The sequence below is a fragment of the Amycolatopsis sp. NPDC004625 genome (assembly GCF_040609695.1).
GTDB lineage: Bacteria > Actinomycetota > Actinomycetes > Mycobacteriales > Pseudonocardiaceae > Amycolatopsis.
In genome coordinates this window covers 112847-167737 of record NZ_JBEXKX010000015.1, presented here as the reverse complement: position 1 = coordinate 167737, position 54891 = coordinate 112847, and the positions used below count along the sequence as shown (strand labels likewise).

Here is a 54891-nt window from a genome sequence, read left to right as displayed (position 1 = left end):
ATCCTGGACCTGAAGAACGTCCGCGTGCTCAAGCTCGGCGCGATCCACCCCCTCGAACCGGCGATCGTCCGCGAGTTCGCCGACGGCCTCGACGACATCATCGTCGTCGAGGAGAAACGCGCGTTCGTCGAAACCGCGCTCAAGGAGATCCTGTACGGCGTCCCCGGCGCGCCGCGGATCGTCGGCAAGAAGGACCACCGGGGCCGGACGCTGTTCACCGAGCTCGGCGAGCTGGACCCGGACGGCATCGCCGCCGGCCTGGCCCGGGTGCTGCCCGAGGGCATCCCGTCGGTCGACGCCTACCGGGACCGGCGCCGCCGTGAGCGCATCGCCGTCCCGCTGCTCGCGCGGACGCCGTACTTCTGCTCGGGCTGCCCGCACAACTCGTCGACGAAGGTGCCGGAAGGGACGCTCGTCGGCGGCGGCATCGGCTGCCACACCATGGCCCTGTTCATGGCACCCGACCAGGTCGGGACCGTCCTCGGCGTGACGCAGATGGGCGGCGAGGGCACCCAGTGGATCGGGATGGCGCCGTTCGTCGAGGCCGGGCACTTCGTCCAGAACATCGGCGACGGCACGTTCACCCACTCCGGCAGCCTCGCCGTACGCGCGGCGGTCGCGGCCGGGGTGAACATCACCTACAAGCTGCTCTACAACTCCGCCGTGGCGATGACCGGCGGCCAGGACGCCGTCGGCGGGCTGCCCGTCGAGAAGGTCGCCCAGCTGCTGCTCCTCGAAGGCGCGAAGCGGGTCGTGATCACCAGCGACGCGCCGGCGAAGCACCGGAAGCTGCCGCCCGGTGTCGAGGTCCGCGACCGCGCGGAAATCGTCCGCACGCAGGAGGAGCTGGCGGCGGTCAAGGGCGTCACCGTGCTGATCCACGAGCAGGAGTGCGCGGCCGAGAAGCGCCGGAAACGCCGTCGCGGCAAGCAAACCGCGCCCGTCACGCGGGTGGTCGTCAACGAGCGCGTCTGCGAAGGCTGCGGCGACTGCGGGACGAAGTCCAACTGCCTGTCCGTGCAGCCGGTGGCGACCGAGTTCGGCCGCAAGACCACCATCCACCAGTCGTCGTGCAACGTCGACTACTCCTGCCTGGCCGGGGACTGCCCGTCGTTCGTCACCGTGGTGCCCACCGGCCGCAAGCGCCGCCGGAAGACCGCCGAGCTGGCCGCCGACGCGGTCGAGGCGCCGAAAACGCCCGCGCAGAAGGACTTCACCGTCCGCATCACCGGGATCGGCGGCACCGGCGTCGTCACCGTGACGCAGATCCTGGCCACGGCGGCGGTGCTCGACGGCCGGCACGTCCGCACGGTCGACCAGACCGGGCTCGCCCAGAAGGGCGGCGCGGTCGTCTCCGACCTCAAGGTGACGGCGGAGCCGGTCGAGCAGGCCCCGAAGCTCGCCGACGGCGAATGCGACCTCTACCTCGCCTGCGACGCGCTCGTCGGCGCGGACGCGGCGAACCTCGGCGTCGCCGACCCGGCCCGCACGACCGCCGTCGTCTCCACGACCGAGGTGCCGACCGGCCGGATGGTCGTCGACACGACGGTGTCCTTCCCGGACGCCGGCAGCGTGCTCGCGCCCCTCGAAGCCGCGGCGAAGCGCACGGTATCGCTGGACGCGCGCGGCCTGGCCGAGGAGCTGTTCGACGACGACCAGTTCGCCAACGTGCTGCAGCTCGGCGCGGCTTTCCAGACCGGCGCGATCCCGCTGCCCGCGGCGGTGATCGAACGCGCCATCGAGCTGAACGGCACCCGGGTCGCGGCGAACCTGCAGGCGTTCCGCCACGGCCGGCGGCTCGTGGCCGAGCCCCCGGCGGAAGCCGCGAAGCCCACGACGGCGAAACCGCACGCGATGCAGGGCCTGGTGCACGCCGAGCCCGGCTCGGAGCTGGCGCGGCTGCTCGACATCCGGATCCCCGACCTGGTCGCCTACCAGGACCGGGCCTACGCCCGCGCGTACGCGGAGTTCGTCGAGCGGGTGCGGGTGCTGGAGGACGGCCCGACGGAGATCACCGAGGCCGTCGCGAAGCACCTGTACAAGCTGATGGCGTACAAGGACGAGTACGAGGTCGCGCGGCTGTCGCTGGACCCCGCGTTCACCGGCGGCCTCGAGGACCGGTTCGGGGCCGGCACGAAGTACGCCTACCGGCTGCACCCGCCGGTGCTGCGGGCGCTCGGGATGAAGCGCAAGATCGCCCTCGGCCCGTGGTTCCGCCCGGCGTTCCGGCTGCTGCACGCCCTGCGGCGCCTTCGCGGGACCCGGTTCGACCCGTTCGGGCGCGCCGAGGTGCGCCGGGTCGAGCGCGAGCTGATCGAGGACTACCGCAGCGTCGTCCTGCGGGCGTTGCGCGCCGGGGACGCCGGCCGGGCGCGGGCCCTGGCCGAGCTGCCCGACCTCGTGCGCGGCTACGAGGACGTCAAGCTGGCCAGCGTGGCCCGGTACCGCGAACGGCAGGCCGAGGTCCTCACGCCCGCAGGTAGCTGAGCATCGCGCCGTCGGGGACGCGCAGCTTCGTGCTGACGTCCCCGGCGTGCTGCCGGGCCGCGGCGGTGCCGATGCCGAGCAGCCTGCCGATCGTGGGCACCGAGTGGCCTTCGGCCAGCAACGCCACGACCTCGCGCTCGCGCTCGGTCAGCGTCGCCACGGGGTCGCCGGGCCGGGGCCGGGCCAGCTGGACCGCCACGACGTCGCGGTCCAGGACCGTGCCGCCGGCGGCGACGCGGCGCAGGGCGTCGAGGAACTCGCCGGGCTTGCCGACGCGCTCCTTGAGCAGGTACCCGGCCCCGCCGCCGGCCGCGGCCAGGAGGTCACCCGCGTAACCGTCCTCGACGAACGCCGAAAGCGCGAGGATCGCCAGCCCCGGCGCGCGGCGGCGGGCTTCGAGGGCGGCACGGAGCCCTTCGTCGGTGAACGTCGGTGGCAGCCGGACGTCGACCACGGCCAGGTCCGGCGCCTCGGCCTCGACCGAGGCCACCAGGTCGCCGGGGTGGTCGACGGCGGCGGCGACCTCGAAACCCTCGCTGCGCAGGAGCAGCACCAGCCCTTCCCGCAGCAGGGCGTCGTCTTCCGCGATCACGATCCGCACGGCGGCAGCCTCCTCGCGTCCACGTCACCCCCTGCCTGGATGCACGGACGCGCGGGTGGAAGCGGTTCAGCCCTGGCCGGACCAGCCGCTCAGCCGGGTCAGGAGGCGCTCCAGCACCTCGGGATCCGCGGCCACCGGGTCGCCGGAGACGGGCTCGTCGACCAGTGTCCGGCGGTCCTGGCGCCGCGGCAGGCGCACTTGGCGCGCGGTCATCCCGCCCGGGAGGGGCAGTTCGCACCAGGTGGTGCGGCCGCCGCCGTCGGCGGGGGCGACGCCCAGCCGCTCGCCGAGCCGGGCCTGGGGTTCCGGCCGGCCGGGGATGTCGTCGTCGACCTCGATCGAGAGCACCTCGGCGCGCAGCCGCAGCCGCAGCGTGACGAAGGCCGGCGCCTTCGGGTCACTGGCCTCGACCACGGCCTCGACCAGCCGTCTGGCGGTGGCGGTCACCTGCTCCAGCATGGGCATCAGGGACCAGTCGGTGAGAATCAGGCGGACGAACAGCTCGGTGACCGGCAGCGCGCTGGGCTGCGCGACGAGCCGGATGTCGTCCATCTGGGAGGTGTGCGCGCTCAAACCTGACCTTCCTCGCCCAGGTGCGGCTGGCTGCCGCAGTCTGCCAGTCCGCCCGCCGCGGCACGGTACCGCCCGCGCCGGGCGTTGCTACCGTCGGGGCCATGGGTGAGCTGGTCGAGGACGAGTCGGTGCGCGCCGAGCGGCTGCTGGACGCGCAGGCGAAGGCCGTGGAGCTGTTCGAGGCGGTCGTCGACCGCGGCATCCTGGCGCCCGGCGTCCGGGAGACCGAGGCCAGTGCCGCGATCCGCGACCTGGCCGGCGAGCTGTTCGGCATCCGCCGGTACTGGCACAAGCGGATCGTCCGGGCGGGGGTCAACACGCTGCAGCCGTACCGGGAGAACCCGCCGGACCGGGTCCTCGCCGAAGACGACATCGTGTTCGCCGACTTCGGCCCGATCTTCGAGGAGTTCGAAGCGGACTTCGGCCGGACGTACGTGCTCGGCGACGACCCGGTCAAGCACCGGCTGCGCGACACCCTGCCGGGGGTGTTCGACGCCGGCCGCGCGTACTTCGCCGCGCGGCCGGACATCACGGGTGCCGAGCTGTACGCGCACATGGTGGAGCTGGCGCGGGAGGCGGGCTGGGAGTTCGGCGGCACCATCGCGGGCCACCTGGTCGGCCAGTTCCCGCACGAGACGATCGACGGCGACCGGCTCGAGTCCTACATCGCGCCGGGGAGCGACTACCCGATGCGGCGGCCGGACCGCAACGGGCAGACGTCGCACTGGATCCTCGAGGTGCACCTCGTGGACCGCGAGCGGGGCATCGGCGGGTTCCTGGAGCAGCTGCTGACCCTCGGGCCGGCCGCCGGCTCCTGAGGGGTCAGACGCGGGCCGCGGCCCACAGCTCGTCGACGGCGCGTTCCGCCGCCGCGAGGCTCTCGTCGGCGAGCGGGATGAGCTCCGCGAGCGCCGGGCGGACCGGCGCCAGGGTGAGTTCGGCCGTGATGAACCGCGGCTCGAGCCCGGTCAGCGAGACGCCGTGGGTCAGCCACTGCTGGGCGTGGTCCCAGCCTTCGCGGGGCGTGCCTTCGCCGTAGCCGCCCCCGCGGCTGGCCAGCACGACGAACTCGCGGCCGCCGAGCAGGCCGGCGGACGTCTCGGCGTCGAAGGAAAGGCCCGGGGCGATGAGGTGGTCGACCCACGTCTTGACGCTGCTCGGCGGGCCGAAGTTGTACAGCGGCAGGCCCAGCAGCACGGTGTCGGCCGCCTTCACCTCGTCGACGACCGCGACGATCCGCGCCCACGCCGCCGCCTGCTCCGGCGTGTGCTGCTCGGGCGGCAGCACGCCGGCCAGGGCGGTGGCCGTGTCGACGTGCGGGAGCGGGTCCGCGCCCAGGTCGCGGTGGGTGACGGTGCCGTCGGGGTGGGCGGCCCGCCACGCGGCGGCGGCCCGCGCGCTCAGGCGGCGGCTCACCGAGCGCTCGCCCTGGATGCTCGAGTCGATGTGGAGGAGATGCGCCATGTTGTTAGCCGTCCATAGATCGTTGGTGTAAGACAAACCATTCATAGCACATCGAGCATCGCCCGGCCCATATACTGGGCGCATGTCTTCGCTGCCGGTCGTCAACCAGCCGCCCCACCGGTGCGGCGCGTTGATCGACTACGTCGCGCGCCGGCTGCGGCTGCGCACCGAGACGGTGCTGGCGCCGCTCGGCATCCGGCCGCGGCACCTCATCGCCCTGACGGTCCTGCGCGACCGCGGCGGCATCTCGCAGCAGGACCTGGCGAAGATCCTCGAAATGGACGGCACGAACGTCGTCGGCCTGCTGAACGACCTGGAGGCGGAGAACCTCGTCGAGCGGCGCCGCTCGGCGACCGACCGCCGCCGCCACGTCGTCGAACTCACCGACGTCGGCGCGAAGCTGCTCGCGCGCGCCGAGTTCGCGCTCGCCGCGGTCGAGGACGAGGTGTTCAGCGACCTCGGCGACGACCAGCGCGAGACGCTTTACGAGCTCCTGCAGCAGGCGACCAAGAGCGCGACGGAAGGCTGCCGGGAACCCGGTCCCTGCTAGCCGGCCGCGAGGATCGCCTCGAGCCCGGACGCCTGCGTGCGCCAGTCCGTCACGTTCGGCGTGCCGCCGGTCCAGCGCTGGCCGATCCGGTTGAGCGCGTCCCGGTCGCCCGCCCACAGCGCGTCGGCCTGCTTCCGCGCGAACGCGCGGTAGGTCGCCGAGCCCGTCGCGGCGGCGAGGTCACCGAAGTACCGCATGAAGATGCCCTTGAACTGCTTCTGGTTGTCGTCGCAGGAACCCGTGCCGGTGTCGCAGGACTCGACGAGCACGCCGTTCGCCGTGAGCCGTGCCATCGCCGCGTCCGCAAGGCGGTTCGCTGCGTCCAAATAGGACTGGACACCGGTGGCGCGCCACAGTTCCAGCAGCCCGCCGACACCGAGGCCCTGGTTGTACGTCCAGACGGTCTGGCCGTTGTTGGCGCACGCCGCCGTCAAGCCGTCGTTCACCAGGCCGGCGGCGTTGATCAGGCCGCTGTTCAGGTACCAGTCGCCGGCCGTGCGGGCTCGCGCGCCCCAGACCGTGTCGCCGGCGATCCGCCGGTGCAGGGACGCGGTCAGCCGCAGGTAGAGCCCCGACGTGACGGCGTTCTTGTACGTGCGCTCGCGGTTCCACCAGACCCCGCCGCCGCAGGTACCGGGGTCCCAGAAACCGTGGACGTAGTCCGCGATCGTCGTCGCCTCGGCGAGGTAACGCGGGTCGCCGGTGCGGTCGTAGGCGGCGATCCAGGCCAGGCCCCACCAGGCGCTGTCGTCGATGGCGCGGCTGCGGAAGTCGCCGTCGATCGGGTCGGAACTCCGTGCGCCGGCAGGGAAAGCGCCGCGGTTGACGTCGAAGGTGCGGGCCAGCACCGCGTCGGCCCCACCCGCGTCGGCGACCGCGGTGACCGCGACGGCGGAGTTCCACCAGCTCGACGGCCACCACGCGGTGTAGGGGTCGTAGGACCACATCAGGGCGTCGAGTGCCCCGGCGGCGCGGGTCGTCGCCGGCCGGGCCCAGGCCGTGCAGCTGCCCTGCGCGTGGGTGGCTTCGCGGCCGCACGCCCGTACTGCGCCGCCGAAGAGCCGTCCGCGGGGGTCGCGGGTGGCGAACGCCGTCGTGCGGGTGCCGGTGGGCACGCTGGTCCGGCCGAGTGACGAGCCGTCCGGCCAGCTCGCGCCGGCGTCCCAGGACCGGTCGAGCCAGACCTCGTCCCCGGTCCCGCCGCCCTCGATGCCGGCCCAGGCCAGGCCGCGGCCGTCGAAGTGCAGCCGGATGGTGCGGCCGAAGAGCGTGGTGGGTGCGACCGGCTGGCTGTCCCCCGCCGCCGGGGCACTGCGGTCGCACGCGGTGTCGCAGACGTCGGGGTGGATCCACGCCGTGCAGCCGACGGCCTGCGCGTCCCCGCAGGCCCGGACGAGCCCGCGGCGGTGGTGGACGGGATCGGTGAGGTTGTACATGAGCGTGCGGGTGCCGGTCCAGGTGCCGGGGATGCTCGCCTTGCCGAGCAGCCCGTCCCAGGTGGCGCCGCCGTCCCAGGAGCGGTCGAGCCAGACGGCGTCGCCCGGGACGCCCTGGTCGATGGAGGCCCAGGCCATGCCGTCCGGGTCGTCGGCGTGCAGCCTGAGGACGCGGCCGTTGATCACCTTGTCGGGCAGGGGAAAGGTTTCGCGCACGGCTTGCGACGGGTCCCGGGTGTCGCAGTAGGTGACGCAAACGGCCGCGGCGGCCGCGGCGGGGACCGGGGTGCCGAGCACGAGCAGCAGTACGAGCAATGTCCGCATCGACATCCCTCTCCACGCGCGGGGTTGCGTCCCAGGATAGGAAGCCACGGCGCGGTTTCGAAGGATTCTGTCCGGTTGTCGCGCGTTCCGGACAACGGTTGGCTCAGTCCGGCGGGAACAGCCGCGGCATGAACGCCAGCATCAACGCCGACCACACCACGTGCGTGAGCAGCGGTGCCTGCACCCCGCCCGACCGCCCCCGCTGCCACGCGAACAACGTCCCCATCACCGCCGACGCCAGGACCAGCGCCGGGTTCCGCGTCGCCGTCGTCGACAGCACGTACGCCGCCGTCGCTCCGCGGAAGCCGAGGGCGTCGTACAGCGTCCCGCGGAAGAACACCTCCTCCGCCGCGCCCGTCACCAATGCCGTGACCGCCACCGACGAGGTCGTCCCCCGGTGGGCGTGGTCGAGCACGCCGGTGATCGCGCGGCGCAGCACCGGGATGCGGCGGGCCACCAGCGCACACCCGTAGAACGCCGCGAACGCGCCCGCGCCCACCGCCACCGGCTGCACGACGTCCCGGCTGCCCCGCGGCACCGGGCCGGCCGCGCCGGCCCCGGCGAGCCAGGTCGCCGCCACCGAGGCCGTCAGGACGTGGAACCGGCGGGATCCCGGCCGGCTGGCCAGCGACGCGCCCAGGAGCCCGGATCCGGCGGCCGTCAGCGCGGCGAGGGCCGCCTTCACACGGTCCGCCGGCTCTTCGCCCGCTCGCCCAGAGCCTGCAGGACCGCTTCGTCGTAGCCCATCGGCTCGAACTCGACGATCCGGCGGATCGCGTCGTCGCGGACCACGACCTCGTTGGTCATCGAATCGATCAGCGCCCGGCCCGTCGGCACGTCGATGTCCGTGACCAGCGACAGCCAGTACGACGACAGGCGCGGGGACAGCAGCGGGACCGGCAGGATCAGCAGCGGCCGGCCCTCGATCGACGCGACCCGCTGCAGCATGTCGCGGTAGGCCAGCACCTCCGGCCCGCCGATGTCGAACGTCCGGCCGGCCGCCTCCGGGTGGTCGAGCACGCCCACCAGGTAGCGGACGACGTCGGCGATCGCGATCGGCTGGGTGCGGGTGCCGACCCAGCGCGGGGTCACCATGGCCGGCAGGTGCTCCACCAGCTGGCGGGTCAGCTCCCACGACGTGCCGCCGTGCCCGATCACGATCCCGGCGCGCAGCACCGTCACCGGCACGCCGGTTTCCCCCAGCAGCCGCTCGACCTCGCGGCGGCTGGCCAGGTGGGCCGACAGGGAATCGTCGTCGTCCCCGAGGCCGCCGAGGTAGACGATCCGCCGCAGGCCCGCGTCGGCCGCGGCCCGGGCGAACGCCCGCGCGGCGTCGGCGTCACGGCGCTTGAAGTCCGCACTGTCGAGTGAATGCACGAGGTAGTACGCGGCATCGGCGCCCTTGAGCGCGTCACGCAGGGAACCGACGTCGGCGACGTCACCGCGGACGGCCTTCCCGGCACCGCGGTACTTCGCGGGGTGGCGGGTCATCGCCAGGACCTCGTGCCCGGCCGCCTCCAGCTCCGGGCACAACCGGCTGCCGACGAACCCCGACGCTCCGGCCACCAGCACCCGCATGCCCGCGACGTTAGCCGGGACGGCCTTCGCGCGCAGATCTTGCGCTGCCGGCGAAACACACCGCGGCGACCACCCCGGCGCAGCCGGCCAGCTGCGCCCACCCGGGCGTCTCCCCCAGCAGGGCGATGCCCAGCAGCACCGCGCCGACCGGCTGCAGCAGCATCAGCGTCGACCCGGTGGTGGCCGACATCCGCGGCAGCGCGGCGGAGATCAGCAGCCAGCCCGCCAGCTGGCCGATCCCGGCGAGCGCGGCCAGCCAGCCGATCGCGGGCCAGCCGGGGGTCAGGTCGAGCGTGCCGGTCGGGAGGCCGAGCACCACGGCGACCGCGCCCGCGGACACCGTCGCGAGCACCAGCGAGTGCGCCTGCGAGCCGGTGCCGCCGGTGAGCCGGATGAGGAACAGGTAGAGGGCGTACCCGGCGCCCGCGAGCAGGGCGGCGACGGCCCCGGTCACCGGATCGGGGCCGAACGAGCCGGTGCCGGCGAACCCGCCGGCCAGCACGATGCCGCCGAGGAGCACCGGCGCCGCGGCGAGGAACCGCTTCGACGGCCGCTCGGCCAGGAACGCGAACGCCAGCAGCGGCACGATCACCACCTGCACGGCGAGCAGGACCGTGGCGATGCCGGCGCCGACCCGCGGGATCGCTTCGCCCCAGAGCACGAAGTCCAGGCCGAGGCCGGTGCCGGCCAGCAGCGGGAGGAGCACCCGGCGGCGCGGGGCCGGGCCCGCCTGCCGCCGTTCGCGCCGGGCCAGCAGGAGCAGCACCGGCAGGGCCAGCAGGCAGCGCCAGAACGCGCTGGTGCTGCCGCTCGCGTGCGAGAGCTTGATGAAGACCGACGACAACGCGATGCAGAAGCTGCCGAGCGCGGCGAGCAGCCGCGGGTCGAGGCGGCGGGTGAGCGTCCGGGCGGGCCGGGAGGCGGTCGTGGTCACGTCTCCAGCGTGCGGGCGACGACTGTCAAGGACAAGCGAATGTTTCTGCGGGGATTCCGGTAGCATCACTACCGTGTTCGGATTGGAGCGGATGCGGGCGCTGCACGCCGTCGCCAGCCAGGGCTCGGTCGCCGCGGCGGCCGCGTCCCTGCACGTGACGCCCTCGGGCGTGTCGCAGCAGCTGGCGAAACTGGAACGCGAAGCGGGTCAGCCGCTGCTGGAGCCGCGCGGCCGCGGCGTGCGGCTGACGAAGGCAGGCCAGGTGCTGGCCGGGCACGCCGAGCGGATCCTCGCGCAGGTCGCCGAGGCCAAGGCGGACCTGGAGCTGCTGCGCGAGGACGTCATCGGGCCGCTGCGGATCGGCGCGATCGGGACGACCGTGCACGCGCTGCTGCCGCCCGCGCTGGCCACCCTCGCCGCGCAGCACCCGCGGCTCGAGGTGACGCTGCACGAGGGCGAAGCCGAGGAGACGATACCCCGGGTGCTTTCCGGCGATCTCGACGTCGCGGTGCTGGAGAGCTGGAACGACCGCCCGACCGTGATCCCGCCGTCGACGGCGAGCGTCGCGCTGTTCGCCGACGTCGCGGACCTCGCGCTGCCCGCCGGACACCGGCTGGCCCACCGCAAGACGGTCGACCTGTCCGAAGTGGACGATCTGCCGTGGATCGGCTGGACCGCCGGCTCCGGCTGCCACGAGTGGCTGGTGCAGGTGCTGCGCAAGCAGGGGCTGGACCCCCGGATCAGCTGCGCGGTCGGTGGCTACCCGACGCAGCTGGCCCTGGTGGCGGGCAACGTCGGCGCGGCGCTGGTCCCCCGCCTGGCCCGCGACCGCCTCCCGGACGGTGTGCGCATCCTGACCACGCGGCCCGCCCTGACGCGGACGATCTTCGCGATCAGCCGGGCGGGCGAGGAGGACACCGGCGCGGTGCGGGCCTGCCTGGACGCGCTGCGCGCGGCCTCGACCCGGTTCGAAGGGGCCGTCCGCGCGGTCAGCTGAGGTCGCGGATCGCCCGCACCACGGCGTCCTCGCGCTGGATGTGCAGGAACTGGTGCGCGGCGTCGTCGAGCACCCGGTGCTCGCCGCGCGGGACCGCGGCCGCGATCGACGCGTGCAGGTCGCGGATCCCGCTTTGGGCCGCCGCGATGAGCTCTTCGGAACCGAACTGCGACCAGTACGGGTTGCGGCCCATCGCCGTCAGCACGATCAGCGGGACGTCCGGGAGCGCGCCACCGGCCCGCAGTTCGGCGTGGACGTCGTCCTCGTTCGCCGTCTCGCCGAGCACCGTCCGCCAGGTCGTCAGGTGGTGCTCGACCAGCGGTTCCCGCACGTCGGAGGGCCACTTCGCGAACAGTTCGGCGTACTGCGCCCGCGCGGTCCGGAGCTGGTCCTCGGTCAGGTCCGGCAACTCGGCCGCGGCCTGCTTCATCCGTTCGTTCAGCTCGGCCGCTTCCGCCGGCAGGTGGGCGAAGAGGTCCTCGTGCCCGGGATCCAGCAGGAGCAACCCGGCGACGTCGGCCGGGAACAGCTGGGTGAACCGCCGGGCGTAGGCCGCGCCGAGGGAGTGCGCGGCGAGCACGTACGGCCCTTCGACGCCGGCGGCACGCAGGAGCTCCCGCAGCTCAGTCGCCACTTCGGCCGCGGTGCGCGGCAACGCCACCGGATCGCTCCAGCCCGTGCCGGCGCGGTCGTAGAGCACGCTCGTCGTGAACTCCGCGGCCGCGGTGTGGACGTTCAGGTAGTCCAGGCCGACGAGCCCGGCTCCCGGCAGCAGCACGACGGGCGGGCCGCCGGTGCCCGCGCGGTCCAGCAGCAGCTTGCGGCCGGCGACGTCGTAGGTCCGGCCGCGCGGCGGTTCGGTGACGGGCATGGTTCCCTCCAGGTCTGCATTCTCAACTTTGCGAACGGTATCACGCATGCGAACATAAGACCCGTGGATTCCCTGAACCTGCTGGTGCACCCGGTGCGGCTGCGGATCGTGCACGCGATGGCGGGTGGCCGCACGCGCACGACGTCCGAGCTGTGCGAACGCCTCCCGGACGTCTCGAAGGCGACCGTCTACCGGCACGTCGGCGTGCTCGCCGACGGCGGGATCCTCGAGGTCGAGGGCGAGCAGCGGGTACACGGCGCCGTGGAGCGGCGCTACCGGCTGCGCCGCGAACGCGCGGTGGTCGACGAAGCCACCGCGGCGTCGGTGTCCAAAGAGGACCACCGGCACGTGTTCGCGACCGCGGTGGCCGCGCTCATCGCGGAGTTCAACGCCTACCTCGACCGCGAAGACGCCGACCCGGCCGCCGACCTCGTCGGCTACCGGCAGCACGCGCTGTGGCTCAGCCGCGCCGAGCTGGCCGACATGATCGGCGAGCTGCGGGAGGTCATCGTGCGGCGGATGGGCCACGAACCCGCCCCGGACCGCGTCCGCTACCTGCTGAGCCCCATCCAGTTCCCGGCCGCCGGACCGGCTACCGCGGACTGAGCCGGGCGACCATCTCAGCCACCAGCTTCCCCGGCCGCCGGTGGTGCACCACGAAGACGTCCCGCGCCGGCCGCGCGTCCGCCGCGTCACGCACCTCGACCCGCTCCGACGCCACCCGTTCCAGCACGCTCTCCGGCACGAAAGCCACGCCCAGCCCGGCCTCCACCAGCGCCAGGATCACCTGGTAGTCCCGCGTCTCGTAGGCCACCCGCAACCGGATGCCGGCCGCGTCGGCGAGCTGCTCCAGGCAGGCGCGGTTGGGCACGCCCGGGCCGCCGGAGATCCAGTCCTCCCCGGCCAGCGCCCGCAGGGTGAGCCCGCGGGCACCCGCCTTCGCGTGCCCCTTCGGCAGGATCAACCGGAACCGTTCCGAGCGCAGCAGCGTCCGCTGCAGGCCGCGCGGGTCGGGCAGCGGCGCGCCGGGGTAGCGGTGGGTGATCAGCAGGTCGAGGTCGCGCGAGCTGACCAGGCCGTAGCCCTCGGGCGGCTCCAGGTCCAGCAGCCGCAGCGCCACGCCGGGGTGGTCACGGCGGAACCCGGCGAGCGCGGCGGGCACCAGGGTCGCGCCCGCGCTCGCGAACGTGCCGACGGTGAGCTCCTCGTCGAGGCGGGCGCGCACCGTCCGCTCGGCCGCGCGCAGCTCCCCGACGATCGCCTCGGCGTGGACGAGCAGGTCCTCCCCCGCCGGCGTGAGCGTGACGCCGCGCGGGTGGCGGTGCAGCAGCCGGGCGCCGACGTCGCGTTCCAGCTTCGCCAGCTGTTGCGAAACGGCGGACGGCGTGAAGGAAAGCCGCTGGGCGGCCGCGGCGATCGAGCCGGCGTGCGCGACCTCGGCCAGCACGGCGAGGCGGTGGGCGTCGAGCACGGAGATCTCCTGCCGTAAGCGTCGCTAACGTCAGCATAGGAGACGTCGCTGGTGCTTACGGCGGCCCGCGCGCATGCTGGAGGCATGATCAGCACCGCGGACGTGGCCCGGGCGGCCGCGCGCATCGAGGGCCGGGTCCGCCGGACGCCGGTGTTCGCCGGCGACGGCGTGTGGTTCAAGCTGGAACAGCTGCAGCACACCGGGTCGTTCAAGGCCCGGGGCGCCTTCAACCGGATCCTCGCCGCCGGCGCGCGGACCGGGGTCGTGACCGCCTCGGGTGGCAACGCCGGGCTCGCCGTCGCCCACGCCGCCCGCGAGTTCGGCCTGCCGGCGCGGGTCTACGTCCCGGCGACCGCCCCCGCGGTGAAGGTCGCGAAGCTGTGGCAGCTCGGTGCGGCCGTGGAGCTGGTGGGCGAAAAGTACGCCGACGCCTACGACGCGGCCGTGAAAGCCGCCGCGGACTCCGGTGCGCTCTTCTGCCACGCCTACGACCAGCCCGACATCTGCGCCGGGCAGGGCACGCTCGGCCTCGAACTGCTGGCGCAGGCGGGCGGCCTGGACACGATCCTCGTCGCGGTCGGCGGCGGCGGGCTGCTGGCCGGCGTCGCCGCCGCGGCCGAGGGCCGGGCGCGGGTGGTCGGCGTCGAGCCGCGCACGATCCCGACGCTGCATTCGGCGCTGGCCGCGGGTGCGCCGGTGACGGTCGAGGTGTCCGGCGTCGCCGCCGACTCACTGGGCGCATCGCGGCTCGGCGACATCGCCTTCGCGGTCGCCACCCGCACGGACGCGGCCTCGGTGCTGGTGGACGACAGCGCGATCCTCGAAGCCAGGGCGGTGCTGTGGGACCGCTACCGCCTCGCCGTCGAACCCGGTGGCGCGACGGCGTTCGCCGCCCTGCTCTCGGGCGCCTACCAGCCCGCGCCGGGCGAACGGGTCGCCGTCGTGCTCTGCGGCGCCAACACCGACCCCGCGTCGCTCACTTCCCCGACAGCCGCGCCACCACCGGGGCGAACTCCTCGAGAAACGCGCCGTTGACGCTGAAGTAGGACACGCCCTGCTCCTCGCGACGGCGTTCCAGCTCCGCGGCCATGGCGTCGACGTCGCCGCGGAGCAGGCCGAGGGAGTCGTGCTCGATCAGCGTTTCGGCGTCGACGCCGATGAAGCCGCGGATCCACGGCGGCACCTGCTCGCCGACGACCCAGATGTTCATCGCGAGTTCGAGCTCGCGGTCACCGGCGGCGGCCCGGATCTCCTCGACGTGGCCGGACATCTCCTCGCGGGTGGTCAGCACGCCGCCGGCGAGGGTGACGATGTCGGCCTTCAGCCCGGCGAGGCGGCGCACCTTCGGCCCGCCCGCGGCGATCATCACCGGCGTGTGCGCGTCGCCGTCGAGCCGGCGGACGTGGTCGATCGTCTCGGAGATCGAGTCGAGCCGATCCTGCCCGGAACCGTAGGGCAGCCCGAGTTCCCCGGCCTGCTGCCGCATTTCCGGCCGTCCGGTGCCGAGGCCCAGCTCGAACCGCCCGTTCGTGACGACGCTCAGGCTGCGCGCCTCCCAGGCCGCCGCCCGCGCGGTGCGCAGCGGGCTGGCCAGGACGAACGAGCCGACGCGCAGCTCGGTGGTCACCGCCGCGGCAGCCGCGAGCGCGGCGGTGGGTGTCGGCAGGTTCAGGTTGTCCGGGCACAGCAGCGTCGAATAGCCGAGCTCCTCGGCCCGGCGGGCGGTCGCGAGCCATTTCGCGCCGCCCTCGGTCGCGCCCGCGACCACGCCGAACCGGAACGCCTTCTGCGGCATCGGAGTACCCCCAAGTCGTCGGTCCTCCGATCAAACCACCGGTGCGCCCGGCCGTGCCACCACGGCCGGGCGCGCCCCCGGCGTCAGCCGCGCTGGTACTCCTCCCACGTCACCTTCGTGACCTGCGGGCCGTCGTCGGCGCCGCGGCCGGCCAGGCCGTTCATGCCCAGGTAGTAGTCGCCGGTCTGGTGCTGGGCGCCCGAGGACAGGTCCGGGTCGGAGATCGCCATCGCGTGGATGTGGTAGTCGAAGCCCTGCGCCGGCGTGCGGTACCAGGCCGCGAAGCCGACGTTGCGCAGCGCCTTCAGCAGGGTGGTGCGGTTGGCCGCCGACATGCCGGACACCGAGATGTCCATCGCGCCGCCGCCGTCGTGCGTCCCGGCCGAGGCGTCGACGCCACCGGGGTTGTACGAACCCTGCGTCAAGGTGACCTGGAAGCCCGCCTTGCCTTCGGCGGCCACGAGCATCGCCTTGGTGCGGGTGTTGAGGGTCTTGCCGTGGTAGGTCACCTGGCTGCCGGCGGAAACCGCGTTGGTGACCGTGTACCGGCCTTCGCCCAGCTTCTCCAGCGACGTCTTGCCCGGCAGGCCGGACGCGTCGATCCCGGTGTACCCCAGCGACTTCTGGTACTGCGAGTACGCCGAGATCGTGGTGGTGCCGAAGTACCCGTCGACGTACTGGCTGTCGAGCAGCCCCTTCGCCTGCAGCGCCTGCTCGACGAGCAGGACGCTGTCGTGGGCACCCGGGGTCTGGGTGTCGTCGGCGCGGCGCGGGTCGATCTGGGCCGCCTTCAGCACGGCCTCCATGTTGGCTCCCGGCAGCGCCGTCGTGGCCGCGGTCTCGGCCTGGGCCGGTGCGGCCACGGCGAGCGTCGCGGCGGTGAGCGCCGTGAGTACGGCGGCCTTCGTGAACATCCTTGTCCTCCAGGGGTCGGAATCGGTACGGCCAGAAGGATCACCGAACCGGATACAAGGGACGTACAAACCGGACGCCCGCCGTCCTATACGTTAGGGGGGTACCGTACTTTCGCGTCTCACAGCGAGTAATCCATGCCACATCCGTTCGCGTTCCCACTGGTCCAGGCGGGGTGCCGAGCGTCACGGAGAGTTTCGAAGGGACCCCGCCCTGGACGCTGCCGTGCTCGTTTCGTAACCTGTTCGAGATCTCGCGGCCCCCGGTCGTCAGGAGACGGCGACGCGAGATCGCCGCCGATACCCCCCTGCCGGGTACCGGAACCCTCCGCGCGCTCTTCCTGTTGGGGTCGAGCACGCGCCGGACACGGGCGAGGCCCCCGACTCGCCTCCCCGGTGCCCGCCGGCGGCCGATCAGCAAAGGAGACCCGCGCGAGAATGCGTTCGCATCCCGTCAAGCGCGTGGTGTCAGGTGCCCTCGCCGCGGCCTCGGTGATCACCGTCGTCACCATGGCCCAGCCGGCGGCCACCGCCGCCCCCATCCCCGCCCTCCAGGCGCCCCCGCCCGCCGGGTCGGACGCCCTCGCCAAGTACCGCGACCTCGCGGCGCAGGCGGAAAAGCTCAACGAGGACCTGCTCCGGGCCCAGGACGACCTGACCGCCAAGCAGGGCCAGCTCGACAAGGCCAACGCCGACGTCACCGCGGCCGAGAACGCCGGCGCACAGGCCGTCGACGCGAAGCGGAAGTACCAGTCCGAAGTGGACAAGTTCGCCGGTGCCTCGTTCACCAGCGGCGTCCAGATGAACAAGCTGTCGGCACTGCTCGCCGGAACGTCCACTCAGGACTTCCTGGACCGCTCGGCGGCGCTCGAGGTGATCGCGACCGACAAGAACGCCGCGATGGGCAACCTCTCCGGCGCCGCGGACAAGGCCACGACGGCGGAGAAGGCGGCCGCCGACGCGGCGAAGGGGGCGCAGGACGCACGTGACGCGGCGGCGAAGCTGGCGTCGGACATCGAGGCCAAGAAGAAGGACCTGCAGGGTCAGATCGACCAGATCGAGGCGCAGAGCCGGAACCTCAGCAGCGCCGACAAGGCCGCCCAGAAGGACACCGGCGGCGCCGCGCCGAACGTCAAGGCGCCCACCGCGGCGGCGCAGGCGGCGGTCAACGCGGCGCTGAGCAAGCTCGGCAGCGCGTACGTCTGGGGCGCCACCGGGCCGAGCACGTTCGACTGCTCGGGCCTCATGCAGTGGGCGTACAAGCAGGCGGGCATCAGCCTGCCGCGGACGTCCTCGGCGCAGGCCGGCTTCGGCACCCCGGTTTCGCGCAGCCAGCTGCAGCCGGGCGACCTGGTCGCCTACTACTCCCCGGTGTCCCACATCGGGATGTACATCGGCGACGGCAAGATGGTGCACGCGCCGACGAGCGGCGACGTCGTCAAGATCTCGCCGCTGATGAGCGAGTACGCGGGAGCCACGCGCCCCACGGCGTGAGTCCGGCCGGTGCCCCGGTCCGCGAGTGTGTAGAAATCGCGGAACGGGGCACTTTCCGCGCATGGACGAGAACCCTGACGCCGCCACCGTCGAAGCCGTCGGCAAGGTCACCGAGGCGCTCGAGACGATCGAGCGCGCCCGCGGGCACCTCTACTCGTTCCACCAGCTGACCGGGAGCGCGGACCTGGCCCTCGGCGAAGCCGTGGAACAGCTCGAGAAGGCCGGCCACCCAGGCTGGGCGCGGCGGATCTCCGAGGAGCTGATCGGGCTCAACGTGCTCCCCGATCGGTGGACGTTCCAGGTCGTCGAGGAGTACGACGACGGGTACTACCGGGCCTGCCGCGACCTCGAGCGCGAGGTGCTCACCTCCCTCACGGGAGGCCGCCGCCACCTGCACGAACAGCAGATGAAGGACGACCGCCGCACGCACGGCCGGCCGGGCCACGAGGCAGGCCCCCCGAGCACGCCCCCGGCCGGCTCGTGAGCGGCGGATGTCGGACCCCTGCGCTAGAGTCGGACGCAGGCGAACAGATGTTCGATGGGAGTGGTGATGACTGACCAGGTGGAGCCGAATCCCGAGAAGGACCCGAGCGACTGGACGACCGGCGACGAGCCGATGACCGGGCCGCAGAAGTCGTACCTGCAGACGCTGGCGCAGGAGGCCGGGGAAGAGGTGCCGGACGGGTTGACGAAGGCGGAGGCGTCGGAGCGGATCGACGCGCTGCAGAAGTCGACGGGCCGGGGAACGTGAGGAGCTGAGCGTGGCGGGCCGGGTGGTCCGGGGATGCCGAAGGGCCGGGCAGAAGGTGATCGGCGAACTGCGGGAGCGTCGCGACAGCTGACCGCTCAAGCCGCCGCGGGCAGGGCAGCGCCCGTCACGCGGAGGAGGAACTCGGCGTTCGAGCCGGTCTTGCGGAGCTGGTCGAGGAGCTGCTCGATCGCGTGCGGCCCCGGCAACGCGCGCCGAACTTCGCGCATCGCCGCGAGTTCGCCCGGGGTGACCAGCAGTTCTTCGCAGCGGGTGCCGGACGCGGCCACGTCGACCGCCGGGAAGACGCGGCGCTCGGCGGCCTTGCGGTCGAGCTTGAGTTCGGCGTTGCCGGTGCTCTTCAGCTCCTCGAAGAACACCGTGTCGGCCAGGGAACCCGTCTCCACCAGGGCCGTGGCGACGATGGTCAGGGACCCGCCGCCCTCGACGTTCCGGGCGGCCCCGAGGATCCGCTTCATCGGCTGCAACGCCGCCGCGTCGACGCCGCCGGACAGCGTGCGGCCGGAGGGGCGCGCCGACAGGTTGTAGGCGCGGCCGAGCCGGGTCAGGGAGTCGAGCAGGAGGACGACGTCTTCGCCCTGCTCCACCAAGCGTTTCGCGCGCTCGACGGTGAGTTCCGCCACCGCGACGTGTTCGGCGGGCGGCCGGTCGAAAGTGGACGCGATCACTTCGCCGCGCACGGTCCGCTGCAGCTCGGTGACCTCCTCCGGCCGTTCGTCGGCGAGCAGGACCAGCAGCCGGCAGTCCGGGTGGTTGACCGACAGGCCGTGCCCGATTTCGCTCAGCACCGTGGTTTTCCCGGCTTTCGGCGGCGAAACGACGAGGGCGCGCTGCCCCCGGCCGAGCGGGGTGACGAGGTCGATGACGCGGGACAGCAGCCGCGCCGGCGTGGTTTCGAGCAGCAGCCGGCGGTCCGGGTGCACCGGGACGAGGTCGGCGAACCGCGGCCGCGGTTCGGCCGGGTCGGCCCCGTTGACGCTGGTGATCTGCTCGGTGGTGCCGGTGATTTCGTCGCCCGGCCGCAGGTTGTGCTTGCGGACGAGGGCGAGCGGGAGGGCGACGTCGTCGGGCGCCGCGCGGTAGCCGGGCCGGACGTAGGGGGTTTTGCCGGACAGGTCGAGGATTCCGTGGAAGGACATGGGTGTCTCCTGATGAGGTGATCGGCCCGCGCGAAGACGGCGGTGGCCGTAGCGAAAGGAAAGAGGCCGAGTGGCCTGGATCCGAGGGAGCTGCCTCCGGGCGGCCGAGGGGCCGGCATCCGCGAGGAGCACCTCCACTGTAGCGAGACATCTCACGAAGCACAACGGGTAAGACGCGGTGGCGGTGGGTAGTCCACCGGAGAAGCCCGCCGAAACGGGGGAACCGCGGCTGACTGATGGGAGCGAATCGTGTATCGACAAACTCCGGAAACCGGCGTCGATACGGGCGAGCAGATCGACGCCGACCAAGCCGGGACCACGGCACCCGAGCGCACCGGCGCCGGACCCGTGGTCGCCCCGGCCTTCGAAGAACTGGCGCCGGCCCTGCCCAACGAGATGGCCGGTCTGCGCCGCAAGCTGATCCAGTGGCTGAACGAGCTTCCGCTCGACCCGGACAGCACGCACGACATCACCCTGGCGACGTACGAGGCCCTGGCGAACGTGGCGGCCCACGCCTACCCGGACGGCCACGGCTGGGCCCGCCTCCAGGCCGGCCGATCAGGCGACACGGTCACGGTGACGGTGACGGACACGGGTTGCGGAATCCCGGCAACCCGCCCCCGCACGGCGGGCCTGCGCACCTCGGGCGGCCGCGGCCTGCTGCTGATCGACCAGGTGACGGACCAGTCCGAAATCGACAGCAGCGCCCAGGGGACGGCGGTCCGCATGACATGGCGCCCGCCCGCCCTCCGCAACGCCGACCCGGCCTGAGCAATCGGGCCCGCCCGCCGGCTCGGGAAGACCAGCCGGCGGGGGCAGCAACTCCGCCCCGGCGAACCTTCACCCGCCAGTGGCGATCCAAGCCGGCCGAACCCGGCCAACCCCCTGCCGCACCAAGGCGGCCGCGCCCCACCCTCGCGGGCGCGGCCGCCCCGGCACCCCTCGGTTCCCGCCCCCCTCAAGCCACCTCGGCGAGCCGCACCAGCCGGTTGCGCGGGTACGAAACCAGCTCCCGCTCCTCGTCCGTGGTGAAGATCTCGACGGAATCCTCCCGCACCTCCGCCGAAGTCACCTGCAGCTGCCACGCGGGCAGCCCCGGCGCCGGCTCGTGCCAGAACCACTGGCCCTTGGTGAGCTGGTGCGCCGGGACCGTCGCGTCGTCCGTTTTCATGTGCTGAGGCTATCCGTCACCACCGACAGTTTCCGCACGGCCTCGGCCGGGCCGGCGTCCACTGTGATCACCGCCACCGGCTACCCCACCGCGCAGGTCACCGTGGGCGGGGTCAGGTTTCCGCCGTGCTGGACCGTGAAGCCGATGACGTTGCCGCTGCCGTTCGGCCTCGCCGTCAGCACGTAACCCGTGCTGTCCCACGTTCCCGTGTAGTTCCAGCTGCCGATCACCTTCTGCGGGGCGTGGAACGTGATCGTGAGGACCCAGTTGTTCGTCCCCGACACCGTCACCTGGCCGTTGAACCCGACGTTCCACTCCGCCGTCTTCAGGTAAGCCGCCGAGCAGGGTGCCGGTGAGGCCGTGGTGGTCGTCGGCGTGGTGGTGCCGCCGTCCGGGGGCGTGCCGCCGTTCAGCGCGTCGAGGACCGCCGTGTACGCCTCCTTCTTCTGGCCGTTTCCGTCGAACAGCAACGGGGTCGCCGACGCCCGCCACGAATCCGTGTCGCGGATACCCCACGTCGTCATGCCGGTGCAGCGCGCGACCGCCATGCACGCCTGCGTCACCGTGCGGAAGTTGTTCGCCTGCGCCGTTCCCGAGCCCTCGACGTCCAGCTCGGTGATCTGCACGTCGACGCCGAGGTCGGCGAAGTTCTGCAGGGTCGTGCGGTAGGTGGACGGCACCGGGCTGTTGCTGTTGAAGTGCGACTGGAAGCCGACGCAGTCGATCGGGACGCCGCGGGCCTTGAAGTCCTGCACCATGCGGTACACCGCCTGGGTCTTCGCCTGGTTCCAGTCGTCGGTGTTGTAGTCGTTGTAGCAGAGCTTCGCGTCCGGGTCGGCCGAGCGCGCGGCGCGGAACGCCGCCTCGATCCAGTCGTCGCCGGTGCGCTGCAGGTTCGAGTCGCGCCGGGCGCCCGAGCCGCCGTCGGCGAACGCCTCGTTCACCACGTCCCAGGCGTAGATCTTGCCCCGGTAGTGCGACGCCACCTGCGTGATGTGGTTGAGCATCGCCTGCCGCAGCGCAGAACCCTCCATGCTCTGCATCCAGCCCGGCTGCTGGGAGTACCAGGCCAGCGTGTGCCCGCGCATCCGGGCGCCCTGGCTCGCCGCCTGGCTGACGATCCGGTCCGCGTTGGCGTAGGAGAACTGGCCCTGGGACGGCTCGGTCGCGTCGATCTTCATCTCGTTCTCCGGCGTGATCATGGAGAACTCGCGGCTCAGGATGCCGGTGTAGACGCTGTCGGACAGCTTGCTCGCCGACACCGCCGTGCCGAAGTACCGCCCGGTCCGGGCCGCCGCACCGCCCAACGTGGTCCCGGACGGCGGCGTGGACGTCGTCGTGGTGGGAGTGGTGGGAATGGTCGGCGTCGTCGTGGCCGGGCCGCCGCTGTTCAGGCCGAGGAAGGTGATCGCGTACGCCACCATCCCGTTCTGCGGCAACGCGTGCCCGGCGCCCTGGACGCTGACGCCTTCGACCGGCGCCTGCGTGCCGGTGCCGCCGTAGCGGGTGCGCGTCCAGCCGGACTGCGGGGAGTCACTCGACGACGGCGTCTGGCTCACGCCCTGCAGGTTGGTCCACTGCTTGATCTCCTCCCCGAAGTTCGGGTAGCGCAGCGTGTCGTCGGCGGTGCCGTGCCACAGCTGCATCCGCGGGTACGGGCCGCTGCGCCCGCCGCTCATCTGCCGGGCCTGGTCGCCCCACTGCTGCGCGGACTTGGTGATCTGGCCGTTCGCGCACTGGCTGTTCCAGCTGGACCCGTCCGTGGTGCCGAAGCAGCCGGCGGGCACGCCCATGAACGCCGAACCGGCCGCGAACACGTCCGGGTACTCGGCCGCGAGCACGTTCGTCATCATCGCGCCCGAGGAGAACCCGGTGACGTACACCCGGGACGAGTCGACGTTGTAGCGCTGCTTGGCCCAGGCGACCATGGAGAGGATGCCGACCGGGTCGCTGCCGCCGCCGCGGGTGAGGGCCTGCGGCGAGGAGACGTCGAAGCACTGCCCGCTGCGGGTGGCTTCCGGGAACACGATGACGTACCCGTACTGGTCGGCCGCGGTGACGTAGTCGTGGGCGTAGCCGTTGAACACCGCCGACGCCGAACCGGTGCAGTAGTGGATCGCGACGAGCAGCGCCGGGCGCGCGGCGACCCGGTCCGGGACGTAGGTGTACATGTTCAGATTGCTGGGATTGCTGCCGAAGTCGGTGACCCGGGTCAGCGTGGCCGCGGACGCCGGCTGGGCCGCCACGACCAGCACGATGGCCGCGGCGATCGCCAGCACGGCGGCGGAGAGGGCCGTGAGGAGTCTTCGCACTCGAGGAATCCTTTCCGGGAGCGGGGAAGGAACTGCGATGATGGTTCGTCGCCGGTCCCGGCCGGTCAACGATTATCGGGATGTTTCGCCACCTTTCGAACGGCTCACCGATCGGCCGCGGCGCCCGGGTTCTGGCAGGATTCCGGGATGACCGAGCTCCTGCTGGGCCCGCTGCTGCGGCACGTGAACGCCGACTCGGCGACGATCTGGGTGGAGACCGCCGGTCCCTGCGAAGTCGCCGTGGCCGACGCGACCGCCCGGACGTTCGAGGTCGCCGGCCACCACTACGCCCTCGTCGTGCTGACCGGGCTCGAACCGGGGCGCAGCACGCCGTACGAGGTCCGGCTCGACGGCACCCTGGTCTGGCCCGAGCCGGGCAGTCCCCTGCCGCCGAGCCGGATCCGGACGCTCGCGCCCGGCGACCCGCGGTTCCGGCTGGTGTTCGGGTCCTGCCGCAAACCGCGGGAGCAGGACGCGCTCGGCCCGGACGCGCTCGCCGCGTACGCCCACCGGATGGCCGGGCTCGACGAGGCCGAATGGCCGGAATCGCTGCTCCTGCTCGGCGACCAGGTCTACGCCGACGAAACGACCGGCGCGACGCAGGAGTGGCTGGCCGGGCGGCGCGACACGAGCCGGCCGCCGGGCAAGGAGGTCGCCGACTTCGAGGAGTACTGCCACCTGTACTCCGAAGCCTGGTGCGACCCCGCGGTGCGCTGGCTGCTGTCCACCGTGCCGACGTCGATGATCTTCGACGACCACGACGTCCGCGACGACTGGAACACCTCGCAGGCCTGGCGCGAGCAGATGGCCCGGACGTCCTGGTGGCAAGAGCGGATCCGGGGCGCGCTGGTCTCGTACTGGGTCTACCAGCACCTGGGCAACCTCGGGCCGGACGAGCTCGCCGAGGACGACCTCTACCAGCACGTCACCAAGTCGGGTGAGGACAACGCCGCGGTGCTCCGCGCGTTCGCCGACCGGGCCGACCGGGAGGCGGACGGCGCCAAGGGCACCCGGTGGTCCTACCGGCGCGACTTCGGGCCGGTCCGGCTGCTGGTCATCGACTCGCGGGCCGGCCGGATCCTCGCGGGCGGGCAGCGGTCGATGATCGGGGACGAGGAGTTCCGCTGGATCGAGGACCAGGCCTCCGGCCCGTTCGACCACCTGCTGATCGGCACGTCGCTGCCGTGGCTGCTGCCCACGGCGCTGTCGGCGGCGCAGTCGGTGAACGAGCGGCTCTGCGCCCGGCCCGGGATCGTCGGGCGGGCCAGTGAGTGGTTGCGGCAGCTGCTGGACCTGGAGCACTGGCCGGCGTTCCGGACGTCGTTCGAGCGGCTGGCGAAGCTCATCGCCCGGGTCGCGGACGGGGGCCCGGCCTCGGTCAACGTGCTCTCCGGCGACGTGCACCACGCCTACGTCGCGCAGGCGGAGTTCCCCGGCGGCACCGCCGCGCCGGTCCACCAGCTGACCTGCTCGCCGGTGCACAACACCGTGCCGTGGTTCATGACCCGGCTGTTCCGCGCGGGCTGGTCGCGGCGGCTGACGCGGGTGAGCGAGTGGCTGGCGCGCCGCACCGGGGTCCCGCCCGCGCCCCTTTCGTGGCGCTGCGTGTCCGGGCCGCACTTCGGGAACGCGGTGATGGAACTGGACGTCGACGGGCGCACGGCCACGGCGAAGCTGGTGTGGCCGGAGGAGGACGGCGAGCCGATCCGGCTGACCTGAGGGTGGGTGCGCCGCGGCCACCCTCCGCCGCGCGATCCGGGTTAGCCTCGGATCATGGCCGCGGAAAACTCGCTCGGGGAGTTCCTGCGGGCCCGCCGTTCCCAGGTGGGCCCGCAGGAACTCGGCCTGCCCGCGGGCGGGCCGCGCCGGGTCGCGGGGCTGCGCCGCGAGGAGGTGGCGGTGCTGGCCGGGGTCAGCACCGACTACTACGTCCGGCTGGAGCAGGGCCGCGAGCGGAACCCGTCGGCCCAGGTCGTCGACGCGCTCGCCCGCGGGCTGGCGCTGGACGAGGAGGCGACGGCCCACCTGCACCGGCTGGCCCAGCCGGTGCCCCCGCGCCGCCGGCGCGCCCGGCGGCCGGAGCGGGTCAGCCCGAACCTGCTGCGCCTGCTGGACGGCTGGCCGGACACCCCGGCGGTGGTCCTCGGCCCCTGCCTCGAGGTGCTCGCGCACAACGCGCTGGGCGAGGCGTTGTTCGCCGGGCACACCCACAGCGGTGACCTGGTCCGCCTGGTGTTCCTCGACCCGGACGCCCGCGCGTTCTACCCGGACTGGGAGCGCGTGGCGGTCAACACGGTCGGCGGCCTCCGCGCGGCCGCCGGGATCGACCCGGACGACCCGCGGCTGATCGAGACGGTCGGCGAGCTGTCGGTCAAGAGCGCGGACTTCCGCCGGCTGTGGGCGCGCCACGACATCCGGCAGAAGACGCACGAGACCAAGCGCTTCCACCACCGGCTGGTGGGCGAGCTCGAGCTGAGTTACGAGGCGCTGACCGTGAACAGCGCGCCCGGCCAGCAGCTCATCGTGTACCAGGCCGAGCCGGGCAGCCCGTCGGAAGCGGCGTTGGCGCTGCTGGGCAGTCTCGCCGCTTCCTGAATCCCCGTTTCCTTCCACAATGGACGGAGTACTTCGTCGTGCCCGAAAACGCTGTCTGGTTCATCACCGGCTGCTCCGGCGGCCTTGGCCGGGCCTTGGCCGAAGCCGTGCTCGGCCAAGGCCTGTGTGCGGTCGTCACCGCCCGCGACCCGGCGCGAGTCGCCGATCTCGCCGCCGCGCACGGCGACCGCGCGCTGGCGCTGCCGCTCGACGTCACCGACCACGCCCAGGTCGTCGCCGCGGTCGAGCGGGCCGAAGCGGTGTTCGGCCGGATCGACGTCCTGGTCGGCAACGCCGGCTACGGCTACCTCGCCGCGGTCGAGGAAGGCGAGGACGCCGAGATCCGGAAGCTGTTCGACACCAACGTGTTCGGCCTCGCCGACGTCACCCGGGCGGTGCTGCCGGGCATGCGGGCCCGCCGCAGCGGGCACGTCGTCACCGTGTCGTCCCTCGGCGGTCTCGCGGCCTTCGGCGCCACCGGCTACTACCACGCGACGAAGTTCGCCGTGGAGGGGTTGTCGGAGTCGCTGGCCGCGGAGGTGGCGCCGCTGGGCATCAAGGTGACCATCGTCGAGCCCGCCGCGTTCCGCACCGGCTGGTCCGGGCCCTCGATGCGGCAGTCGGCGATCCGCATCGACGACTACGCCGAGACCGCGGGCGCCCGGCGTGAAGCGACGCTCGCCACCTACGGCCACCAGCCGGGCGATCCGGTGCGCGCCGCCGAAGCGATCATCGCCGCCGTCGGCAGCGACGAGCCGCCGCTGCGGCTGCTCCTCGGCCGCGCCGCCTACGACATCGCGACCGCCCGGCTCGGCACCCTCCGCTCCACTTTCGACACCTGGCGCGAAACCACCCTCGGCGCCGACTACCCCCAGGAGGAAACCCCGTGAAGACCGTCCTCATCACCGGTGCCAGCAGCGGCATCGGCCGCGCCACCGCGCTGCGGCTGGCCCGCGACGGCCACCACGTCGTGCTCGGTGCCCGGCGCGAAGACCGGCTGGCCGCCCTGGCCAAGGAGATCCACGACGCCGGCGGCACCGCCGACGTGCACCGCCTCGACGTCACCGACCGGGCCGACGTCGCCGCGTTCGCCGACACCGCCGTCGAGGCCCACGGCCGGATCGACGTGTTCGTCGCGAACGCCGGCGTGATGCCGTTGTCCCGGTTGGACTCCCTGCACGTCGACGAGTGGGACCGGATGATCGACGTCAACGTCCGCGGCCTGCTCCACGGGATCGCGGCCGTCCTGCCGCACTTCCGGCGGCAGGGGGGCGGGCACTTCGTGACGATCGCCTCCACCGGCGCGCACGAGGTGGTCCCGACGGCCGCGGTCTACTGCGGCACCAAGTACGCGGCGCGGGCGATCACCGAGGGCCTGCGGCTGGAGGCCGAGCCCGGCATCCGCGTGACGACCGTCTCGCCCGGCGTCACCGAGTCCGAACTGGCCGGCACGATCACCGAACCCGGGGCGCAGGAAGCGATGCGCGCCTACCGCGCGGTCACCCTGCCGGCGGACGCCATCGCCGGAGCCGTGGCGTACGCGGTCGGGCAACCGGACGACGTCGACGTCAACGAGGTCATCGTGCGGCCCACCGCGCAGCGGTAGCCGTTCTGCCGCGGCTCGTCGTGAGTGGTAAGGCGCGTTCTAACGCGCCTTACCACTCACGAGCGGGCGAGCGGGAGGGCGGGCGGGCTCAGCGCTCCAGTTCGGCGATGACGCGCGGGATCTCGGCCACCAGCTCGCGGGCCAGCAGGCCGGTGCTGCCGGTGTCCGGGATCAGCCGCTGGCCGGCCACCGCGTGGACGTGCGTCGCCCAGCAGGCCGCCTGGTCGGCGGCCGCGCCGCGCGCCAGGAAGCCGCCCGTCAGGCCGGCCAGCACGTCCCCGCTGCCCGACGTCGCCAGGCCGATGTGGCCGCTGCCGTCGCGCCACGTGCGGCCGTCCGGCGTAGCGACGACACCCATCAGGAGGACCACTCCCCCGTAGCGGCCGGCGATCCGGACCGCCGTTTCCCGGTCGTCGACGTCCTTTTCCTCGCAGCCGTCGAGGAACGCGGCTTCGACCCGGTTCGGGGTGAGCAGCACCCGGCCCGCCAACGGTTCCGCCAGGGCGGGGTCCCGGCTGAGCGCGCCGAGCGCGAACGCGTCGAGCACCACCTTCGCGTCCGGGGCGATGGCGGGCACCAGGCGCCGCAGCAGCTCTTCGGTTTCCGAAACGCCGGTCAGACCGGGACCGACCACGACGGTGGCGGCGTCGGGCAGCACGTCGGCCAGCCGGTCGGCGGCGTCCGCGGCGATCGCGCCGGAAGCGGTTTCCGGCAGCCCGAAGACCGACGACTCGGGCACCGAGACGCCGGTCGCCGTCGCGTGCCGTTCGGCGACCGCCAGCTGCAGCGTGCCGGCCCCGGCGCGCAGGGCGGCGGTGCCGGACAGCGCCGGCGCGCCCGGGACGGTCCGGGCGCCGCCGACCACGAGCACCGTTGCGCGGTCTCCGGTGCCGATCCGCCAGTCCCGCAACAGCGCGGGGCTGATCGGCTCAGGAGAGCTGCTGCGCGGCATCGTCGTCCGCCGTCGGCGGGGTGTCGGTGGCGTGCAGGTGGCCGACCTCCTGGGCCAGCACCATGGTGAACCCGCCGTCGCGGTCGCGTTCCCAGGCCGTCACCGACCCGTTCGGGACCTCGGTGGCGTCGGCCGCGCGCAGCAGGTCGGGCTCCGGCAGTCCTTCGAGGAGGTAGCGCAGGGCGAACACCGTCATCTCGTGCGCGGCCAGCAGAACGCGCTTTCCCGCGTGCTCCGCGCTCAGCTCGGCGAGCAGGGATCGCAGCCGCAGCACGACGTCGGCCCAGGACTCCCCGCCCGGCGGCCGGTAGTAGAACTTGCCCAGCCGCCGCTTGCGCCGCAGTTCGTCGGGCCACCGCTCGCGGACGCCGTGGGAGGTCAGCAGATCCAGCACGCCGAGCTCGCGGTCGCGCAGCCGTTCGTCCGGGACGATCGGCACGCCGCCGGGCGCGGCCAGCCGGGCGGTGTCCCACGCCCGGCGGTAGGTCGAGGTGACGACGAGGTCCGGCGGCCGGTGCGCGAAGAACTTCCCGGCGGCCGACGCCTGTTCCCGGCCCAGGTCCGTCAGCGGCACGTCGGCGTCGCGCTCGGCGATGTCGATCACGTCCGCCTCCGCCGCCTCCGCTTCTTCCCGCGCCACGTTCCCGGTGCTCTGGCCGTGCCGCAGCACACCCACCCAGTCCAAGTCGACCTTCACGCCGCCCTGGTTACCCCGCGGGACCCGCCGTCGAAACCCGGGATGGTTAGGCCCGCAAACCACTTGCGGCTAGGGTCGTTCCATGTCGCGAAGCCTCGACGCCCAGAACCGGCTGCAGCAGCTGGAGGCGATCCTCGGTGCGCCGTCCGGGCACCTGGGGCTGGCCGAGGTCCTCGCCGAGACCCTCCAGCGCCTGTGCGAGGTCATGGCCGTCGACACCGCGACCGTGCTGCGGTACCAGCCCAGCGGCCGTCAGCTCGTCGCGTTCGCGGCGGCCGGCATCGAGGAGGAAGTCCACCAGGGTGTCCGGGTGCCGGTCGGCAGCGGCTTCGCCGGCCGGGTGGCCCTCGAACGGGTGCCGGTCATCCTGGACCACGTCGACGAGACCACCGTCGTCAACTCCCTGCTCTGGGAACGCGGGCTGCACTCCATGCTCGGCGTGCCGATGATCGCCGGCAGCGAGCTCGTCGGGGTGCTGCACGTCGGTTCGGTCGCGCTCCGGCAGTTCGGCGAGGCCGACGTGGCCACCATGCAGCTGCTCGCCGACCGCCTCGCGATGGCGATCCAGGTGGAGGCCCTGGAAGAGAACCGCACCGCCACCATGGCGCTGCAGCGCAGCCTGCTGCCGAGCACCCTGCCCGAGGTGTCCGGCCTGACCTTCGGCGCGCGGTACGTGCCCGGCGCGGAAACCGGGCTGGGCGGTGACTGGTACGACCTGTTCACCCTGCCGGGCGACCGGCTCGGCGTGGTGATGGGCGACGTCTCCGGCCACGGCCTCGACGCGGCGGTGATCATGGGACGGCTGCGCAGCGCCCTGCGCGCCTACGCCCTCGACAGCGAAAGCCCCGCCGAGGTGCTCGCCAAGCTCGACCGCAAGGCGAACCACTTCGAGCACGGGGCGATGGCCACGGTGGCCTACGGGATCGTCGGGCCGGACCGCGAGGCGCTGACGCTGTCGCTGGCCGGGCACCTGCCGCCGGTGCTGGCGGCGCCCGGCGAAGCGGGCCGGCTGGTCGACGCGCCGCCGGATCCCCCCATCGGGTTGACCATCGGGGTGCCGGAGCGGCGGACGACCGTCGTCGAACTGCCCGAGGACGCGGTGCTGGCGTTCTACACCGACGGCCTGGTGGAGCGCCGGGACCGGCCGGTGGACGCCGGGATGGCCCAGCTGGCGGCGACCGTGCGCGCCGGTGACCCGGACCGGGTCTGCGCGCAGATCATGGCCGCGATGATCGGCAACCGGGCGGCCCAGGACGACGTCGCCCTGCTGGCCATCCGGCGCCTGAGCGTCCCGGCCGGCAGCTGACGCGGCCGGGACGGCCTCGGTCAGGACCCGGCGAGCGCCGCGTCCCGGGTCGGGAACAGCGAGAGGCTGTCCTCCAGCCCGGTCAGCTGGATCGGGCGCAGGGTGGCCCGGCCGGACGCGACGATCCGGACCGCGGTGCCGGTGCCGGCGTTGCGGTGGATCGTCAGCAGGGCGGTCAGGCCGGGCGAAGCGAGGAACTCGACGCGGCTCAGGTCGACCACCAGCACGGGCGGCTGCTCGGCCAGTGCCGCGTCGGCGGCCTGCACGAGGGTCGGCGCGGTGGTCGTGTCCACGTCCCCGGCGACCTCGAGGACGACCGCTTCCCCTTGCTCCGTTCTGGCGATCCGGAATTCCCCGAACGGCACAGCGGTGGCCGAGCTTTCGATGTGGGTGGGCTCGGTCATGACGTTTTCTCCTCGCCTTCGGCAGCTCCACCGGTCTCCGGTGGGCGTGCGTGATCACGAAGGCTGTCTGCTCAACCGCTGTCAATCATGCCTGCCCGGGCGACACGCCGCCGCGTCAGCACCCCTCGCGCTTTTCGCCACGTCCCCGAACAGGCAGGATGGGCACCATGAGCGAAAGGGACGTGACCGGGGACGCACTCGGCGACGCCACCGGCTCCGCGGGGTCGGTGGCGCTGGAGAGCCTGGACGGTGCGACGGTCCTGCGCGTCGCCGGCGCGCTCGACCTCGCACTCGCGCCGAAACTGCGCCGGCTGGCCGAACACGCGACCCGGCTGGGCGACCGGCTGCTCGTCATCGACCTCACCGGCGTCACCTTCCTCGCTTCGGCGGGCATGGCCGAGCTCGTCCGCGCGCACCGCGGCACCACCGCCTCGGCGCCGCTGCGGGTGGTGGCCAGCGGCCGGATCGCGCTGCGCCCGCTGGAACTGACCCGGCTGGTCGACGAACTCGCCATCTACCCGTCGCTGTCCGAGGCGCTGGTGCGCTGATGACGTCGCCGCCGGGGTTCGACGCCGTGCTGGAGGCGGTGCGCCGCGCCTTCGCCGCCGACGACGGCGCGCCGGCCGCCACCGCGGTCCGCCCGCTCGCGCCGGCCGAGGTGGCCGCGGTGCTCGGCGACCACGTCGCGCTCGCGGTGACCGACCGCGCGGTGCTCGCGGACCTGGTCCCGGGCGCGGCGATCACCGGCGCGATCGCCGTCGCCGCCGACGGTGGCCGGCACGGCGCGTTGGTCTATACCACCGCAGCCACCGGTGCGACGCCCGCCGCCCTCGCCGCCGCCATCGAGGCCGCCACCGCGGACCTGGCCGGCACGGTCCGGCGGCTGCGCAGCGAAGCCGCGGTGCTCGACGCGCTGCACTCCACCGGCCGCGAGCTGACCGCCCAGCTCGACATCGACCGGATCGTGCAGGACGCGACCGACGCGGCCACGAAGGCGACCGGCGCCGGGTTCGGCGCCTTCTTCTACAACCTGGTCGACGAGTTCGGCGAGTCCTACACGCTCTACACGATTTCCGGGGTGCCGAGGGAGGCGTTCGCCCGGTTCCCGATGCCGCGCAACACCGAGGTGTTCGCGCCGACCTTCGACGGCACCGGCACCGTCCGCAGCCCCGACATCACGAAGGACCCGCGGTTCGGCAAGAACGCGCCCCACCACGGGATGCCGGAAGGCCACCTGCCGGTGTGCAGTTACCTGGCCGTCTCGGTGCTCAGCCCGACCTCCGGCGAGGTGCTGGGCGGGTTCTTCTTCGGCCACCCGGAGCCGGACCGGTTCACCGCGCGCCACGAGTACCTCGCCGAGGGCATCGCCGCCTACTCGGCCATCGCGCTGGACAACGCCCGGCTCTACGAACGCGAGCGCAACCTCGCGACCGAACTGTCCCGCAGCATGCTGCCGGTCGCCCCGCCGACCCCGGGGCTCGACGTGGTCACCCGGTACCTGCCCGCGGCCACCGGCAGCAAGGTCGGCGGCGACTGGTTCGACGTCATCCGGCTGCCGTCGGGCGCCACCGCGTTCGTCATCGGCGACGTCGTCGGCCACGGCGTCACCGCCGCGACGGTGATGGGCCAGGTCCGGACGGCGGTCCGCAGCTACGCCCGGCTGGAGCTGCCGCCGTCGGAGGTGCTGCGCAACGTCTCCGAGCTGATCGGCGGGCTGTTCGGCGAAAGCTTCGTGACCTGCTTCTACGCGGTCCACCAGCCGTCCGACGGCACGCTGCGCTACGCGAACGCCGGCCACCTGCCGGCGATCATGATCCGCCCGGGCGAGCCACCCGAGCAGATCGGCGAAGCACTGGCGCAGCCGCTGGGGGTCGGCTCGGTGTTCCCCCAGCGGACGACCGGGTTCCCGGCGGGGGCGGACCTCGTGCTGTACACCGACGGGCTGGTCGAGAGCCGCACCCGCGACCTCACCCTCGGCATCGAATGGCTCCTGGCGGGTATCCCGGGCCTGCTGACCGCCGCCGACCTCGGCACGGCGTGGGACAAGCTCGTCGAGGAGCTGACCGGCGGACGGCACGACGACGACATCGCCCTGATCCACGTGCGCCACCGCGGAGAGGATGCCCCATGACGGATCCCCGCCCGCCGGGCGCGCCCGCTCCCCCGGTCTCGTTCCACCGGCGCACGGCCGCGGTGGCCGACCGCCTGCCGGACCTGCGCGAGGCGCTGGACCGCTGGCTGGCCACGCTGCACCTGGACGTCGAACGGCGGGAGGACATCGTCCTCGCCGGCTACGAAGCGATGGCGAACTCCGCCGAGCACGCCTACCCCGCCGGCGAAGCCGGCCCGGTCGACGTCCGGGCCGAAGCGCTGCCCGGGCGGCTCACCGTGACGGTCACCGACTACGGCACCTGGCGGCCGCCGGCGTCGACGAACGGGCTGCGCGGCCGCGGCCTGCTGCTCATCGACACCCTCGCCGACCACAGCGCCCAGGTGCACCGGGAAGACGGCACCACGGTCACCATGACGTGGCTGAACGGCGAAGCCCCGCTCGACTGAGCCTCGCACGCCCGGCAGCCTCGGCGGGGGTCGAGTATTCTCGGCCGGGGTCGCTTGAGCCGGGAGTGTGATGAGCGTCGGGGAAGAGGCCGGCCACCGGGCCGTTTTTCCCGGGACCAGCCGGATGGCCGCCCGGATGCGGGACTTCGACTGGACGTCGTCCCCGCTCGGCGAGCCGCGGGACTGGCCACCGAGCCTGACCACGGCCGTCCGGATCTGCCTCACCTCCCGCTTCCCGATGATCGTCTGGTGGGGACCGCAGCTGCGGTTCCTCTACAACGACGCCTACCTGCCGCTGCTGGGCACCAAGCACCCCGCGCTGGACAAGCCGGGGTCCGAGGTCTGGGCCGAGATCTGGCACATCATCGGCCCGATGCTGGACAGCGTGATGACCACCGGCGAAGCGACCTGGTCAGAGGACCTGCTGCTGCCGATGAACCGGCACGGCTACTGGGAAGAGACCTACTGGACGTACTCCTACAGCCCGGTGCACGACGACACCGGCGCCGTGCGGGCGGTGTTCACCGCGGTCTCGGACACGACCGAGCGCGTGATCGGCGCCCGCCGGCTGGCGACGCTGCGCGAACTCGGCGCCCAGGCCGGGATCGCCCGCACGGTCGGCGAAGCCTGCGAGCTGGTCGCCGGCCTGCTGGGCCACGCGGAGGCCGACGTCCCCTACGCCGCGATCCACATCCGCGGCGACGACGGCGAACCGGCGCTCGCGGCCGTCACCCCCGGCGGGGCCGGCGCGGGTGACGAGGCGGCGTGGCCGCTGAAGGAAGTGCTCGCCGACGGGATCCCGCGGACGGTGTCGGACGGGGTGTTCGGCGAGCTGCCGGCCGGCAGCTGGTCGACCCCGCCCGCCGAGGCGATGGTGCTGCCGCTGCCCGGTGACGCCGGGGACGCGCCCACCGGGGTGATCGTGCTGGCGGCCAGCGCCGGGCGGGCGCTCGACGAGTCCTACCGGACGTTCCTCGGGCTGGTCGCCCAGCAGACGACGGCGCTGGTCAACGGCGCGATCGCCTACCAGGTCCAGCAGCAGCGCGCCGAGGAGCTGGCCGCCCTCGACGCGGCGAAGACCACGTTCTTCGCCAACATCAGCCACGAGTTCCGGACCCCGCTCACGCTGATCCTGGGCCCGGCGACCGAACTCCAGGAGACCCTCGGCGACGCCGGCGACCGGGTGCGGGAGGAGGTCGACGTCATCCACCGCAACGCGCTGCGGCTCGGGCGGCTGGTGAACACCCTGCTCGACTTCTCCCGGATCGAGGCGGGCCGGATGCAGGCGCGGTTCGAACCGGTCGACCTCGGGACGTTCACCGGGGAGCTGGCGAGTGTCTTCCGCGCCGCGGTCGAGCGGGCCGGGCTGGTGTTCGAGGTCGACTGCGGCCCGCTGCCCGAACCGGTGCACGTCGACCGCGGGATGTGGGAGAAGGTCGTCTTCAACCTGCTGTCCAACGCGGTCAAGTTCACCTTCGACGGCGCGATCCGGGTCAGTGCCGGCCTGGACGGCGGGGACGCCGTGGTCGCCGTGTCCGACACCGGCACCGGGATCGACGCCGCCGAGCTGCCGCGGCTGTTCGAGCGGTTCCACCGGATCCCGTCGGCGCGGGCGCGGTCGAACGAGGGCAGCGGGATCGGCCTGGCGCTGGTGCGCGAGCTCGTCGGCATGCACGGCGGCAGCGTCGCCGTGGAAAGCACGCCGGGCGCCGGGACGACCTTCCGGGTCCGGGTGCCGCTGGGCACCCGGCACCTGCCCGCCGAACACGTCGTCGCGGAGCCGTCTTCCGGCGGGCTCACCGCGGAGACGGCGGACCCGTACGTGCAGGAAGCCCTGCGCTGGCTGCCCGACGGCGACCAGGCCGTCCGGCCCGCCCCCGCGGTGGCCGCGGGCGCCCGGGTGCTGGTCGCCGACGACAACGCCGACATGCGGGACTACCTCGTCCGCCTGCTGCGCGACGACTACGCGGTGACCGCGGTGCGCGACGGCGTCGAGGCGTTCGCCGCCGCGCGCGCCGAGCCGCCCGAGCTGATCATCAGCGACGTCATGATGCCGCGGCTGGACGGCCTCGGCCTGCTCACCGAGCTGCGCGGCGACGCGCGCACCGCCGCCGTGCCCGTGCTGCTGCTGTCCGCGCGGGCCGGGCAGGAGGCGGCCGTCGACGGCCTGGCCGCCGGCGCCGACGACTACCTGGTGAAGCCGTTCTCGGCGCGGGAGCTGCTCGCCCGCGTCCGCACGACCGTCCAGCTGGCGCGGCTGCGGTCGCAGCACACCCGGTGGCGCGCGGCGATGATCGAGTCCCTGCAGGAGGGCTTCTTCGTCTGCGACGCCGACGGCCGGGTCGTGGAGATCAACACGGCGTTCACCGAGCTGCTCGGGTTCGGCGGCGCTGACCTGCCCTACGCCCCGCCGTTCCCGTGGTGGCCGGACCCGGCCGCCGAACCCGCCGCCTTCGGCCAGGTCGCCGGCGCCTTCGGCGGGGCGTGGGACGAGCCGGGGGGCAGTTTCGTGCTGCCGATGCGGCACCGGGACGGGCACCGGGTGTGGGTCGCGCTCGCCTACAGCCAGCTGCACGACGACGAGGGCCGCCGCCGGCTCGTCGGCACGATCCGCGACGTCACCGCCGAGCGCTACGCCGACCAGCGCGAAAGCGCGCTCGCCTCGATGAACCAGCGCCTCGCCGGGATCAGCGGGACCCCGGAGGTGCTCCGCACCGCGCTCGACCTGGTGCGCGAGCTGTGGGACGCCCGGCGGGTCCTCGCGGTGACGTGGCCGCGGGACGGCGAGCCGGAGCTCGTCTCCACCGATCCCGGCGACCGGCGCTGGGCGGACCTCGCCGCGCCGCTGCGCGCGACGCTCGACGACGTCCGCGCGCTGCCGGCGTTGCACGCGACGCCGGCGGAGGGCGGTGCGGGCACCACGCTCGACCACCCCGGCGGCCGGCTGACGCTGTGGATCGAACCCGCACCGGGCCGTCCGCTCGGCACCGAGGACCGGACGCTGCTCGCGCTGCTGGCCGGGACGCTCGCGCACGCCCTGCGCCGCGCCCACCGCGACGACCGGCAGCGGGAGGTCGCCCTCGCCCTGCAGCGCTCGATCCTCGGCCCGGCCGAGCTGCCCGGCGGTTTCGCGGTGCGCTACGAGCCGGCGACCCCGCCGCTGGAGGTGGGCGGCGACTGGTACGACGTCATCGCGCTGCCCGGCGACCGGATCGGCATCGTCGTCGGCGACTGCGTCGGCCGGGGGCTGGCCGCGGCCGCGGTGATGGGCCAGCTGCGCAGCGCCTGCCGCGCGCTGCTGCTGGAAGCCAGCAGCCCGGCGCACACCCTGGCCGCGCTGGACCGGTTCGCCTGGCGGCTGCCGGGTGCCCTCTGCACCACCGTCTTCTGCGGGATCCTCGACCCGGCCACCGGCACGCTCACCTACAGCAGCGCCGGGCACCTGCCCGCCACCCTCGTGCACCGCGACGGCTCCGCGCAGGTGCTGGACGACGCCGGCAGCGTGCCGCTCGCCGTCCGCATCGCGGCGCCGCGGCCGGAGGCCACGGCGGTCGTGCCGATCGGCTCCCTGCTCGTGCTCTACACCGACGGCCTGGTCGAACGGCGCCGCGAGTCCCTCGACGACGGCATGGACCGGGCCACCACGGTCGCCCACGACACGCGCGACGCGGAACTCGGCGAGCTCGCGTCCGCGCTGATGGACCGGCTGCGCCCGGCCGACGGCTACGAGGACGACGTCGCGCTGCTGCTCTACCGCCGGTCGGTGCCCGCGCTGGACTTCGAGTTCGCGGCCCACCCGGACCACCTCGCCTCGACCCGCCACTGGCTGCGCGCGTGGCTGGCCAACGCGGCGCTCGAACCGGACCTCGCGCAGGACGTGCTCGTCGCGGCGGGCGAAGCCTGCGCCAACGCCGTCGAGCACGCCTACCTCGGCGGCGCCGGGGCGACGGCCCACCTGGCGGCCCGGCTCACCGGCGGGCACCTGGTCGTCACGGTGACCGACCGGGGCCGCTGGAAGCAGCCGCCGCCGGACAACCACGTACTGCGCGGCCGCGGCGTGCCGATGATGGAGGCGCTGACCGACTCGGTCGCCTTCCGGCACGACGCCGCCGGGACCACCGTCACGCTGGAATGGAGGATCGGTTCGTGACGACGGGACTCACGCTGGTCAGCGGCCCGGACGACGACGGCGACCGGGTGCTGGCCGTCACGGGCGAGATCGACATGAGCAACGCCGCGGAGTTCGGCTCGGCCCTGGACCGCGAGCTGGCGGCCGGCCCGGCGGTGACCGTGGACCTGACCGGGGTGACCTACCTCGACAGCGCGGGGGTCGCGGTGCTGTTCGACCGGGCGGGCGAGCACGACCTGCGGTTGCTCGCGCCGCGGCTGCTGGATCGGGTGCTGCGCGTGTCCGGGCTCACCCAAGTCGCGAAGGTGATGATCCGCTGAACGGTTGACCGCCGCCACACGGGGTAAGCGGGCGGTAGCGACGGCGGCCGGGTGGGTTGTGCTGCCGTCCGTCGCCAGGTGGCCCCGGCACCCAACCCACGACGTTCAGCAGCGAGCGACGGGCCGGAGTCACCGCCCCCTTCTCGTTCCGGTGTTGCGGAAGACGCGACAGACGCGGGTAAAGTGCTGCCGTTCCGTTGAAGCAGCAGCGGTCCGCAGCCGCAGCCACCCGGGACGGAGATGACCGCATGACCGGTGAACCGATCCGGGCCGAGCAGCTCGACGAGCTGACCGCCGCCATGGCCGATCTCACCGGCGCGCTGGAAGCCGAGCCCGGTGAGGCGGAAATCCTCGGCGCGGTCTGCGCCGAGGCCGTCCGCGCCATCCCGGGCGCCGACCTGGCGAGCATCACCGCGATCCGGGACGGCGAACCGGAAACCGCGGCCTCCACCGACGAACTCGCCGTCGAAATCGACCGCTTCCAGTACGCGGCGGGCGAAGGGCCGTGCCTGCGCGCGGCGGAAACCGGCGAGGTGGTGCGGCTCCCGCTGGCCACGGCCGGGGCGGCGTGGCCCGAATTCACCGCACGCGCGCTCGAACTCGGCGTCGGCAGCTACCTCGCCGCGCCGCTGCGCGTCGACGAGCACCTGTCCGGCGCGCTCAACCTGTTCGGCTACGGCGGCCACGGCTTCGCGGAGACCGACTCGCGGCTGCTGGAGCTCTACACGACGGTCGTCTCGTTCGGGCTGCGGACGACGCGGCGCTACCACCGGGCCCGGCAGCGGGCCACCGAACTCGAGGCGGCGATGCGGTCGCGGGCGGTGATCGAGCAGGCCAAGGGCATCCTGATGGCCGTGCACCGGATCAGCGCCGACGACGCGATGAAACTGCTGGTCACCGAATCACAGCGGTCCAATGTGAAGCTCCGGGACGTCGCGACCCGGTTCGTCGTGGACCTGTCCTCGGCCCGCTCCCCCGGCTGAGGCGCTCAGGCGCTGCGGCGGGCCGGGAACGGCCAGGTGAGCGTGAAGACGGTGCCGTTCTCGGTCGAGCGGAGGTCGAGCCCGTCCACCAGGGCCTGGATCAGGCGCAGGCCACGGCCGTCGTCGGCGCGCTCGGCCAGCGTCGCCCACCGGCCCTGGTCGGCGACGGTCACGATCAGCACGTCCTGGTCGATCCGCGCGCGGACGTCGATCAGCCCCGGTTGCCCGTGGTAGGCGTGGTCGAGCACGTTGGCCATCGCTTCCCAGCAGGCGAGGACGACGTCGTCGGCCTGCCGCCCGACCTCGTCCCCGGCGCGCCGCCGCAACCACGAGACCAGGTGCCGGCGCAGGCTCGGCAGCGTGCGTGGCGAAATCGTGCCGCGGTACCGCCATCCGTCCGATCCCGGCTCTTCCACGTTCACCTCCTCGGGGGATTTCAGGTTTGCTACCCACGAGTTCGGATTCTCAATCACCGCGAGCGGCGTCCTGGCGCCGTTCGGACCTGGTGCCCGCCGGGGCGGTCGTGATCGGATGGGCGGATGATTCGGTCGACGTCGTCCGTGGTGCTGTGCGCGGTGCTCGCCGCGACCCTCCTGCCCGCCCCCGCTTCCGGCGCCACCACCGTGGCGCCCGGACCAGGGGCTGTGTCGCACTTCGGCCTGGCCCGCAAGGACTGCCTCGGCACCGCGCGGAACACCACGAGCAAGGCGTGGTTCACCGTGGCGGGCGGCGTGCTCTCCGACGTCTACGCGCCGGTGATCGACAACACGAACGTCGAAACGCTGCAGTTCGCCGTCACCGACGGGCGCAGCTTCACCGACCTGCAGGCCCGCGACATGACCTACACGGTCCGCACGAGCGCGGGCGGGATGGCGTGCGAGGTGACGTCGACGCCGCGCAGCGGGCGGTACCGGCTGGTCACCGAGTACCTGGCCGACCCGGCCCGGACCGGCGTGCTCATCCGCACCCGGCTGGAACCGCTCGGGGGTTCCGGGCGGGACCTGAAGGTCTACGTGCGGTTCGACGCGAGCATCAACGGCAACGGCGGGGGCGGCCCGGCGAACGGCGGCGGGGACACGGCCACCGTGGACGCGGCGACGTCCGCGCTGGTCAGCGCCGACGCGAACACGGTGTCGAGCGCACCCGCCCGCGACTACGGCACCCCGCTGGCCGCCGCCCTGCGCGCCGACCACCGGTTCCTGGCCACCAGCAGCGGGTTCGCGGGCACCGCGGGCGACGGGCTGGCCCAGCTGGACCGCGACCACCGGCTCACCGACACCACGCCGTCGGCGGTGCAGGGCAACGTCGTGCAGACCGCGCAGCTGGACCTGCAGCCGCGCCGCCCGGCCGTGCTGGCGCTGGGGTTCGGCACGGACGCCCGGGCCGCCGTCGCGACGGCCGGCGCGAGCCTGCGCACGCCGTTCGACCAGAGCTACCGCCAGTACGCGCGTGAGTGGCGGGACTACGACAACGGGCTGATCCCGTTGCGGGGCAAGGACCCCTACGCCTACTACCAGTCGGTCAACGTGCTGAAGGCCAGTGAGGACAAGACGTTCCCGGGTGCGGTCGTGGCGTCGCTGGGCAGCCCGTGGGGCCAGGCGGTGTCCGCGGGCGACGCACCCGGCGGCAAGCCGGTCTACTTCGGTTCCTACCGCGAGATCTTCGCCCGCGACCTCTACGAAAGCTTCTCCGGGCTCTTGGCCGCCGGCGACCGCGAGACGGCGCGGGCGAGCGTCCGGTGGCTGTTCTCCCGCCAGCAGCAGCCGGACGGCCGGTTCCCGCGCAACTCCCTGCTCAACGGCAAGAAGGCGCCCGACTCCGGCGGTGACCAGCTCGACGAGAGCGCGTACCCGATCCTGATGGCGTTGCAGGCCGGCCTCGACCGCGACCGCACGCTCTACACCGGCCACATCCGGGCGGCGGCGGACTTCGTCGTCGCGCACGGGCCGGCGTTCGGCTCGGAGCGCTGGGAGGAACAGGGCGGCTACTCCCCCTCGACGATCGCCGCCGAGATCGCCGGGCTCGTCGCGGCCGGCGTGATCGCCGACCGCAACGGCGACAGTGCCCGCGCGAACGTCTATCGCGCCACCGCGGACCACTTCCAGCGCAGCGTCAAGGGCTGGACCGTGACGCAGAACGGGCCGTACGGCGGCCGGTACTTCCTGCGGCTGACCAAGAACGGCGATCCGAACTCGGAGTACATCTACAACCTGGGCAACGGTTCGGTCGACGCGGACCAGCGCGCGGTCGTCGACGCCGGGTTCCTCGAGCTGACGCGCCTCGGCGTGCTGCCGGCGAACGACCCGGACGTCGCCGCGTCGCTGGCCGTCGTGGACCGCGTGATCAAGCGCGACACCCCGGCCGGCCCGGGCTGGTACCGCTACGGCACGTCGGCGGCGGGCAGCGAGGACGGCTACGGCGACTGCTACGAGCCGGACCCGACGAACTGCGGCCCGACGGGCGCACCCTGGCCGTCGACGAACACCGGGTCCGGTCACCTGTGGCCGGTCCTCGCGGGCGAGCGCGGCGAGCAGGCGGTCCAGACCGGCGACCGGGCCGGAGCGGCGGCGCTGCTGCGCGCGATGCGGGCCCAGACGAACGGGACCGGCCTGATCCCCGAGCAGATCTGGGAAAACCCGGCGCTGCCGGCGTCGCCCTACGGATCGGACCCGCGGACGGCGTCGATCGGCTTCACCCCGGGCCAGTCCGTGGGCTCGGTGGCCCCGCTGAGCTGGGCGCAGTCGCAGTCGGTGCGCCTGGCCCGCGCCCTCGACGACGGCCGTCTCCCCGAACAGCCCGCCGAAGTCCGCTCGCGGTACGCGTCCGCCCCGCCTGCTTTGGCGGTCACGCTGGACGCGCCGGGCTCGGTGTCCACCGCCACGGCCCAGGTCACCGGCACCGCGCCCGCCGGCAGCCGCGTCGACATCGCGGTGTCCGCCACCGACGCAGGCACGACGACGGTGCTCTCGACCCGGGCGACGGCGGCGGGCACGTTCACCGCCACGGTGCCGACCCCCCTTGGCGCGAACGTCGTCACCGCAACCGCGACCGGCGCGGGAACGGGCTACGCGCAGAAGACGATCAGCTCGGACTTCGTCACCGGAACGGTGCTGCTGGACACGACGGACCCGGACGGCGACGACAACGGCCCGGGAACGTACGCGTACCCGACGGCGGGCGACTTCCACGCGGGCGCGTTCGACCTCCAGCGGTTCCAGGTCATCGACTCGGGCCCCACCCTGGTGTTCCGCGCCCAGGTCCGCGACCTGACCCCGACGTTCGGCTCCCCCCTGGGCGCCCAGCTGCTGACGATCTACGGCCACGACCCGGCCGCCGCGGCGACGTCGACGGCTCCGCCGTTCCCGAGCCGGGCGTACACGATCGCCCCGCAGGACGCGTGGAGCCGCCGCATCGAGGTCCAGGGCTTCGCGGAACCGGCACTCGTCGACGCTTCGGGTGCGGCGCTGGCAACGCCGTCGGTCCAGGCGTCGCAGGCCACGAGGTACATCACGGTCAGCGTGGCGAAGGCGGCCTTCGGCACCCCGGGTCCGGGCTGGACGTTCGCGGTGGTCCTGACCGGCCAGGACGGCAACTCCCCGGACCAGGCCCGGCCGTTCACCCCGACAGCGGGCCAGTACACCTTCGGCGTGTGCGCGGCGGGCGGCACGGCACCGATCTGCGCGGCGGACCCGGCGACGGCCCCCAAGGCGTTCGACGTCCTGACCCCGTCCGGCGTGGACCAGAAGCAGGAGCTGGACCCGACCCGCGGCCCGGTGACGGTGCGCGGGGTGCCGGTGGGCTGACAGGCTGGCGGAATGATCGACGAGTTCGCCAAGGACTACCTGCACGGCGACCTGCGCGAGGTCCGCGAAGAGCTGCTGGGCAAGCTGGACGGCCTGGCCGAGTACGACGTCCGCCGCCCCTTGACGAGGACGGGGACGAACCTGCTCGGCCTGGTCAAGCACCTGACGTTGACGGAGGCCAGGTCCTTCGGCGAGATCTTCGGCCGCCCGTACCCGGAGCCGCTGCCGAGCTGGGACGATCCGGCCGCACGCGGCAAGGACATGTGGGCGACCGAGCACGAGCCGCGCGACCGGATCACCGACGCCTACCGCCGGGCGTGGGCCCACTCCGACAAGACGATCACCGAGCTGCCCATCGACGCCGAAGGCCACGTGCCCTGGTGGCCCCGCCCGAACGTGAAGCTCTTCACCATCCTGGTCCACGTGCTGACGGAGACAAGCCGCCACACCGGCCACGCGGACATCCTGAGAGAACACCTGGACGGCAAGACGGCGACAGCGGCCCACCGGGACGAAAGCTTCTGGGCGGCAAGGCACGCAGAGATCGAGCGAGCGGCCCGGGCCGCACGGGGTCCGAAGTAGACAAAGCCACGACCCGGCCGGGGACGAAGACCCGGCGGATCTGCGCGTGCCAAGCTGTCCGTCGTGGACAACGCTACCGACGAACCGGCCCGGGCGGGTTACCGGCGGTCGGCCGGGTCGCCCCGCGGCGAAGCCCGGCGCCGGGAACTGCTGGCGAAGATCACCGACGACGTCGCCGAGAACGGGCTCGTCGACTTCTCGCTGCGGCGCGCCGCCCGGGCGGCCGGCACCACGCACAAGGTGCTGCTCTACCACTTCGAAGGTGCCGAAGACCTCCTGCGGCAGGTGGTCTTCGCGCTGCGGGAACGGCGGATCGGCAACGCGCTGACCGCCGTCGCCGGCGAATCGCCGACGCTCGCCGGGCGTGTCCGGGCCGCCTGGGTCAGCCTGCGCGACGAGGAAACGCAGCTGCGGCGCGTCCTCGACCAGGCGATGGGCCTGGCGATGTACGACCCGGGCCGGTACGCCGCGCTCGGCCGGGGCGCGTCCCAGCAGTACCTGCCGACGCTGGTGTCGTTCTGCCCGCCGCACTGGCCGGAGCAGCGCAAGGTCGAGGTCGCCGAGATGATCCTCGCGACGCTGCGCGGTTTCCTCGTGGACCTGCTGACCAGCCCGGACGGCGACGGTGCGGCGGCCGGGTTCGCGGCGTTGCTGCGGGCGGTCGAGCGGGAGGAGGCCGCACCCTGATCCTCGACAGTTTGCGAACCACGTGGTTCACTTCTGCTCGAGTGACTTCTCTGGGAGGCCGAGATGCAGGTCGAGCTGTCCGCGGGCACCGTCGAGTACACCGACACGGGCGGGGCGGGCCCGGTCGTCGTCTTCGTCCACGGCCTCCTGATGGACGGCTCGCTGTGGGACGCCCCGGTGGCGGCCCTCGACGGCCTTCGCCGTGTGGTCCCGACACTGCCGCTCGGCGCGCACCGCCACCCGATGCGCGCCGACGCCGACCTGTCGATGCCCGGCGTCGCACGGCTGCTGGCCGAGTTCCTGGAGCGGCTCGACCTGCGGGAGGTCACGCTGGCCGGCGTCGACACGGGCGGCGCGCTGATCCAGCTGCTCATGGCGGACGGCGCGCCCCGGGTGAGCCGGGTGGTCCTGGCGTCGTGCGACGCGTTCGACAACTTCCCGCCCGGCCTCACCGGCAGGACGCTGTTCCTCGCCGGGAAGCTTTCGCCGCGCCTGTTCGGGCTGTTCGCGCAGCAGCTGCGGCTGCGCGCGGTGCGCCGTCTCCCGATCGCGTTCGGCCGGCTCACGAAACGCGGCGACGCCGCCACGGCTCGCTGGATCCGTCCGCTGCTGACCCGGGCGGACGTCCGCCGCGACACGGTCCGCGTGCTCCGGGCGGCCGCCGCCGCACCGGGAATCCTGGTGGAGGCGGCCGAGCGGCTGCCCGCTTTCGACCGCCCGGTGCTGGTCGCCTGGGCCGCCGAAGACCGCGTGATGCCGCCCGAGCACGGCCGGCGGCTGGCCGCCCTGCTGCCCAAGGGCGAGCTGGCCGAGGTGGCCGACAGCTACACGCTCCTGCCGCTGGACCAGCCGGCGGAGTTCGCCCGGCTGGTCCGGGAGTTCACAGCCGGCTGAGGCCGTGCAGGATGCGCTTCATCAGGTCCAGGTTCGGCCGGTTGCCGTTGCCGCGCTTGGTGGTGTGCACGGCGACGAGACCGCGATCGGCGAGGTCGGAGAGCAGCACCCGCGCGACGCCGAGCGGGAGGCGCCGGCGCGCGGCGACCTCGGCCACCGACTGCGAAGTGCGGCACAGCACGCAGATTTCCGACTCTTCCGCCGTGCTGCCCCGCGTCATGGCCCGCCCGCGCGCTGTGGTCGAGACCAGCGTCTCGACGGGAAGGTCACGCGTCGGCCGCGTCCGGCCGTGGGTGCGGAAGTACGGACGGACGAGTCCCGCCGCCCCTCCGTCTTCGAGCGCGGTCCCCCAGTGCACAGCCAGCTCCTCACGGCGATTAATCCTTGTCGGCGATTATTCGACACCGTGATCGACTCCTCCGCAATCGACCGAACAGGCTAACGGACGGTTAACTGCTGGTCAGGGTGGCGCCGTTGAACGACACCACCCAGGGGGAGGAAAATCATCCGGGGGGATTATCAGCGATCTGACAACTCCGCCGGCTTCCGCGCCCGCCGGGCCCTGGCCAGCAGGCGCCTCACCCGCCGGCCCCACCCCCGGGCGGCGGCGAACTCCTGCTGGACCTCGGCGATGCGCGCGCGGAGGTGGGCGTCGGAAATCATGGCGGCTCCTGCCCTGGTCGTCGGTGCCGTCACGGTGGACCGGGGCCGTTGGGGAAATCTTGCCCAGACCTTGCCGGGGCGTCGCCGATCCGCTACGCCTGGAGGCAGGGAGGGCGGGGACGTGGTGGAGCTGCGGGTGCTGGGCGCCGTCGAGGTCGTGGCCGGCGGTACCCGGCTCGACGTCGGGCCCGCACGCCAGCGCGACGTGCTGGCGGTGCTGATGCTCGACGCCGGCCGCGCGGTCCCGGCCGACCGGCTCGTCGACCGCGTGTGGGGCGAACGGCCACCCCGGCAGCCGAAGAACTCGCTGTACGCGTACGTTTCGCGGCTGCGCTCACTGCTGGGTGCCCTCGACGGGGTGACGATCGAGCGCGAGCGCGACGGCTACGTCCTCGTCGCCGACCCGCTGCTGGTGGACGTCCACCGCTTCGAGCACCTCGTCCGGCGCGCGAAGGCGACGGCGGACGACCACGCCGCGCTCGCGCTGTACGACGAGGCCCTGTCGCTCTGGCGGGGGACGCCGCTCAGCGAGCTGGATTCGCCGTGGGTGCACGGCGTCCGCCGCGAGCTGGAGCGCAAGCACGAGACGGCCGTGCTGGATCGCGACGACCTGCGGTTGCGCACCGGTGGCCACGCCGCCGTGCTCGCGCGGCCCGCGCCGGACGGCGCGAGCGGCGAACGGGCGGCGGCACAGCGGATCGAGGCGCTGTTCCTGGACGGGCGCCCGGCCGACGCGCTGCGGGAGTACGAAGCGGTCCGGGCACGCCTGGCGGACGAGCTGGGCGCCGACCCGGGCCCGCGGCTGCGCGGCGTCCACGAGCGGATCCTGGCGGGCGGCGGCCCGGAACCGCGTCAGCTCCCGGCCGCGGCGTCCTCGTTCTCCGGGCGCGCCGTCGAGCTGGCGGCGCTCGACCGGATGCTGGCACCGGACGGCGCGGTCGCGGTGGTTACCGGCGCGGGCGGCCTCGGGAAGACGTGGCTGGCGGTGCGGTGGGCGACCGACCACGCGAGCCGCTTCCCCGACGGCCAGCTCTACGTCGACCTCCGCGGGTTCGACCCGGCGCACGAACCGGTGCCGGCCGAGCGCGCGGTCCGCGGCTTCCTCGGCGCGCTGGGGGTCGCCGCGGCGTCGATCCCGCCGGAGCCGGACGGGCAGGGGGCGCTGTACCGGAGTCTCACCGCCCGCCGCCGGCTGCTGGTGGTGCTCGACAACGCCCGCGACACGCGGCACGTGACGCCGTTGCTGCCCGGCGGGTCCTCGTGTTCGGTCCTGGTCACCAGCCGCCACGAGCTGGGCGGCCTGCTCACCACGCACGGCGCGAGCGCGCTGCCCCTGCGGACGCTCGACGAGGACCAGGCGCGGGAGCTGCTGGCGCACAAGCTGGGCGCGGCCCGCCTCGCCGACGAACCCGAGGCGGCCCGCGAGATCCTGGACCGGTGCGGCGGGCTGGCGCTGGCGCTGGCGATCGTCGCCGCCCGCGTCGCGGTCCAGCCGGGCCGGCGGCTGGCCGCGCTGGCCGCCGAGCTGCGCGAGAGCCGGCTGGACGCGCTGGACACCGGGGAGCTGACCGCGAGCCTGCGCGCGGTGTTCGACGCCTCCGTTCGCTCGCTGTCCCCGGCGGCCGCGTCGGCGTTCCGCCTGCTGGGCCTCGTGCCGGCGGGCGACATCGGGCGCGCGGCCGCGACGGCGTTGCTCGGGGACGCCCGCACCCTGCGAGCGTTGTGCGCGGCGAGCCTCCTGGAGGAGCACCTGCCGGGCCGTTTCCGGATGCACGACCTGGTCAAGCTGTACGCGGCGGAGCTGCTGGACCCGGCCACCCGCCTGGCGGCGACGACCCGCCTGTTCGACCACTACCTGTCCGGCGCGGCGGCGGCCATGGACCTGTTCTCCCCGCACGAGCCGTACCTGCGCCCGCCCCCGCCCGGACCGGGTCCGTCCTTCGCGAACGCCCGGGAGGCGCGGGCGTGGCTGGACGCCGAGCGGGCCACGATGCTGGCGTTGGCCACGACCGCGCCGGAGACCTTGGCCGGCCACGTGGTCCGCCTGTCGGCGACGCTGTGGCGGTACCTGTACGTCGGGGCGCACCACCACGAGGCACTGACGCTCCACACGGCCGCGTCGGCCGTGGCGGGCCCGGGCACGCGCGAACGGGGGTTCGAGGCCCACGCCGTCGGCAAGGCCCTGATCTTCCTCGGCCGGTTCGACGAAGCCGCGTCACAGCTGGACGAGGCGCTCGCCCTGGCCGTGGCGCAGCGGAACGACGTGCTGGAAAGCATGGCCCGCAACAGCATCGCGACAATCGCGGACTTCCGGGGCAATCGCCCGGCGGCCCGCGAGCAGTACGACCTGGCGTTGGCGGCAGCACGCCGGACGGGCCACGCACTGCTGGAGGGAATAGCGCTGTGCAACATCGGAGAGCACCACCGCTGGTGCGGCGACCATCAGAAGGCACTGGAGTACCTGCACCGCAGCGGCCGGATAGCGGAGGACCTGGATTCGGCGGGCCTGGGCGCCCCGGTGCTGGCGGCGTTGGGCAGCGCGTATGCGGGATTGGGCCACGAGGAGAAGGCGGACGAGCATTTCCGCCGAGCCCTGGAGTTCGCCCGCGCGGGCGGCAACACGAACCTGGAGGTGACAGCCCTCAACGACCTGGCGGCGACGAAGAGCGGGGTTGAGGCGATTTCGTTGTACGGGAAGGTTTTGGAGCTGGCTCGCCGGTCCGGTCACCTCCGGGAACGCGCGGTGGCCCATCGGGGGTTGGGGTTGGCCCATCTCGGCGTTGGTGAGTCGGCTGAGGCTCGGCGTCATCTGGAGGCGGCGTTGGCGGCGTACGGCGAGTTGCGGGCGCCGGAGGTCGAGGAGATCCGGGAGCTGCTCGGAACGCCGGCGTGAGCTAGAGGCGGATGGGCTTCTTGTTCATGAATTCCTCGATTCCCAGCGCCCCCAGTTCCCGGCCCATCCCCGACCGCTTGATCCCGCCGAACGGCAAATCCGCCTCTGACCCTCCCGACTTGTTCACGTAAACCATCCCCGCCTCGATCCTCCGTGCCACCCGGGCCGCGCGCGGCCGATCCGTTCCGAACACGCTTGCGCCCAGTCCGAACGGTGTGTCGTTCGCCAGGGCGATCGCCTCCTCCTCGGTCTCCGCGCGGAACAACAACGCCACCGGCCCGAAGATCTCCTCGTGGTACGCCGCCATTGCCGGCGTCACGTCCGTCAGGACCGTTGCCTCCACGTACGCTCCCGGCCCCGGTACCCGGTGGCCGCCCGCGCGCAACGTTGCCCCTGCCGCGACCGCCGCCTGGATCTGTGCCGCCACTTCGTCCGCTGCCGATGCCGATGCCAGTGGGGGCAGGGTGGTCGCCGGGTTTGCCGGGTCTCCCGGGACGTAGTACTCCGTCACGCGCTTGGCGAACCGGTCCGTGAACTCCTCGTACAGCTCGCCCAGCACGATGATGCGCTTCGGGGCGTTGCACGACTGGCCGCAGTTGCGCATCCGGGCCGTGGCCGTCGTGCGGACCGTCTCGTCCAGGTCGTCGGTGTCCAGGACGATCAGGGGGTCCGAGCCGCCCAGTTCCAGGACGCACCGCTTCAGGTTGCGGCCGGCTTCGGCCGCCACCGCGATGCCCGCCTGCTCGCTGCCCGTCAGCGACACCCCGGCCAGGCGCGGGTCCGCGAGCATCCACGGGACCTGGCGGCTCGACGCGTACACGTTCACGTACGCGTCCTCGGGTACGCCGGCGTCGTGCAGCACGGCCTCGATCGCCGCCGCCGAACGGGGGCAGATCGATGCGTGCTTCAGCAGGATCGTGTTGCCCAGCACCAGGTTCGGCGCCACGAACCGGGCCACCTGGTAGCACGGGAAGTTCCACGGCATGACGCCCAGCAGCGCCCCGATCGGCTCCTTCGTCAGCACCGCCTCGCCGCCGCGGATCGGCAACGGCTCGTCCGCCAGCAGCTCCGGGCCCCGCGAGCCGTAGTAGCGGAAGATGTCGACGACCACGCCCACTTCGCCGCGGCCTTCGTTGATCCGCTTGCCCATCTCCAGCGTCATGATCGCGGCCAGCTCGCCGGCGCGCTCGGCGAACAGCTCCGCCGCGCGCAACACGACCGCGGCGCGCTCGGCGACCGGCCGGGCGCGCCAGGCGCCGTACCCGCGGTGGACCCGGTCGATCGCCGCGCGGACCTCCTCGTCGGCCGCGTTCGGGAGCTCGTCCACCAGCTCGCCCGTCGCCGGGTTGGTGACTGTATACAAAGCGGCCTCCTTTGCCGGACTACTGAATACTGTATACACTATTGAGGCACTGATCGGCACCCGCGCGGCGGTACCCCGCCACGCTTGATCGACTATCGTTCCCCCATGACGCTGGAACTCACCGGCGGACCCGAATTCGCCGCAACAGCCCCGAAAAACGCGCGTTGGTCGCGGCAGTACGCCGACGGCGCGATCACGTTCGCCAGCCCCGCGCGCACGACGGAACGCATGCCGCGGGTGTGGAGTGGCCGCGGGCTCGGCCTGCCCGAAGCCGAACTGGCGGCCTTCGCCGGGCAGTTGCGCCGCGTCATGAAACACGACGCCTACTGGGCCGCGCGGGCTCGGAATCCCCGCGCGGGTGACGCGAAACTCTGGACACCCGGCCGCTACGACGACGAAGACGGCTTCGTGTACTTCGCCGGTCCGTGCGCGCACGGCGGCCCGTGGCCGGGCTACCGGCCCGCGCCGGCGTTCACGATCGCGCTCCCCCACGTCCGCGGCCTGCGGATCCGGGTGGCCGCGTACCTGGCCGGATGAAAGCCGCGAGCGCGGGCACCGTCGCCGCGGTGGTGAGCGGGATACCGTCGACCGTCCACGCGCTCGTCACCGGCGGTGACGTCCTGGCGGCCACCCGCGCGGCGGGCACGCTCCTGCCGGGCCGACGCGACCGGCCCGGCGTCGCCGCCGGGCTGGTCGCGCACGTGGTCGTCTCCGCGGTCTGGACCGGCGTGCTCGCCGCCGCCGGCCGCCGCCACCGGCTGGGCGCCGGCCGCGGCGCGGTCGCCGGGCTGGCCATCGCGGCGCTGGACCTCGGGATCGCGGCCCGCGGCCACCCCGCCGTGCGGGGGTTGCCGCGCGGGCCGCAGATCCTGGACCACCTGGTGTTCGGCGCCGTCGCCGGCGCGCTCCTCGACCGTCCACAACGGACGGATCAGGGCACCACCTCGACGACGTCACCCGGGTGCAGCGAATTGTAGAACGTCACCGCGGCGCCGTGCGAAAGGTGCACGCACCCGTGGGACTTGACCTTCAGGCTGCCCTGGTGGAACGCGACCCCGGTGGTGGTGAAGAACACCGAGTACGGCATCGGCCCGTTGAACTGCTTGCTGTAGTGGTCGATGTCCTTGTACTGCACGTGGAACTTCCCCAGCGGGGTCGGGTACTTCGGCAGCCCCACGGTGATCGGGACGCCGCCGTAGGTGACGTTCCCGGCGCCGTCGGTCAGCCACGCGGTGTTCGAACTGCGCTGGACGCAGGCCTTCGCCTCGGCACTGCACGGCGTCGACGCCGCTTCGGCCGTTCCCGCGAACGCCACGGTCCCCGCCATCGCGGCGACCCCGCCCAGTAGTGCGATCATCCTCCGGTTCATCGTGTGCCTCCCGTTGTCGTTCGGCTACACGGTGAGAGTGCCCCGTCGAGCGATCTTCGAACCGGAAAGACCGGAACTCAGTTCTGCGGCTGCGAAAGCCCGAGGAACTCGGTCTGCTCGCGGTCGTAGCGGCGGGTCAGGCCGTTGCCGTAACGGTCCCACCAGTTCTGCGTGTGCCCGCCCTGGGTGGTCGTCGTCCCGCCGTAGACCTGGCGGTCGTACTCGACGCGCGCGTCGCGGAACTCCTGCTGGAACTGCTCCGGTGTCAGCCCTTGCGCGTGTTGGACCGCCGCGTCGGACAGCGTGCGCGAGCTGCGGACGATGTCGTCGCCCGCCATGTGGTTGAGGATGGCCCGGACACCGCCGGCGCCGCGCATGTGCGCGCCGGACATGACCGCGGCCTGGGCGCCGGGATCGGTGAAGTTGAGCGCGCCGGCCGTGCGCGCGTTCGCGGTCATCAGGTCGGCGACGACCGCGCGTTCTTCGGCGCTGCCGATCCCGTACTGCTCGCGCGCGGCGATGATCCGGTCGTAGCCGTTGTGCATGTTCTGCCGGAAGCCGTAGGCCTCGGGCACCCCGCCCTGCTCCCCCGTCGCCCCTTCGGACCGCATGATCGAGTCGACGACCCGGGGGTCGAGCTGCGGCGGCGCGGCGGCGGCCGCGCCACCCCCGCCGCCCTGTCCGCCGCCGTAGGCCTGGGCGACGTCGGTGTCGGCGGACCGGTAGCCGTCCGCGGCGGTCTGGACGTTCTGGTTCACGTTCGCCAGGAGGCCGAGCAGCTTCTGGAGGGCGCTGCCGAGCGTCGAGTGCAACGCGGTGTTCGCGGCGGCGACCCCGCTGCCGATCCCGGCGAAGGACAACGCGTCCAGCACCAGGCCTTCCAGGTCGCGGGTCGCGGAGAGGAAGGACGACCCGACGTCCTCGACCGCCCTCACGACCGCCCCCATTTCCGCGGTTTCGGCGCGGTAGGCCCCGGCACTCATGGTCTGCTCCCTCCGGACACCGGCTGTGCGCGTCGAGAATTCCCCACCACGCCCGCCGGGCCCACGGCCGAATTACCCACTGGTTGCGGCAGGACTGCCCACAACGGCGCTAAGGTCGGGAGATGAGCAAACCCGACGACGACCCGAACGTGGTCGAGGGCGAAATCGTCGACGACACCCCGACCGCGGCGATCGCGATCCCGTCGCCGCCGCTGCCGGATCCGGACTACAGCCAGGGCGGCGTGCCCAGCTTCGACTTCGTCCGGGACAAGATCGAGAACCGCTACACCACGTCCCTCGGGGCCGCCGACGTCGCCGGGCTCGGCACCGAGCACACCGCCGAGGCCCTCGACAAGCAGCTCGCCGACCGCGACCAGGCGGCCAAGGACAGGCTGGCCGAGATCCGCCGTTCGATGCGCGGCGAGTGACCCGGCGTCACGTCCGGCGCGCGGGGCTCGTCCCGCACTCCGGCGCGCCGCTGCCCCGGAGGAAGTGCGCCGCCGCGTAGCCCGTGCCGGCGCCGGCCGTGCCGCGCAGCCAGCGGTCGTCGCCCGCGGCGGGGGTGCCGTGCGTCCAGCACTCCGCCACGAACGTGCCGCCGTCGGCGACCCAGCCGACCCGCCGGCACGTCGACGCCGCACAGGACCGGATGTTCAGGCCGTTGCCGGTGCCGGTCACGACGTACGGCGTGGGCGCTTCCCGCGCGAGCAGGTCGCTGCCGCCGGCGGCGGGGTTCGGCGCCGTCGTGCCAGGAGAGTCCGCCGCCCCCGGCGACAGGCCGCCGAGCAGCAGGAACAGCAGGAAACCGGCGACGGCGGCCACGGCCAGCACCCGGATGAGCACACCGAATTTCAGTACGACGAACATGGTCGGGCCCCTTCCCCTCGGTGCCGTCCAGTGCCCTGCAAGTGTCGCCCTGGGCACACTCGCTTTGCAATTCCCACGACGGAATCCCAGGGCGGGACTACCTGTTCGGCGTAGCCTGTCCGTCAGAGGGATGCCCACCTGCCGAAACCGGTGCGGCAGGGGGTGTCGTCGCCCGCCGGTCGAGGGGAAGGGGTATCGTCCGCGGCGCGATGGGAAACCCACCACCAGCCTTCCCATCCTGAACGGCCCACACGTCAGAACGAAGGTCCCCATGGCCATCACGCAAGGCCCGATCGTGCCGCGCCGAAGGATCGCGGACACGCTCAAGAACCTGCGTGACGAATCCGGCCGCACCCTCGACGAGGTGGCCGAAGCGCTGCTGATCTCGACGTCGAAGCTTTCCCGGCTCGAGAACGCGCAGGGCAGCCCGCAGGCCAGGGACGTCCGCGACCTGATCCGCTTCTACGGGATCGAGAACACCCAGCTGGCCGACCGGCTGATGCGCTGGGTGAAGGCGTCCGGCCGGCAGGGCTGGTGGACCGACTACTCGCAGACCACGGCGACCCCCGGGCTCGACGCGCACCTCGCGTACGAGACCGAAGCGACGGTGGCCCGGATCTACACGATCCCGCTGCTGCCGGTGCTCCTGCAGACACCCGAGTACGCCCGCGCCCAGTATTCGACGCACGAGTCGTGGTGGTCGCCCGAGGAGGTCGACCGCCTCGTCGAGCTGCGCGAACGCCGCAAGGACGCCCTCGCCGAGCGCGAGGGCATGGACCCGCTGAAGCTGGTCGCGGTCACCCACGAATCCGCGCTGCGGCAGTTCGTCGGCTCCCGCGACATCATGCACGCCCAACTGGACCACCTGGTGGAACGGTCGACCGCGCCGAACGTCGAACTGCGCGTCTTCCCGTTCTCCCAGCCCCCGCTGTTCTCCATGAGCTGCATGTACGCCTACTTCGAGTTCGAGGACGAGCTCGACCGCGACATCGTGCACATCGAGACGCACGCCGGGTTCCGCCACATCGAGACCGCCGAGACGGTCGCCTACTACCGCGGCTACCACGACGCCCTGGTCGCCGCCTCGCTGGAACCCGACGAAAGCCGGGCCCTGATCCGCGAGGTCCAGGCCGGGCTGTCCGCCTGACCCCTCTTCTTTTCCTTCACGTTGGGACGAACGCATGGCTTTCGACTTCCCCTTTCCCGAAGACCTCCGGCTGCACCGGAAGCGGCTCGAAACCGACGGCTACCTCGTCGTGTCCGACGACGACCTGGGCCTGCCCGGCGCGCGCCTGCGCGAGCACCTCCTGCGCAGCTACTTCACCCAGGACGTCCTCCGCCGCTACCCCGGCGACATCCCCGCAGACCGGGAGCGGGCCCGGGACGTCGTCGAGTACGCGTGGCAAGGCGAGGACCTGACGCTGGCCGAGCACGCCGAAATCGCCATCGAGGACCGCGGTGGCCGCCCCGAACGCCGTGAGTACGCCCGCACGCCGGTCGCGGGCGATCCGCTGTTCGCGGCCTGGATCCGCGCCGCACTGGGTCTCGTCCCGGAAGGCCGCCGCCGGCCGCGGGGGACGTTCGGCGTCAACCTCTTCCGCACCTTCACCAACGTCGTGACGCGCCCGCACGCCGACGGCGAGGAGTTCGTCTTCGTCTACGTCGTGGACCGTGACGGCACCGGCGCGGAGACGACCCTGTTCCGGCCCGAAGACCCGGAAACCCCGGTCCACGCGCAGCGGCTCGAGCCCGGGCAGCTCATCGTGTTCGAGGACGCCCGGTTCCTGCACACCGCAAGCCCGCTGGTCGCCCCGCCCGGCCGCCGGGCCCGGCGCGACGCGCTCGTGTGCACTGTGGACTACCCGCAGACCTACGGCCTCGGCTGACACGCCCCGGGCTCACCTCGGCAGCCACCGCACCGCGACCGGCTGGTAGGCGGCGATGGCGAGCAGCCGGTGTTCGAACACCGGCACCCGGGCCGCCAGCCCGGTGAACCGGACCACCCGCTCGACGTTGCTGTCGGGCGCCGCGATCAGGCAGCCGGCGATCCCGCGCTCCCGGCACCGGGTGAACGCGTCCAGCACGCCGTGGGCGCCGCGGATCGACAGGAACTCCAGCATGCCGAGGTCGAGGGCCAGCAGGTGGGGCCCCGGCAGTTCGCAGATGGCGGCCTCGACCACCGTCGTCCACCGCAGCACCGAGTCGATGTCCAGCTCGCCCCGCACTTCGACGACCAGCACGCCGCCGGGCCGTTCCGAGGCGATGTCGTCGCGCATGGCGCCTCCCGGGAGCCGTCCCGTCCCGGGACCATCGTCCCACGTCACGTCAGGCTTCCGTAATACCGGCGTGGAATCATCGG

The 54891-nt window shown here is 73.2% G+C and carries 56 protein-coding genes (1 of these 56 running past the window's edge); 31 read left to right on the top strand and 25 right to left on the bottom strand.

All coding sequences use genetic code 11. The annotated features are described in order from the left end of the window. Positions 1 to 2487, top strand: the 3' portion of a protein-coding gene (locus ABZW17_RS19545) for an indolepyruvate ferredoxin oxidoreductase family protein (protein WP_354815554.1). It extends 867 nt beyond the left edge of the window; the window shows 2487 of its 3354 coding nt (coding positions 868–3354); the start codon falls outside the window, past its left edge; it ends in the stop codon at positions 2485 to 2487. On the opposite strand, the gene ABZW17_RS19540 is transcribed toward ABZW17_RS19545, so the two are convergent. Both ABZW17_RS19540 and ABZW17_RS19535 read right to left on the bottom strand, forming a co-directional pair. Next, positions 2468 to 3088 (bottom strand): response regulator, encoded by a 621-nt coding sequence (locus ABZW17_RS19540; RefSeq protein ID WP_354815551.1) that lies wholly within the window; start codon positions 3086 to 3088, stop codon positions 2468 to 2470. The two genes, ABZW17_RS19545 and ABZW17_RS19540, sit on opposite strands and share 20 nt — an antisense overlap. Positions 3089 to 3154: 66 nt before the next feature. Continuing rightward, positions 3155 to 3661 carry an ATP-binding protein gene (locus ABZW17_RS19535; RefSeq protein WP_354815548.1) on the bottom strand — a complete coding sequence of 169 codons (507 nt, stop codon included), beginning with the start codon at positions 3659 to 3661 and terminating at the stop codon, positions 3155 to 3157. Between the two features lie 101 nt (positions 3662 to 3762). Between ABZW17_RS19535 and ABZW17_RS19530 the strand changes: the two genes are divergently transcribed. Beyond that, positions 3763 to 4479: a M24 family metallopeptidase gene (locus tag ABZW17_RS19530; protein WP_354815545.1), complete on the top strand. Its 717-nt coding sequence runs from the start codon at positions 3763 to 3765 to the stop codon at positions 4477 to 4479. Positions 4480 to 4483: 4 nt separating this feature from the next. Here ABZW17_RS19530 and ABZW17_RS19525 read toward each other — a convergent pair whose 3' ends face one another. Then, positions 4484 to 5125: an NAD(P)H-dependent oxidoreductase gene (locus ABZW17_RS19525; RefSeq protein ID WP_354815542.1), complete on the bottom strand. Its 642-nt coding sequence runs from the start codon at positions 5123 to 5125 to the stop codon at positions 4484 to 4486. An 82-nt stretch (positions 5126 to 5207) separates the two neighbouring features. On the opposite strand from ABZW17_RS19525, the gene ABZW17_RS19520 reads away from it, so the two are divergent. Continuing rightward, entirely contained in the window at positions 5208 to 5675 is a 468-nt protein-coding gene (locus ABZW17_RS19520) for a MarR family winged helix-turn-helix transcriptional regulator (RefSeq protein ID WP_354815538.1), read from the top strand. Here ABZW17_RS19520 and ABZW17_RS19515 read toward each other — a convergent pair. The 4 genes from ABZW17_RS19515 to ABZW17_RS19500 form a co-directional block, all read right to left on the bottom strand. Further along, a complete protein-coding gene (locus ABZW17_RS19515; RefSeq protein WP_354815535.1) occupies positions 5672 to 7435 on the bottom strand; it encodes a glycoside hydrolase family 76 protein in 1764 nt (587 codons plus the stop codon). The genes ABZW17_RS19520 and ABZW17_RS19515 overlap by 4 nt on opposite strands. A 103-nt stretch (positions 7436 to 7538) precedes the next feature. After that, a complete protein-coding gene (locus ABZW17_RS19510) occupies positions 7539 to 8120 on the bottom strand; it encodes a CPBP family intramembrane glutamic endopeptidase (protein WP_354815532.1) in 582 nt (193 codons plus the stop codon). Then, complete coding sequence (locus ABZW17_RS19505) at positions 8117 to 9013, bottom strand: NAD(P)H-binding protein (RefSeq protein WP_354815529.1); 897 nt, start codon at positions 9011 to 9013, stop codon at positions 8117 to 8119. The genes ABZW17_RS19510 and ABZW17_RS19505 overlap by 4 nt, the downstream gene beginning before the upstream one ends. A 10-nt stretch (positions 9014 to 9023) precedes the next feature. Continuing rightward, positions 9024 to 9947: a DMT family transporter gene (locus ABZW17_RS19500; protein ID WP_354815526.1), complete on the bottom strand. Its 924-nt coding sequence runs from the start codon at positions 9945 to 9947 to the stop codon at positions 9024 to 9026. 73 nt (positions 9948 to 10020) lie between these two features. Here ABZW17_RS19500 and ABZW17_RS19495 point away from each other — a divergent pair, with 73 nt between their 5' ends. Next, on the top strand, positions 10021 to 10944 hold the full coding sequence (locus ABZW17_RS19495) for a LysR substrate-binding domain-containing protein (protein ID WP_354815523.1): 924 nt from the start codon (positions 10021 to 10023) through the stop codon (positions 10942 to 10944). Here ABZW17_RS19495 and ABZW17_RS19490 read toward each other — a convergent pair. Continuing rightward, positions 10937 to 11815: an alpha/beta hydrolase gene (locus ABZW17_RS19490; RefSeq protein ID WP_354815520.1), complete on the bottom strand. Its 879-nt coding sequence runs from the start codon at positions 11813 to 11815 to the stop codon at positions 10937 to 10939. The two genes, ABZW17_RS19495 and ABZW17_RS19490, sit on opposite strands and share 8 nt — an antisense overlap. Before the next feature lie 63 nt (positions 11816 to 11878). Here ABZW17_RS19490 and ABZW17_RS19485 point away from each other — a divergent pair, with 63 nt between their 5' ends. Further along, positions 11879 to 12421, top strand: coding sequence for a helix-turn-helix domain-containing protein (locus ABZW17_RS19485; protein ID WP_354815517.1), 543 nt, complete (start codon positions 11879 to 11881; stop codon positions 12419 to 12421). On the opposite strand, the gene ABZW17_RS19480 is transcribed toward ABZW17_RS19485, so the two are convergent. Beyond that, positions 12408 to 13286: a LysR substrate-binding domain-containing protein gene (locus ABZW17_RS19480; protein ID WP_354815514.1), complete on the bottom strand. Its 879-nt coding sequence runs from the start codon at positions 13284 to 13286 to the stop codon at positions 12408 to 12410. The genes ABZW17_RS19485 and ABZW17_RS19480 overlap by 14 nt on opposite strands. Before the next feature lie 84 nt (positions 13287 to 13370). Here ABZW17_RS19480 and ABZW17_RS19475 point away from each other — a divergent pair, with 84 nt between their 5' ends. Continuing rightward, entirely contained in the window at positions 13371 to 14321 is a 951-nt protein-coding gene (locus ABZW17_RS19475) for a threonine/serine dehydratase (RefSeq protein WP_354815511.1), read from the top strand. On the opposite strand, the gene ABZW17_RS19470 is transcribed toward ABZW17_RS19475, so the two are convergent. Both ABZW17_RS19470 and ABZW17_RS19465 read right to left on the bottom strand, forming a co-directional pair. Then, positions 14263 to 15081 carry an LLM class flavin-dependent oxidoreductase gene (locus ABZW17_RS19470; RefSeq protein ID WP_354815508.1) on the bottom strand — a complete coding sequence of 273 codons (819 nt, stop codon included), beginning with the start codon at positions 15079 to 15081 and terminating at the stop codon, positions 14263 to 14265. The two genes, ABZW17_RS19475 and ABZW17_RS19470, sit on opposite strands and share 59 nt — an antisense overlap. Before the next feature lie 83 nt (positions 15082 to 15164). Further along, complete coding sequence (locus ABZW17_RS19465; protein WP_354815505.1) at positions 15165 to 15995, bottom strand: peptidoglycan-binding protein; 831 nt, start codon at positions 15993 to 15995, stop codon at positions 15165 to 15167. 435 nt (positions 15996 to 16430) lie between these two features. Between ABZW17_RS19465 and ABZW17_RS19460 the strand changes: the two genes are divergently transcribed. The 3 genes from ABZW17_RS19460 (at position 16431) to ABZW17_RS19450 (ending at position 18237) form a co-directional block, all read left to right on the top strand. Next, positions 16431 to 17486, top strand: coding sequence for a C40 family peptidase (locus tag ABZW17_RS19460; RefSeq protein WP_354815502.1), 1056 nt, complete (start codon positions 16431 to 16433; stop codon positions 17484 to 17486). Between the two features lie 61 nt (positions 17487 to 17547). Then, the gene (locus ABZW17_RS19455) at positions 17548 to 17970 is read left to right on the top strand and encodes a hypothetical protein (RefSeq protein ID WP_354815499.1); all 423 of its coding nucleotides are present in this window, start codon (positions 17548 to 17550) and stop codon (positions 17968 to 17970) included. A 66-nt stretch (positions 17971 to 18036) separates the two neighbouring features. Continuing rightward, on the top strand, positions 18037 to 18237 hold the full coding sequence (locus ABZW17_RS19450; RefSeq protein ID WP_354815496.1) for a DUF3072 domain-containing protein: 201 nt from the start codon (positions 18037 to 18039) through the stop codon (positions 18235 to 18237). A 95-nt stretch (positions 18238 to 18332) separates the two neighbouring features. Here the strand turns inward: ABZW17_RS19450 and rho are convergent, their stop codons facing one another. Then, on the bottom strand, positions 18333 to 19394 hold the full coding sequence (gene rho / locus ABZW17_RS19445; protein WP_354815493.1) for a transcription termination factor Rho: 1062 nt from the start codon (positions 19392 to 19394) through the stop codon (positions 18333 to 18335). A gap of 249 nt (positions 19395 to 19643) precedes the next feature. Here rho and ABZW17_RS19440 point away from each other — a divergent pair, with 249 nt between their 5' ends. Continuing rightward, positions 19644 to 20165 carry an ATP-binding protein gene (locus tag ABZW17_RS19440; protein ID WP_354815490.1) on the top strand — a complete coding sequence of 174 codons (522 nt, stop codon included), beginning with the start codon at positions 19644 to 19646 and terminating at the stop codon, positions 20163 to 20165. Positions 20166 to 20352: 187 nt separating this feature from the next. On the opposite strand, the gene ABZW17_RS19435 is transcribed toward ABZW17_RS19440, so the two are convergent. Together ABZW17_RS19435 and ABZW17_RS19430 are read right to left on the bottom strand one after the other, a co-directional pair. Beyond that, a complete protein-coding gene (locus tag ABZW17_RS19435; RefSeq protein ID WP_354815487.1) occupies positions 20353 to 20565 on the bottom strand; it encodes a hypothetical protein in 213 nt (70 codons plus the stop codon). Between the two features lie 80 nt (positions 20566 to 20645). After that, on the bottom strand, positions 20646 to 22877 hold the full coding sequence (locus ABZW17_RS19430; RefSeq protein WP_354815484.1) for a PHB depolymerase family esterase: 2232 nt from the start codon (positions 22875 to 22877) through the stop codon (positions 20646 to 20648). 147 nt (positions 22878 to 23024) lie between these two features. On the opposite strand from ABZW17_RS19430, the gene ABZW17_RS19425 reads away from it, so the two are divergent. Genes ABZW17_RS19425 through ABZW17_RS19410 form a run of 4 tightly spaced genes read left to right on the top strand, consistent with a single transcriptional unit; the run spans position 23025 to position 27078 of the window. Beyond that, positions 23025 to 24596: an alkaline phosphatase D family protein gene (locus ABZW17_RS19425; RefSeq protein WP_354815481.1), complete on the top strand. Its 1572-nt coding sequence runs from the start codon at positions 23025 to 23027 to the stop codon at positions 24594 to 24596. A 54-nt stretch (positions 24597 to 24650) separates the two neighbouring features. After that, the gene (locus tag ABZW17_RS19420; protein ID WP_354815478.1) at positions 24651 to 25472 is read left to right on the top strand and encodes a helix-turn-helix transcriptional regulator; all 822 of its coding nucleotides are present in this window, start codon (positions 24651 to 24653) and stop codon (positions 25470 to 25472) included. Between the two features lie 38 nt (positions 25473 to 25510). After that, a complete protein-coding gene (locus ABZW17_RS19415) occupies positions 25511 to 26362 on the top strand; it encodes an oxidoreductase (protein ID WP_354815475.1) in 852 nt (283 codons plus the stop codon). Further along, on the top strand, positions 26359 to 27078 hold the full coding sequence (locus ABZW17_RS19410) for an SDR family oxidoreductase (protein ID WP_354815472.1): 720 nt from the start codon (positions 26359 to 26361) through the stop codon (positions 27076 to 27078). The genes ABZW17_RS19415 and ABZW17_RS19410 overlap by 4 nt, the downstream gene beginning before the upstream one ends. An 88-nt stretch (positions 27079 to 27166) precedes the next feature. Here ABZW17_RS19410 and ABZW17_RS19405 read toward each other — a convergent pair whose 3' ends face one another. Further along, entirely contained in the window at positions 27167 to 28030 is an 864-nt protein-coding gene (locus ABZW17_RS19405) for an NAD(P)H-hydrate dehydratase (RefSeq protein WP_354815469.1), read from the bottom strand. Next, a complete protein-coding gene (locus tag ABZW17_RS19400) occupies positions 28008 to 28727 on the bottom strand; it encodes a histidine phosphatase family protein (RefSeq protein WP_354815466.1) in 720 nt (239 codons plus the stop codon). Before ABZW17_RS19400 ends, ABZW17_RS19405 begins: the two co-directional genes overlap by 23 nt. A gap of 82 nt (positions 28728 to 28809) precedes the next feature. On the opposite strand from ABZW17_RS19400, the gene ABZW17_RS19395 reads away from it, so the two are divergent. After that, complete coding sequence (locus tag ABZW17_RS19395; RefSeq protein ID WP_354815463.1) at positions 28810 to 30033, top strand: GAF domain-containing SpoIIE family protein phosphatase; 1224 nt, start codon at positions 28810 to 28812, stop codon at positions 30031 to 30033. A 20-nt stretch (positions 30034 to 30053) separates the two neighbouring features. On the opposite strand, the gene ABZW17_RS19390 is transcribed toward ABZW17_RS19395, so the two are convergent. Next, a complete protein-coding gene (locus tag ABZW17_RS19390; protein ID WP_354815460.1) occupies positions 30054 to 30437 on the bottom strand; it encodes an STAS domain-containing protein in 384 nt (127 codons plus the stop codon). A 167-nt stretch (positions 30438 to 30604) separates the two neighbouring features. On the opposite strand from ABZW17_RS19390, the gene ABZW17_RS19385 reads away from it, so the two are divergent. The 6 genes from ABZW17_RS19385 (at position 30605) to ABZW17_RS19360 (ending at position 38428) form a co-directional block, all read left to right on the top strand. Continuing rightward, on the top strand, positions 30605 to 30985 hold the full coding sequence (locus ABZW17_RS19385) for an STAS domain-containing protein (protein ID WP_354815457.1): 381 nt from the start codon (positions 30605 to 30607) through the stop codon (positions 30983 to 30985). Continuing rightward, complete coding sequence (locus ABZW17_RS19380; protein ID WP_354815454.1) at positions 30985 to 32568, top strand: GAF domain-containing SpoIIE family protein phosphatase; 1584 nt, start codon at positions 30985 to 30987, stop codon at positions 32566 to 32568. The genes ABZW17_RS19385 and ABZW17_RS19380 overlap by 1 nt, the downstream gene beginning before the upstream one ends. Continuing rightward, positions 32565 to 32996, top strand: a complete 432-nt coding sequence (locus ABZW17_RS19375; protein ID WP_354815451.1) for an ATP-binding protein — start codon at positions 32565 to 32567, stop codon at positions 32994 to 32996. Before ABZW17_RS19380 ends, ABZW17_RS19375 begins: the two co-directional genes overlap by 4 nt. Positions 32997 to 33066: 70 nt before the next feature. Further along, positions 33067 to 37146: a SpoIIE family protein phosphatase gene (locus ABZW17_RS19370; protein WP_354815448.1), complete on the top strand. Its 4080-nt coding sequence runs from the start codon at positions 33067 to 33069 to the stop codon at positions 37144 to 37146. Further along, on the top strand, positions 37143 to 37445 hold the full coding sequence (locus ABZW17_RS19365) for an STAS domain-containing protein (RefSeq protein ID WP_354815445.1): 303 nt from the start codon (positions 37143 to 37145) through the stop codon (positions 37443 to 37445). The genes ABZW17_RS19370 and ABZW17_RS19365 overlap by 4 nt, the downstream gene beginning before the upstream one ends. A 248-nt stretch (positions 37446 to 37693) precedes the next feature. Continuing rightward, positions 37694 to 38428, top strand: coding sequence for a GAF and ANTAR domain-containing protein (locus ABZW17_RS19360; protein ID WP_354815442.1), 735 nt, complete (start codon positions 37694 to 37696; stop codon positions 38426 to 38428). A gap of 5 nt (positions 38429 to 38433) precedes the next feature. Here ABZW17_RS19360 and ABZW17_RS19355 read toward each other — a convergent pair whose 3' ends face one another. Continuing rightward, entirely contained in the window at positions 38434 to 38844 is a 411-nt protein-coding gene (locus ABZW17_RS19355; RefSeq protein WP_354815439.1) for an ATP-binding protein, read from the bottom strand. Between the two features lie 123 nt (positions 38845 to 38967). Here ABZW17_RS19355 and ABZW17_RS19350 point away from each other — a divergent pair, with 123 nt between their 5' ends. The 4 genes from ABZW17_RS19350 (at position 38968) to ABZW17_RS19335 (ending at position 44394) form a co-directional block, all read left to right on the top strand. Continuing rightward, entirely contained in the window at positions 38968 to 42231 is a 3264-nt protein-coding gene (locus tag ABZW17_RS19350) for a glucodextranase DOMON-like domain-containing protein (RefSeq protein ID WP_354815436.1), read from the top strand. A gap of 12 nt (positions 42232 to 42243) precedes the next feature. Then, positions 42244 to 42813, top strand: coding sequence for a DinB family protein (locus ABZW17_RS19345; protein WP_354815433.1), 570 nt, complete (start codon positions 42244 to 42246; stop codon positions 42811 to 42813). A 63-nt stretch (positions 42814 to 42876) separates the two neighbouring features. After that, complete coding sequence (locus ABZW17_RS19340; protein ID WP_354815431.1) at positions 42877 to 43500, top strand: TetR/AcrR family transcriptional regulator; 624 nt, start codon at positions 42877 to 42879, stop codon at positions 43498 to 43500. Positions 43501 to 43563: 63 nt separating this feature from the next. After that, positions 43564 to 44394: an alpha/beta hydrolase gene (locus ABZW17_RS19335; RefSeq protein ID WP_354815428.1), complete on the top strand. Its 831-nt coding sequence runs from the start codon at positions 43564 to 43566 to the stop codon at positions 44392 to 44394. On the opposite strand, the gene ABZW17_RS19330 is transcribed toward ABZW17_RS19335, so the two are convergent. Beyond that, complete coding sequence (locus tag ABZW17_RS19330; protein WP_354815426.1) at positions 44381 to 44752, bottom strand: DUF742 domain-containing protein; 372 nt, start codon at positions 44750 to 44752, stop codon at positions 44381 to 44383. The two genes, ABZW17_RS19335 and ABZW17_RS19330, sit on opposite strands and share 14 nt — an antisense overlap. Before the next feature lie 161 nt (positions 44753 to 44913). Continuing rightward, on the bottom strand, positions 44914 to 45057 hold the full coding sequence (locus ABZW17_RS19325) for a hypothetical protein (protein ID WP_354815423.1): 144 nt from the start codon (positions 45055 to 45057) through the stop codon (positions 44914 to 44916). 121 nt (positions 45058 to 45178) lie between these two features. On the opposite strand from ABZW17_RS19325, the gene ABZW17_RS19320 reads away from it, so the two are divergent. Beyond that, entirely contained in the window at positions 45179 to 47950 is a 2772-nt protein-coding gene (locus ABZW17_RS19320; protein WP_354815420.1) for a BTAD domain-containing putative transcriptional regulator, read from the top strand. 1 nt (position 47951) lies between these two features. On the opposite strand, the gene ABZW17_RS19315 is transcribed toward ABZW17_RS19320, so the two are convergent. Beyond that, on the bottom strand, positions 47952 to 49313 hold the full coding sequence (locus ABZW17_RS19315) for an NAD-dependent succinate-semialdehyde dehydrogenase (protein ID WP_354815417.1): 1362 nt from the start codon (positions 49311 to 49313) through the stop codon (positions 47952 to 47954). Positions 49314 to 49418: 105 nt separating this feature from the next. Here ABZW17_RS19315 and ABZW17_RS19310 point away from each other — a divergent pair, with 105 nt between their 5' ends. Continuing rightward, a complete protein-coding gene (locus tag ABZW17_RS19310; RefSeq protein WP_354815414.1) occupies positions 49419 to 49850 on the top strand; it encodes a hypothetical protein in 432 nt (143 codons plus the stop codon). Then, a complete protein-coding gene (locus ABZW17_RS19305) occupies positions 49847 to 50290 on the top strand; it encodes a hypothetical protein (RefSeq protein WP_354815412.1) in 444 nt (147 codons plus the stop codon). Before ABZW17_RS19310 ends, ABZW17_RS19305 begins: the two co-directional genes overlap by 4 nt. Here the strand turns inward: ABZW17_RS19305 and ABZW17_RS19300 are convergent. Together ABZW17_RS19300 and ABZW17_RS19295 are read right to left on the bottom strand one after the other, a co-directional pair. Next, positions 50245 to 50682 (bottom strand): L,D-transpeptidase, encoded by a 438-nt coding sequence (locus ABZW17_RS19300; RefSeq protein ID WP_285993157.1) that lies wholly within the window; start codon positions 50680 to 50682, stop codon positions 50245 to 50247. The two genes, ABZW17_RS19305 and ABZW17_RS19300, sit on opposite strands and share 46 nt — an antisense overlap. Before the next feature lie 77 nt (positions 50683 to 50759). Next, on the bottom strand, positions 50760 to 51665 hold the full coding sequence (locus tag ABZW17_RS19295) for a hypothetical protein (protein WP_354815409.1): 906 nt from the start codon (positions 51663 to 51665) through the stop codon (positions 50760 to 50762). Positions 51666 to 51787: 122 nt separating this feature from the next. Here ABZW17_RS19295 and ABZW17_RS19290 point away from each other — a divergent pair, with 122 nt between their 5' ends. Next, the gene (locus tag ABZW17_RS19290; RefSeq protein ID WP_354815406.1) at positions 51788 to 52093 is read left to right on the top strand and encodes a hypothetical protein; all 306 of its coding nucleotides are present in this window, start codon (positions 51788 to 51790) and stop codon (positions 52091 to 52093) included. Between the two features lie 7 nt (positions 52094 to 52100). Here ABZW17_RS19290 and ABZW17_RS19285 read toward each other — a convergent pair whose 3' ends face one another. Continuing rightward, on the bottom strand, positions 52101 to 52532 hold the full coding sequence (locus ABZW17_RS19285; protein ID WP_354815403.1) for a hypothetical protein: 432 nt from the start codon (positions 52530 to 52532) through the stop codon (positions 52101 to 52103). Between the two features lie 271 nt (positions 52533 to 52803). Between ABZW17_RS19285 and ABZW17_RS19280 the strand changes: the two genes are divergently transcribed. Further along, positions 52804 to 53679, top strand: a complete 876-nt coding sequence (locus ABZW17_RS19280) for a helix-turn-helix transcriptional regulator (protein ID WP_354815400.1) — start codon at positions 52804 to 52806, stop codon at positions 53677 to 53679. 34 nt (positions 53680 to 53713) lie between these two features. Beyond that, positions 53714 to 54418 (top strand): 2OG-Fe dioxygenase family protein, encoded by a 705-nt coding sequence (locus ABZW17_RS19275; protein ID WP_354815397.1) that lies wholly within the window; start codon positions 53714 to 53716, stop codon positions 54416 to 54418. A gap of 12 nt (positions 54419 to 54430) precedes the next feature. Here the strand turns inward: ABZW17_RS19275 and ABZW17_RS19270 are convergent, their stop codons facing one another. Then, positions 54431 to 54808, bottom strand: coding sequence for an STAS domain-containing protein (locus ABZW17_RS19270; protein ID WP_354815394.1), 378 nt, complete (start codon positions 54806 to 54808; stop codon positions 54431 to 54433). Positions 54809 to 54891 lie beyond the last annotated feature (83 nt).

What these genes read in the sequence shown, in the direction of transcription:
- ABZW17_RS19530 (WP_354815545.1), top strand. Translation starts at nt 3,763, where the DNA reads ATGGGTGAGCTGGTCGAGGACGAGTCGGTGCGCGCCGAGCGGCTGCTG.
- ABZW17_RS19525 (WP_354815542.1), bottom strand. Translation starts at nt 5,125, where the DNA reads ATGGCGCATCTCCTCCACATCGACTCGAGCATCCAGGGCGAGCGCTCG.
- ABZW17_RS19520 (WP_354815538.1), top strand. Translation starts at nt 5,208, where the DNA reads ATGTCTTCGCTGCCGGTCGTCAACCAGCCGCCCCACCGGTGCGGCGCG.
- ABZW17_RS19515 (WP_354815535.1), bottom strand. Translation starts at nt 7,435, where the DNA reads ATGCGGACATTGCTCGTACTGCTGCTCGTGCTCGGCACCCCGGTCCCC.
- ABZW17_RS19505 (WP_354815529.1), bottom strand. Translation starts at nt 9,013, where the DNA reads ATGCGGGTGCTGGTGGCCGGAGCGTCGGGGTTCGTCGGCAGCCGGTTG.
- ABZW17_RS19490 (WP_354815520.1), bottom strand. Translation starts at nt 11,815, where the DNA reads ATGCCCGTCACCGAACCGCCGCGCGGCCGGACCTACGACGTCGCCGGC.
- ABZW17_RS19475 (WP_354815511.1), top strand. Translation starts at nt 13,371, where the DNA reads ATGATCAGCACCGCGGACGTGGCCCGGGCGGCCGCGCGCATCGAGGGC.
- ABZW17_RS19470 (WP_354815508.1), bottom strand. Translation starts at nt 15,081, where the DNA reads ATGCCGCAGAAGGCGTTCCGGTTCGGCGTGGTCGCGGGCGCGACCGAG.
- ABZW17_RS19465 (WP_354815505.1), bottom strand. Translation starts at nt 15,995, where the DNA reads ATGTTCACGAAGGCCGCCGTACTCACGGCGCTCACCGCCGCGACGCTC.
- ABZW17_RS19460 (WP_354815502.1), top strand. Translation starts at nt 16,431, where the DNA reads ATGCGTTCGCATCCCGTCAAGCGCGTGGTGTCAGGTGCCCTCGCCGCG.
- ABZW17_RS19455 (WP_354815499.1), top strand. Translation starts at nt 17,548, where the DNA reads ATGGACGAGAACCCTGACGCCGCCACCGTCGAAGCCGTCGGCAAGGTC.
- ABZW17_RS19450 (WP_354815496.1), top strand. Translation starts at nt 18,037, where the DNA reads ATGACTGACCAGGTGGAGCCGAATCCCGAGAAGGACCCGAGCGACTGG.
- rho (WP_354815493.1), bottom strand. Translation starts at nt 19,394, where the DNA reads ATGTCCTTCCACGGAATCCTCGACCTGTCCGGCAAAACCCCCTACGTC.
- ABZW17_RS19435 (WP_354815487.1), bottom strand. Translation starts at nt 20,565, where the DNA reads ATGAAAACGGACGACGCGACGGTCCCGGCGCACCAGCTCACCAAGGGC.
- ABZW17_RS19425 (WP_354815481.1), top strand. Translation starts at nt 23,025, where the DNA reads ATGACCGAGCTCCTGCTGGGCCCGCTGCTGCGGCACGTGAACGCCGAC.
- ABZW17_RS19420 (WP_354815478.1), top strand. Translation starts at nt 24,651, where the DNA reads ATGGCCGCGGAAAACTCGCTCGGGGAGTTCCTGCGGGCCCGCCGTTCC.
- ABZW17_RS19405 (WP_354815469.1), bottom strand. Translation starts at nt 28,030, where the DNA reads ATGCCGCGCAGCAGCTCTCCTGAGCCGATCAGCCCCGCGCTGTTGCGG.
- ABZW17_RS19395 (WP_354815463.1), top strand. Translation starts at nt 28,810, where the DNA reads ATGTCGCGAAGCCTCGACGCCCAGAACCGGCTGCAGCAGCTGGAGGCG.
- ABZW17_RS19390 (WP_354815460.1), bottom strand. Translation starts at nt 30,437, where the DNA reads ATGACCGAGCCCACCCACATCGAAAGCTCGGCCACCGCTGTGCCGTTC.
- ABZW17_RS19385 (WP_354815457.1), top strand. Translation starts at nt 30,605, where the DNA reads ATGAGCGAAAGGGACGTGACCGGGGACGCACTCGGCGACGCCACCGGC.
- ABZW17_RS19380 (WP_354815454.1), top strand. Translation starts at nt 30,985, where the DNA reads ATGACGTCGCCGCCGGGGTTCGACGCCGTGCTGGAGGCGGTGCGCCGC.
- ABZW17_RS19375 (WP_354815451.1), top strand. Translation starts at nt 32,565, where the DNA reads ATGACGGATCCCCGCCCGCCGGGCGCGCCCGCTCCCCCGGTCTCGTTC.
- ABZW17_RS19370 (WP_354815448.1), top strand. Translation starts at nt 33,067, where the DNA reads ATGAGCGTCGGGGAAGAGGCCGGCCACCGGGCCGTTTTTCCCGGGACC.
- ABZW17_RS19360 (WP_354815442.1), top strand. Translation starts at nt 37,694, where the DNA reads ATGACCGGTGAACCGATCCGGGCCGAGCAGCTCGACGAGCTGACCGCC.
- ABZW17_RS19350 (WP_354815436.1), top strand. Translation starts at nt 38,968, where the DNA reads ATGATTCGGTCGACGTCGTCCGTGGTGCTGTGCGCGGTGCTCGCCGCG.
- ABZW17_RS19345 (WP_354815433.1), top strand. Translation starts at nt 42,244, where the DNA reads ATGATCGACGAGTTCGCCAAGGACTACCTGCACGGCGACCTGCGCGAG.
- ABZW17_RS19335 (WP_354815428.1), top strand. Translation starts at nt 43,564, where the DNA reads ATGCAGGTCGAGCTGTCCGCGGGCACCGTCGAGTACACCGACACGGGC.
- ABZW17_RS19325 (WP_354815423.1), bottom strand. Translation starts at nt 45,057, where the DNA reads ATGATTTCCGACGCCCACCTCCGCGCGCGCATCGCCGAGGTCCAGCAG.
- ABZW17_RS19310 (WP_354815414.1), top strand. Translation starts at nt 49,419, where the DNA reads ATGACGCTGGAACTCACCGGCGGACCCGAATTCGCCGCAACAGCCCCG.
- ABZW17_RS19305 (WP_354815412.1), top strand. Translation starts at nt 49,847, where the DNA reads ATGAAAGCCGCGAGCGCGGGCACCGTCGCCGCGGTGGTGAGCGGGATA.
- ABZW17_RS19300 (WP_285993157.1), bottom strand. Translation starts at nt 50,682, where the DNA reads ATGAACCGGAGGATGATCGCACTACTGGGCGGGGTCGCCGCGATGGCG.
- ABZW17_RS19295 (WP_354815409.1), bottom strand. Translation starts at nt 51,665, where the DNA reads ATGAGTGCCGGGGCCTACCGCGCCGAAACCGCGGAAATGGGGGCGGTC.
- ABZW17_RS19290 (WP_354815406.1), top strand. Translation starts at nt 51,788, where the DNA reads ATGAGCAAACCCGACGACGACCCGAACGTGGTCGAGGGCGAAATCGTC.
- ABZW17_RS19285 (WP_354815403.1), bottom strand. Translation starts at nt 52,532, where the DNA reads ATGTTCGTCGTACTGAAATTCGGTGTGCTCATCCGGGTGCTGGCCGTG.
- ABZW17_RS19280 (WP_354815400.1), top strand. Translation starts at nt 52,804, where the DNA reads ATGGCCATCACGCAAGGCCCGATCGTGCCGCGCCGAAGGATCGCGGAC.
- ABZW17_RS19275 (WP_354815397.1), top strand. Translation starts at nt 53,714, where the DNA reads ATGGCTTTCGACTTCCCCTTTCCCGAAGACCTCCGGCTGCACCGGAAG.
- ABZW17_RS19270 (WP_354815394.1), bottom strand. Translation starts at nt 54,808, where the DNA reads ATGCGCGACGACATCGCCTCGGAACGGCCCGGCGGCGTGCTGGTCGTC.